A 57,671-nucleotide genomic window follows, 5' to 3' on the forward strand; every position below is an offset into this window, starting at 1 on the left:
CGTAGGAATACATGAACTACCTCCTTGGTGGTCCAAGTTTTCGTCCGCACCCCCACCGGCTCAGTTCCGCGTGGAAACCAACAATTGATGTTCATTGCCATCGCTCAGACCCTTTCCAGCGACATCGTGCCGAATGTGTATCTTCCGTGACCATTGAAGTATTCGCCGCTGCCCGTGTTGAGCTCGGGATCGAAGAGAATTTCCGAGAAGCCCTTATGGGCACTGAGCTCAGGCTGGTCGATGTTCGGCTCGTTGCGGTAGCTATAGAACAGCCGCCAACCGTCGGCCTCGTCCTTGATCAACGCAGCGCTCCTGCTATTCGACGCTGAGGTGGCAGTCTTGAGCCGAACGCGGATCCTGTCCCAGGTTTGAACTATGGTGATTTCGCCGCTCCAGTCGAACCGCGGGCTTGAGCCCGTCGCCATGGTCGTTCCGGTGCAGCTCCACTTGCCTGCAAGATCTGGGATCTGCAGAAGGCTGTTAATGATCTTCCAGCGCCAGGCGTAGCGATTGAGGATCCAACTTAGCGCCGTGAAGACTGTGCCAGCTCCGACGAAAGAGAGGACACTGGGTGGAATGCTCGCGGCTACGCCTAACCGCTGCGCAAGGTCCACCGAGGACAATAGAACGAACACAATGAGCCCCGACACAGTGGCTGAAATCACGGCAAGGTAGCGGCCGATCTTTAGACGGCTGACCCCTCCTAAAAGCGTGTACTCGTGTTCGAGCATGTAGTCTGTCCGTCGTATTGGGCCGGTGACGAATTGGCGCGAGACCCAACCGTGCTGTTTATTCCTGATTTGTTCCTGCTGGCGTTTCCCGGGCACTGGAAAGTGCCCGGGACCGTGATTATATGCTTTGGCCAGTTTCTTGGCCGGAAATGGCCAGTTTTAGGGGTGTTTGGCCAGAATTAGCTTCGATTTCTCAACAAGCCGCTCCATTAAAGCGACCCCTACTTACGAGCAACCGCTCGTCGCGCCGCAAGTATCGCACTTCTCGCAAGTGCCGTTCCGCACCATCGTGAAGTTCTGGCATTCCGAGCACATGTTGCCCGTGTAGCCCTGTGCAATCGAGCGCATGCGGCGTTCGTTTTCGACCTTCTTGGCTTCCGTCTTGGCCGAGGCAGCGTCTGCGGCGGCCTTGTCGGAGAAGAGGGCGGTGGCGGTCTGCTGGGCTTCCTGGACGACCTCGTCGATCACCTCTTCGGCGATTTCTTCGGCCAGTTCCTTGGCGCGCTCTTCATAGTCCCGCTTGAAGGAGACGATTTCGGAGGTTGCGATGGAGACCGTCGGTTCCAGCTTGCGGGCGGCAGAGCCGGCAAAGGAGGTGACGTTGGCCGAGGCGCGGGCAGGGGTTGCCGTTGCGGAGCCCTTGGGTTCGGAAGCGGCGCGTTCGCCCTCGTTGCTGGAAACCAGCGTCGGCTTGTAACCGCGTGTCCAGCCGGTGGAGAGCAGGTTGGTCTTGCCTTCCTGGATACCCTTGCCGAGTGCGGTATTGGAGAAGTCCGACGTATCGACATGAGCGAGGTCGTGACGGCCGAGATAGGAGACGGCGAGTTCGCGGAACACGTAGTCGAGGATCGAGGTGGCGTTCTTGATCGCGTCGTTGCCCTGCACCATGCCGGCCGGTTCGAACTTGGTGAAGGTGAATGCCTCCACATATTCTTCCAGCGGCACGCCATATTGCAGGCCGAGCGAAATGGCGATGGCGAAGTTGTTCATCATCGCACGGAAGGCCGCGCCTTCCTTGTGCATGTCGATGAAGATTTCGCCGATGCGGCCGTCACCGAATTCGCCGGTGCGCAGATAGACCTTGTGACCGCCGACAGTTGCCTTCTGGGTGTAACCCTGACGGCGGTTCGGCAGCTTTTCACGCTCGCGCGAGACACGCTCGATGACCCGTTCGACGATCTTTTCGGTGATCGTCACGGCCTGCTGTGCGGCGGGCTGCTGGATCAGCTCTTCGATCAGGTCTTCTTCGTCCTCGTCTTCCACCAGCGAAGCATTGAGCGGCTGGGAAAGCTTGGAGCCATCGCGGTAAAGGGCGTTGGCCTTCAGCGCCAGCTTCCAGGACAGCATGTAGGCTGCGCCGCAATCTTCCACCGTCGCATCGTTCGGCATGTTGATCGTCTTGGAGATCGCGCCGGAGATGAAGGGCTGAGCCGCCGCCATCATGCGGATATGCGATTCGACCGAGAGGTAACGTTTGCCGATCTTGCCGCAGGGGTTGGCGCAATCGAAGACGGGCAGGTGCTCGTTCTTGAGGAACGGTGCGCCTTCCAGCGTCATCGCGCCGCAGACGTGCACGTTCGCTGCTTCGATGTCCTTTTTGCCGAAGCCGAGGTGCTCGAGCAGGTTGAAGCTCATGTCGGAGAGCTGCTCGTCGGAAACTTTCAGCGTTTCCTTGAGGAAGTCGGCGCCGAGTGTCCACTGGTTGAAGACGAACTTGATGTCGAAGGCGCTCTTCAGCGCGCCGTTGACGGCTTCGATCTTCTCATCGGTGAAGCCCTTGGCCTTCAGCGTCGAGGGGTTGATGGCCGGCGCCTGGTTGAGATTGCCATGGCCGACGGCATAGGCCTCGATCTCGGCGATCTGGCTTTCGGAATAACCGAGCGAACGCAGCGCCTCCGGAACAGCCCGGTTGATGATCTTGAAGTAACCGCCACCGGCGAGCTTCTTGAATTTCACCAGCGCGAAGTCCGGCTCGATACCGGTCGTGTCGCAATCCATGACGAGGCCGATCGTGCCTGTCGGTGCGATGACGGTCGTCTGGGCGTTGCGGTAACCGTGCTTTTCGCCAAGTTCCAGCGCCTTGTCCCAGGCGGCTGTCGCATGGGTGATCAGGTCCTGATCCGTGCAATCGGCATGGATGAGCGCGACCGGATTGACGGACAGGCCCTCATAACCATCCGACAGGCCATGGGCGGCGCGGCGGTGGTTGCGGATGACGCGCAGCATGTTGTCGCGGTTCGGCGCAAAGCTCGGGAACGGGCCAAGCTCGCCGGCCATTTCAGCCGAGGTTGCGTAGGAAACGCCGGTCATGATGGCGGTCAGTGCACCGGCGATGGCGCGGCCTTCGTCGCTGTCATAGGGAATGCCGGAGGACATCAAGAGACCGCCGATATTGGCGTAACCGAGGCCGAGCGTCCGGTATTCATAGGAGCGTTCGGCAATCTGGCGCGACGGGAACTGCGCCATCATGACCGAGACTTCGAGAACGACGGTCCACAGGCGGACGGCGTGTTCGTAATCGGCGATGTCGATGCGCTTCGTCTTGGCATCCTTGAACTGCAGCAGGTTCAGCGAGGCAAGATTGCAGGCCGTGTCGTCGAGGAACATATATTCCGAGCACGGGTTGGAAGCGCGGATCGGGCCTTCGGCCGGCGAGGTGTGCCAGTCGTTCATGGTGGTGTTGAAGTGCAGGCCCGGATCGGCGGATGCCCAGGCGGCGTGGGAAATCTTTTCCCAGAGGTCGCGGGCTTTCAGAGTCTTCATGACCTTGCCGTCCTTGCGGGCGGTGAGGTTCCAGTCGCCGTCGTTTTCGACAGCGCGCAGGAAGTCGTCCTTCAGCGAGACGGAGTTGTTGGAGTTCTGGCCTGATACCGTGAGGTAGGCTTCCGAATCCCAGTCCGTGTCATAGGTCTTGAACTGGATGTCCTTGTAACCCTGCTCGGCGAACTGAATGACGCGCTTGACGTAGTTTTCCGGCACCATGTCCTTCTTGGCAGCGCGGATTTCGCGCTTCAGGGCAGGGTTTTTGGCCGGGTCGAAGCAATCGCCATTGTCGGCCTCGCAGTTGACGCAGGCCTTCATGATCGCCTTCAGGTGCTTGGCGACGATCTTGGAACCGGTGACGAGAGCGGCAACCTTCTGCTCCTCGTTCACCTTCCAGTCGATATAGGCTTCGATATCGGGATGGTCGGCATCAACGACCACCATCTTGGCCGCACGGCGGGTCGTGCCGCCGGACTTGATGGCGCCGGCTGCGCGGTCGCCGATCTTGAGAAAGCTCATCAGGCCGGAGGATTTGCCGCCGCCGGAAAGCTTTTCGCCTTCGCCGCGCAGATAGGAGAAGTTGGAGCCGGTGCCGGAGCCGTATTTGAACAGGCGCGCTTCACGCACCCAAAGGTCCATGATGCCGCCTTCATTAACGAGGTCGTCCTCAACGGACTGGATGAAGCAGGCATGCGGCTGCGGATGTTCGTAAGCGGACTTGGACTTGGTCAGCTTGCCCGTGAAGGGGTCGACATAGAAGTGGCCCTGGCCGGGGCCATCGATACCATAGGCCCAGTGCAGGCCGGTGTTGAACCATTGTGGGGAGTTCGGGGCAACACGCTGGGTTGCGAGCATATAGGCAAGCTCGTCGCGGAAGGCCAGCGCATCTTCTTCGGACGAGAAATATTTGCCCTTCCAGCCCCAATAGGCCCAGGTGCCGGCCAGACGGTCGAAAACCTGGCGCGCATCGGTCTCGGAGCCGAAACGTTCGGCTTCCGGCACGTCCTTCAGCGCCTTTTCATCGGCAACGGAGCGCCACAGGAAGGAAGGAACGTCGTTTTCCTCGACCTTCTTGAGAAACTTCGGAACGCCGGCCTTGCGGAAATATTTCTGCGCCAGAACGTCGGTCGCAACCTGGCTGAACTGCGCGGGAACGTCGATGTCCGCCAGACGGAACACGATGGATCCATCCGGGTTCTTGATTTCACTGACGGCCTTGCGGAAGTCGATCTCCGCATAAGGCGATTGGCCGGGCTTCGTGAAGCGGCGTTCAATGCGCATGGGTTTGTGTCCTCGTCCATTGGGCGCCCGGTGAAGGGCGCAAAAATCCGTTCCAGCCGTGCGATGCCTTCGCGCAGCCGGGTTTTGCCGATCTAATAGGGATGCTCATCCTTGGATGTCATCCCTGTATCTCGTGTTTAAGATGGCCGCAAGCCTACTATATATAGTATTAACACATTCTTGCTGCCAGTCCCCGCCTCATGTTTTTGGCGGTTCCACAAGGCGCAGAAAAACCACCGGCGAGCCGCCCCCTCATGGCCGGGACGCCGTTTGGACATGCGCGCTGAAGATGGAGAAGAACCGGCCTCGTTACTTTCCGGTCCGTTGCCGCCGCAACATAAGTGTCACTTTCCTCTCGCGGCACAGATTCGTCAAGCCATAGATTGAAACCCATTTTTAACCACAAGATATTGTGTGGAGTGCCTGTGGAAAACGGGGATAGGAAAAGCTAGTAGAAAAATCAGTGACTTGGCGGGAAGGTTTGAAGCTTGCGCGAGGCTGGTTTCCGCAACGGAAAGGCAAAAACCCTGCATTTCCGGGGTGAGGCATAATGGCGACACTGCGGTTTTTCCGTGTTTTCCGCAGCTTTCAAAAAAGACATTTCTCCACAAAAAACCGCCCACGAAGGGGCGGCTTTTCATGTGCGATTTTGAATGAGGGCAGCAATCAGCCGCGCGATCCCTTGGCGATCGGCTCCTGATAGGTGAAGCCCATGTCCCAGGGAAAATAAATCCAGGTGTCCTGGCTCACTTCAGTGACGAAAGTGTCAATGGTCGGCACGCCCTTCGGCTTGGCGTAAACGCAGGCAAAATGCGCCTTCGGCAACATTTCGCGCACTTCTAGCGCCGTCTTGCCGGTGTCGGTCAGATCGTCGACAACAAGCACGCCTTCACCGGCGTCGCTCGTCAGCTCGGGGGCCACGCCCTTCAAGAGAACCGTGTCGCCCTGGTTGACATAGTCATGACGGGTGGCGATGCAGACCGTGTCGATCATGCGGATGTTGAGCTCGCGCGAAATGATCGCCGCCGGAACGAGGCCGCCGCGGGTGATGCAGACGATTGCCCGGAACTCTTTGTCGAGACCGGCAAGACGCCAGGCAAGCGCACGGGCGTCGCGGTGGAACTGGTCCCAGGAAACGGGAAAGGCTTTATCGGGAAGGGACATGTCGTCTACCATCTGGTCAAAATTGTCGATGGCTTTGGCTAATAGCCGCAAGACCGGCAAAAAGGCAAGAGTTCCGCAAAAAGGTGAGTGCGGGAGATTGCGGCTTGGTTCTTCTCCCCACGGGGGAGAAGGTGGCCCGAAGGGCCGGATGAGGGGCAACGGTAGAGATATGCGGAGGGCTTGCCCCCTCATCCCGCTGCCGCGGACTTCTCCCCGGCGGGGAGAAGAAACAAGCGGCAATCGCCCGCTTCATGTCGGATGTTGAGGGGGTATCCGCGCCCCATCCATTTTCAACGCGACAGCAGCGTCATCGCCGTCATGGAATCGAGCAGTGTACGGGTGACGCCGCCAAACAGCAGTTCCCACCAGCGGGAATGGCCGTAGGCACCCATGACCAGAAGGTCGATGCTGTTATCCGATAGACGGTTTTCGATAGCCGCCTGTGCTGAGATGCCGGCGATCTTTTCCTGCGAGGTGACCGTGACGTTGACACCGTGGCGGGCAAGCGTGGCGGCGAGTTCCGCACCGGCAAGGCCTGATGACTGCGTTTCGCTTTCCGCCTGATCAACGGAGAAAATTTCGACGCTGTCGGCCGCTTTGAGGAAGGGCAGGGCGTCGAAGGTGGCGCGGGTCGCCTCGCGCGAGCCGTTCCAGGCAATCAGGACGCGCTTGATCGGTTTGGCAACGGTCAGCACATGCGGCACGAGGAGAACGGGGCGGCCGCTTTCATAAAGGAAACCGTCAATATCCGAGCGGCTGTCCGATAGCGCCGAGGAACTGCTCTGGCGCGCGATAATGAGGTCGGCGCAGCGTGCGCTGTCGATGGCGGAGGCGGAAGCGTAACCGACCGAGGTGACGAAGCTGCGCCATTCATGCGAGATGCCGTTGGCCGACAGCGTGCGCTCGAAAAGCGCGCCGACATCGGTGGTTTCCTTGTGCGCCACGTCCTGCAGCGCCTGCACGGTGGCGGGGTCGGGAATTTCCATCGGCGCGACCAGCGGAACGGCCGCCAGCGTTTCCATGTGAAGGCCGATCACATGCGAGGAAAACTGGTCGGCAAGGCTCACCACGAATTCGCCGAGCTTCTGTGTGTTCGAAACATTGTCGACCACTGCCAATATCGTCTTGTAACCCATTTTCTCTCTCCTCGGTGACATCTGGTTGCTGTGCGCAGAATGGCCGTCTTTGCCGATGGCCACCTTGATTTTGGTCAACTCGACGCCTTTGAAATTTCTCCCTCAGGCGGTTGCATCGCCCTTGCTTGCGGCCAGCTGTTTTTCCTGGCCGATCGCTTCGATCATGGCGGCAACCGCGTCTGCTGCTGCCTTCAATACGCCAGCGTCGCGGGCGCGCACGACGATTTCGGTTGAGAAGCGCTGCCCGTCATATTTCGGATAGGAGCCGATGCTGGTTTCGGGATGGGCCTTCTGGATGGCCGTCAGCGGCGTGCCGATATCGCCTTCGCCATAGGGCGAGCGCACCGCCTGTGACATGACTTTGGCGCCGGTGCGCAGCGTCGGCATGACATTGTCCAGCATGGCCTGAAACACCTGCGGCACGCCGGCCATGACATAGACATTGCCGATGACAAAGCCGGGAGCGACGGAAACGGGATTGGCGATATGGGCCGCACCTCTCGGCATGCGCGCCATGCGCTTCCTCGCCTCGGTGAACTCCATCTCGCGGGCGCGATACATATCACCCAGCATGCGCAGCGCCTCGGAATCGTGTTCGCAGGGCAGGCCGAACGCCGCAGAGACCGCATCTGCCGTGATGTCGTCATGGGTCGGGCCGATGCCGCCCGAGGTGAAAACATAATCATAGCGGCTGCGCAGTGCGTTCAGTGCTTCCACGATCGCTTCCTCCTCGTCGGAGACGATGCGTACTTCCTTCAGGTCGATGCCGGACATGGTGAGGACATCCGCGAGGTGGCCGATATTCTTGTCTTTGGTGCGGCCCGAAAGCAGTTCGTCGCCAATGGCGAGCATGGCGGCGGTCACGACGGATTGAGCGGAGGAGGGATTGGACATGGTTGCACTCGTCATCTGTTTCACCCGACGTTAACGCCGCGCCAGCGCGAATGCAAAGCGGTTTTGAAGAAACGCAGAAGGGGGATTGGTTGACGATGACTCGGAGCGTTCACTCATCGTGAACAGTGCGTATGCCAATCCCCGGCTGGCGGCAGACCGATCCGTCCGCTACCTTTTTGTCATACGCTTTTTACAGGTCAAAGCCGATGATCATCGAGTTTTTAAAGAAGCTTGTCGCCGGTACGCCGGAAACAGTTCCAGCAAAGGAAACGAAGAGAATGACGAAGGTTCTGGTACTTTATTACTCCTCTTACGGCCATATCGAGAAAATGGCTTATGCGGTTGCCGAGGGCGTGAAGTCCACCGGCGCGGAAGCCGTGGTGAAGCGCGTTCCCGAACTCGTTCCGGAAGAAGTTGCAAAGTCCTCCCATTTCAAGCTGGATCAGCCGGCCCCGGTGGCGACGGTGGACGAACTGGCGGATTACGACGCCATCATCGTCGGCGCCGGCACACGTTTTGGCACGGTCGCCTCGCAGATGCGCAATTTCTGGGACCAGACAGGCGGCCTGTGGTTCAGTGGCAAGCTGGTCGGCAAGGTCGGCTCGGCCTTCACGTCGTCCGCCACCCAGCATGGTGGCCAGGAATCCACCATTCTCGGCTTTATCCCCACCTTCCTGCATCACGGCATGGCCGTTGTCGGCCTGCCCTATGCTTTCCAGGGCCAGATGGGCGTCGATGAAATCAAGGGCGGTTCGCCCTATGGCGCCTCCACCATCACCGATGGCGACGGTTCGCGCCAGCCTTCCGCAATCGAGCTGGAAGCCGCTCGTTATCAGGGTGCCCATGTCGCCAAGCTGGCGGCCAAGCTTTCTGCCTGATGGGATGATGTGTTGAAACAGAAATGCGGCCCAAAAGGCCGCATTTTTTATGCCGGAACGTCAAGTCGCCGGTTCTGTCGGAGACAGATTTTTGAGGTCGCTCAAATCGGTGGGTTGACCATGAAAAGGCAGCTTGCGACCACGAAGCCGATCATCGAGATTTCCAGAAAACCGTTCAATCCGTCACGCATTCCAACCCTCCTCCTGTCGAGTGAAAAGAGAACGGGCAAAGTTTATCGCGGTTCCATAACGAAAGAATGAAATTCAGCAAATTCTCAAATCCAGCCTCTCCGCCGTCCGACGGAGGGCGTTTTCACGCTTCAGCCAGTGACGACGAAAGCGACCACGAGGTGGCCGAGAAGGCCGATCGCCAGGCAGGAGAGGAGAAAAATGAACAGGGCTTTTTTCATGTTTCCGGAAGCTTCCATCTGTTGCGATCCATCGAACCTGTCTTTTTGAAAACGCAGCGCTGCTGGCGGCATTTATAGTCTGCGGCCCCAGTTATTTCGACGTCAGGCCTTGATATCGAGGCCCGCTTCGATTGCGGCTGCGATGAAGGCCTTGCGCGCATCCTCGGGCTTTTTCCGGCCTGCATCGACGGCGGCGCAGACCAGCAGCGCCTTGTCCAGCGCATCGCCGTCTTCTATCGGCCAGTCCTCGATCAGCGCCCAGGAGGCGGCCTGCGTGGTGTCGATGCTCGTGTAATCGCCCGGCGTTTCGAACGCGATCAGGACGGGTTTCTGCCAGCGCGTATTCATCGCCTATCCATCGTGGTTGTTGCGCCCGGCTCTAAACCAAGCGGTCAGGATGCGCAATCCCGTTGCGGATGCGTTTCTGCCGGTTACGGTGCGGTCAGTCGTCGCGCCCGAACAGCCATTCGCGGATGATGCGGCGGTCGATGAGTTCCAGCGAGCGGTCCGGCGCGATGCGGTAGGTTTCCACCGCTCTCGTGCTGCCGTCGATGCGGAACTCATGGGTGAAAGTGCTGCCGATTGGCGATTTCGTCAGTTTGGTTCGCGGCTGGCCCCTGTAGATGATGCTGCCGGGGATCGGTTCGACATAGGGCGCGGGGCCGAGATAGGCGGCCGGCCCGGCCGTGGTGCATCCGGCAAGCGCCAGTGCAAGCGCGATAGCGGCCGACGATACGAGCGTTTTCATCCTGTCCTCCCAAGTGCGTCTGTGAAAACGATGTCGAGGCGCGACGGTTCCCGGCGGCAGAGGGGCGGAGACGATTTTCCCGACTATTTGCTCTTCGGTTTCTGAATGTCGCGCGCGACCCAGCGAAAGAAAAAATAGACGAGGAGGCCGAAGATGAAAAGCGGGATGAGGTTCGCAAAACCGGACATGTGATGCTCGTTTCTCCCTCCCGGTCCGGGGTCTAGCCGGAGTGAAACCGGCAATGCAAGCGAAAGGCAGGAGATAGCCGGTAAAATATCCGTGTGCCTGCGAAGGGGAAGGGGATATGAGGGGCTGTTGGGAGGGGCGGGAGAGATCCGGCGCACTGCCAGTGATGCCGGATCTCTCCGTCTCCCGCCAGTTTCAGGGGACGGGTGACTGGCATTAATATGACGGACAACCGCCAATAGACATAGGCCGAGAAATCACCTCGGATAAATCGCTGCTTTGGTCATCCCGGTTAAGGCCGGCCCGCCACAGCTCCACGGGGCTTTTGTGGCGACCTAACTTGGCGGAGAATTATTTCCCGAGACGGAGCGGCAAGGCCGCATTTCCGAATTTCCGGTGTAACCCGTTGAAACTGATGAGGATGCGTTTCCACCCTTATGCTGCCGGCTATAGAGAGAAGGGAACTTTTTGCGCGTTTCATCATTCAAACACGCAGGACATATGCCAATAGTGGAGGGTTACACATGCTCGGCACCATCCTCGTCATCCTTCTCATTCTTTTTCTCATCGGCGCACTGCCAAGCTGGGGTTACCATAATTATGGCTACGGCCCGTCAGGCGGTCTCGGACTGGTTCTGGTCATCGTCCTGATCCTGGTTCTGCTTGGGCGAATCTGACCTCCCGGCACAGCAAATGCAGCATCGCCCGCAACGGCGCAAACGCGCCGGGTGCGGGCTTTGTTTGTTCCGAAATATGCAGCGGATACGAAAAGCTTCATAATCTTAAGCGCTTAGGAGTTCGGCTGCTGTGGTGTGCCGGTCCGGCCCGAAAAAACACCACATTCGGAACGAACCCTCTTGCGCCCATAATGGATTCGTTCTAAATGCCCGCCATCGCTTGATTGATGAGCGTGTGAGGCCTCGTGGCGGAGTGGTGACGCAGAGGACTGCAAATCCTTGTACCCCGGTTCAATTCCGGGCGAGGCCTCCAAAATTCTTCGCCAAAAATTTTGTGGTTATTCCAGTCATGGGCGTTTTTTTGCCCAGTTGACATAAGCCCGTAATTTGCTTTGCTTTTCCCCAGGAAACCGAAATCGCTTCGGGGCAAGGGCGGGTGCAATGGCTCACAGCTATTTGGCTTTCATTGATGAATCAGGTGATGATGGTCTCGGCAACTATAGGGAACCCAGCCGTAGAGGCGGTTCGACCAAATGGCTGGTTATTTCAGCTTGTCTCTTTCGGCAGTCATACAACTTAGAGGCTGTAAGCTGGAGAGATTCAATATCCGAAAAGTTTGTGAACAAGAAAAATAGACACCTCCACTTTATGGATTTGAATCATCAGCAACGGATTGTTGCAGCGCAGACAATTGGCGGATTACCCTTGCGCGCTTTGAGCGTAATCGCTGCAAAGCCTCCAATTCCAGAGGGTATATATACCTCCAAAAACCAACTTTATTTTTATATGACCAGGTATCTGATTGAACGTATTTCTTGGCTTTGCCGTGATTACAGGCCAAACGTTCCGGAGGGTGATGGTCGTGTGAAGATAACGTTCTCCCGAAGAGGCGGGATGTCTTATGAAAGTTTCAGGGCGTATTTACAGCACATGAAGGACAATCCCTCACCGGAAATGAAAATCCATTGGCCCGTCATCGATATTGACGCGGTTGATGCTCAAGACCACAAGAAGAGCGCAAGCCTGCAGCTTGTCGATGCGATTGCATCGTCATTTGCGGCGGCGGTAGAACCAGATTTTTACGGGAATTGTGAACTTAGGTATGCCGAATACTTGAAGCCTGTGACCTACCACAGGAAAGGAAATTACCTGAGTTATGGCGTGAAAATCGTTCCAAAACACGAGGAGTGTGACTTGAACGAACAGCAGAGCAAATTTATCGATCTTTTCAAATAAAAGCGGCAGCCCCCCGGCCCATAATTGCGATCTCTCGCCTGCAATCTTTCGAGTGCTCTGGGTTGTTCCGGCGCATGGCTGCCTATCTCGAATATAACATTTGTTCTTATTGATTCCCATAGATTGCCAAGGAAATTTCTTTTGAAAAGTCGCGAGTGTGTTGCAGGTCCAGCCCGTAGCGGTCTTGTCGTTTTAAAAATCCCCGTGATTCCGCTTTTTCCCGCACATCCTGCTCAGCGCGCTTGAAAGCGTGCGCTTGGGCAATTATGAGATTATCCAAAGGCGAGGGTGAGCCCCTGCCATTTTGAGCTTTTGGAGCCGAGGCTTCCCGACCGGCATCCTTGAAATTGAGGCGAGACGATATGATGGATTTCGAAACCGCACGCGCCAATATGGTCGACAGCCAGTTGCGTACGACCGACGTGACCTCGCATTCCGTGCTGAAGGCGTTTTTGAGTGTGCCGCGCGAGGCATTCGTGCCGGCGGGTGTGCGGCAGATTGCCTATGTGGACGAGGACCTGCAGATCTGTCCCGCCCGCGATGGCCGTCCGGCCCGTTATGTCATGAAGACCTCGCCGCTGGCAAAGCTGCTGCAGCTTTCGGCCGTGTCGAAGGAGGACGTGGTGCTGGAAGTCGGCGGCGGCGCAGGTTATGCGGCTGCCATCCTTTCGCAGCTTGCCGGTTCGGTGGTTTCGCTTGAAAGCGATGAGGCGCTGGCCGCACAGGCGACCGAGACGCTCGCCTCGCTCGGATATGACAATGTCGCCGTCGTGACAGGCGATCTCGAAAAGGGCTATGCGGGCGAAGCGCCCTATGACCTCATTTTCATCAACGGCTCGGTGGAAGAAGTGCCGGCGGCACTGATCGACCAGTTGCGCGACGGCGGACGTCTGGTCGTGGTCGTCGGATATGGTGGCGCCGCAAAGGCCACCGTCTATCGCCGCGATGGCAACAGCACATCGGCAGCCGCTTTCTTCAATGCTTCGATCAAGCCGCTGCCGGGTTTTGCCAAGGCGGCCGAATTCGTTTTCTGATCGGCAAAGGATCATCTTCTCTTTTGACGCCGGGGTGACGTTTCCGCCCCGGCGTTTTTATGTTCGGTTTGCCGGCGGGCGCTTCCTTCCGGGCCGCTCTCACAAAGCTGTGCATCATCACGAAACTTGTCGAATCAGTGATTTAGTTCCTCGCTATGCTGACCTAAACTAAGGGTGATTCGGGGTGTGCGTTTTTCTGCCCCGCATGATCCTGCGACAGGGACGGCGAAATGCTCAAGCGCTTGGCCGGCCATGTTTCAGAGCATCGGTGTGACGATCGATTTCGGTTGTCGAAAACGCGATGTGCAAATTGAACAGGTCAAGGAGCGCTCATCCGGTGTCCGAGGGATGCGGCAAGGGCGCTCGAAGAGTGGAAACCGGGGATTGATATGGCTCAGCCAAGCGTAGCGCGTGAACCGTCCATGGAAGAGATTTTGGCGTCTATCCGCCGGATCATCGAAAGCAACGAGACCGGACCTGCCGGTGCGTTTTCCGGGCAGTTGCCGCCGGTCTATGACGATGAAGACGAGGCTGCGAGCGAAGCGGCCTTCGTGGCGGAGCCCATCAGCCCGCCGGCGCGCGTTCCCCCCGCTGCAAACCAGGCTTTCGGCTCACGGCCTGCGCAGGAGTTTTCGCCGGTTTCCGAAAAGCCAATGGCTGAAGGGCAGGAAAGCGCCGCCGAAAAGACCATGTCCCTTGCCGATGTTGCCGCCCGTGTGCGTGCCGCCGCAGACCGTAACGCGGCCATGGGGCCGCAGGCTTTCGCCGCGCAGGCCCGCAGTGGAGCGTCCGAGACCGCGCCGCCGGCTGCTGCGCCGGCTCTATCGCAGCCTTTCTCCGCGACGTCTTCGGAACGCGCCGCACCGCAGCGCCCGACGGATGTGCGGCCGCTGATGGCTGCGGCCGCCGCGAGCGTGAGCGAGCAGCCGGCATCCAGCGTGAGCGAGCAGCCGGTATCTTTTGCCGCCGAGGATCGCGCCGCCGCTGCCGCCATCGAGAGCGCGCCTTCGGCCGAAAACCGCTTCGATCAGCTGTCGCTGCGCGGTGCCATCGAAACGCCGCTGACAGCGGATCGTTTCGATATGGCGGTGCTGGAACCTGCTGTTGAAAAACATGCATTCGATCTGGCCAAGCCACAGGCAGAAGACGTAGCGGATGGTGAGGGCGGCTTGTCGCTCAATCTCCTTTCCGCCGCTGCCGGCGCGCAGATCGCCCGTTCCTTCAGCGAGCTTGCGCAGGTTTTCGACGGCGTCGAGCGGCGCTCGATCGAGGACATGGCCGCTGAAATGCTGCGCCCGATGCTGCAGGACTGGCTGGAAGACAATCTTCCGACGCTCGTGGAGCGTCTGGTGCGTGAGGAAATCGAGCGCGTGGCGCGCGGTTCGCGTCGCTAAGTTCTCCTCCGGCCGCACGAGCGATTGCGGCGGATGCGACGAAACAGGGGCCGCTCCGGCATAGGGGCGGCTTTTTTTGTTGAAGATGAAGGTGTTATGGGGGCATAGTCACCCGTGGGTCCGCTCAATGGTTGGCTCGCGGGCGGGTTTCTGTTGACTCTCTCCCGTCCATCCTTATTTAAAAAATCCACACAAGAACTCTAAAATTCAGGTCAGGAAATGCTCGAAAAGACCTACGATTCCGCTTCCGTCGAACCGAAAATCGCCAAAGCCTGGGACGAGGCTAACGCTTTTCGTGCCGGCGCCAACGCCAAACCGGGTGCGGAAACCTTCACCATCGTCATTCCGCCGCCGAATGTGACCGGCTCCCTGCATATGGGCCACGCGCTCAACAACACGCTGCAGGATATATTGGTCCGCTTCGAGCGCATGCGCGGCAAGGACGTGCTGTGGCAGCCGGGCATGGACCATGCCGGCATCGCCACGCAGATGGTCGTCGAGCGCAAGCTGATGGAAAACCAGCTTCCCGGCCGCCGCGATATGGGCCGTGAGGCTTTCGTCGAAAAGGTGTGGGAATGGAAGGCCGAGTCCGGTGGCCTCATCTTCAACCAGCTGAAACGTCTCGGCGCCTCCTGCGACTGGTCGCGGGAACGCTTTACCATGGATGAAGGCCTCTCCGAAGCGGTTCTCGAAGTTTTCGTCACTCTCTACAAGCAGGGCCTGATCTACAAGGACAAGCGCCTCGTCAACTGGGATCCGAAGCTGCTGACGGCGATTTCCGACATGGAAGTCGAGCAGATCGAGATGAAGGGCAATCTCTGGCACCTGCGTTACCCGCTGGAAAAGGGCGTTACCTATCAGTATCCGGTTGCCTTCGACGAAGAGGGCAAGCCCACCGAGTTCGAAACCCGCGATTACATCGTCGTCGCAACGACGCGTCCGGAAACGATGCTCGGCGATACCGGCATTGCGGTGAACCCGGAAGACGAGCGTTACAGGGGCATCGTCGGCAAGCATGTCATCCTGCCGATCGTCGGACGCAAGATCCCGATCGTCGCCGATGATTATGCCGATCCGACGGCCGGCACGGGCGCGGTCAAGATCACGCCTGCGCATGATTTCAACGATTTCGAAGTCGGCAAGCGTTGCGGCCTGCGCGCCATCAACGTCATGAATATCGACGGCACGATCACCATCAAGGAGAATGAGGATTTCCTCGAAGGCCTCAGCCATCCGGCTGCGCTGCATGGCGCATGGGACCGTCTGGAAGGGCAGGACCGCTTTACCGCGCGCAGGATCATCGTCGAAATCTTCGAGGAAGCCGGTCTGCTCGACAAGATCGAGCCGCACAAGCACGTCGTGCCGCATGGCGATCGTGGCGGTGTGCCGATCGAGCCGCGCCTGACCGACCAATGGTGGGTGGACAACAAGACGCTTGCCCAGCCGGCGATTGCCTCGGTTCGCGAAGGCCGCACCAATTTCGTGCCGAAGAACTGGGAAAACACCTACTTCCAGTGGATGGAGAACATCCAGCCCTGGTGCATCTCGCGGCAATTGTGGTGGGGACACCAGATTCCGGCATGGTATGGCCCGGACGGGCAGGTCTTCGTTGAGAAAACCGAGGAAGAGGCGCTTCAGGCGGCCATCCAGCATTATATTGCCCATGAAGGTCCGTGGAAGGCCTGGGTGGAAGAGAAGCTCGAAAACTTCAAGCCGGGCGAAATCCTAACGCGCGACGAAGACGTGCTCGACACCTGGTTCTCGTCGGCGCTCTGGCCGTTCTCGACCCTTGGCTGGCCCGAGCAGACGCCGGAACTGGCGCGTTATTATCCGACCAATGTGCTGGTCACCGGTTTCGACATCATTCCGTTCTGGGTTGTCCGCATGATGCAGATGGGTCTCCATTTCATGAAGGACGATGCCGGCAATCCGGTCGAACCCTTCAGCACGGTCTATATCCATGCGCTGGTTCGCGACAAGAACGGCCAGAAGATGTCGAAGTCGAAGGGCAACGTCATCGATCCGCTGGAACTGATCGACGAATATGGTGCGGATGCGCTGCGTTTCACGCTGGCCATCATGGCGGCGCAGGGCCGCGACGTGAAGCTCGATCCGGCGCGTATCGCCGGTTATCGCAACTTCGGCACCAAGCTCTGGAATGCCACGCGTTTTGCCGAGATGAACGGCGTGAAGCGCGATCCGCATTTCCTCGCCGAGACCGCCTCGCTGACCATCAACCGCTGGATCTTGACCGAGCTTGCCAATACGGCGCGCGACGTGACGGCGGCGCTTGAGAACTTCCGTTTCAACGACGCCTCCGGAATTCTTTACCGTTTCGTCTGGAACCAGTTCTGCGACTGGTATCTGGAACTGCTGAAGCCTGTCTTCAGCGGCGAAGACGAAGAAGCGAAGAGGGAATCGCAGGCCTGCGCGGCCTATGTTCTGGACGAGATCTACAAGCTGCTGCATCCCTTCATGCCCTTCATGACCGAAGAACTGTGGGCACATACGGCCGGCGAGGGCGAGGAGCGCGACGATCTGCTCTGCCTGACCGATTGGCCGGAGCCGGAATTCCGTGATGATGCGGCAGCCGCCGAAATCAACTGGCTGATCGATCTCGTCTCCGGCATTCGCTCCGCGCGCGCGGAGATGAACGTGCCGCCGGGCGCTACCGCCTCGCTGGTGGTCGTCGGTGCCAATACCTCCACGGAAGCGCGACTGGACCGCCATGCCGCGGCCATCCGGCGCCTGGCGCGGGCGGATGAAATCCGCGCTGCCGATGTCGCGCCGAAGGGTTCGGCCCAGATCATCGTCGGTGAGGCCACGGTCTGCCTGCCGCTCGGCAACCTCGTCGATCTCGCGGCTGAACAGGCCCGGCTCGAAAAGGCGATCGGCAAGGTGGATGCGGAAATGGAACGCATCGACAAGAAGCTGTCGAACGAGAAGTTCGTGGCCAATGCCGATCCGGAAGTCGTGGCCGCCGAGCGCGAGCGCAAGGCGGAGCTGGAAGTGCAGCTTGCAAGCTTGAGAACAGCGCTTACACGGGTCAGCGAAGCCGGATAATAGCTGCCTCCGTCATTTACGAATACAAAACGCCTCCTCGAAAAGGGGGCGTTTTTTGTTTTGGCGGAACAATTCGCCCCGGTTGATTGCTGCGCCGCAACGACGAATCACGCGGGTTCGAAAGAGCGATTATTTCAGGCCATGCCCGCCCGAAAACCTTTGGAACAGCCAAAAAATCCAACAAAAACGGCCTGATAAGTGCGTTTCTTCGGGAAACTCGCAAGTGTGGTTATTTGGCGACAATTCCTGTCTCAAGTGGGAATTTGTTTCATTTTATGTCTGATTGCTTCAATTGGATTAGAAAAATAACCTAAAATGACTATTTAAGGGCATACGCATAAAATTCTTACGTAAAAAATGGAGAAGTGTCGCGGAACTGTGCCAGTGTGCGGCAGATTGTCATTTGCCGCGAAGCGCTTCACTCTTTTGACGATCACATTGCCTTGATTGGGGAGAGAGATGGCAAAAACTGCAATTTTTCGCGGCGCGGTATGTTTCGCAGTCAGCATCGCGGCGGTAACGCCTTCACTGGCCGGCGGCCTTGAGCGTGGCGGTTACAATATCGACCTGCTGTTCGATCCGTCCGATTATGTTCTCGACAGTTCCGCAACCTTCGTCGCGCCGCAGCGCAAGGTGGAGAATGCGCGCGACAACCCGGCAAAGAGCGGTCCCTTACCTGCTTCTTGGTCAAGCACCGCAGACGACTCTGAAAACTTCTGGTCGACCCGCGTCGGTGCCAAGGCGGCAATCGGCGATTTCGGCGACTGCATGTTCGATTATTCGCAGCCCTGGGGCGCACATCTCAATCCCGGCATCTGGCAGGGATCGAGCTACAATATCGAGACCAAGGTCAAGTCGCACAATTACGCTACCACCTGCCGGGTGAAGTTCGATCTTGGCAAAGGCGACTTCTCGATCATCGGCGGCGGTTTCTACCAGGAGATCAGCGGTTATAAATACCGTCAGGTTCTCGGGCCGGCCGTTCTGGGCCTCAATCCGGCCTGGTCCAGCTTCAGCGGCGTTGGCAAACTTGAGATGGAAGGTGATGGCTGGGGCTGGCGCGCCGGCATGGCCTATGAGATTCCAGAGATCGCCTTCCGTGCGAGCCTTGTTTATAACAGCGCCGTCGATCACGACTTGACCGGCTTCGCCGATGTCAGGGCGATTCCGCAGACGCCGCCGTCCATTTCTCCGACGCTTGCGAAATACGGCGGCAAGCTCGTGCCGATCTATGGCTCTGTTTCCATGCCAGACAGTATCGAACTCAAGGTGCAATCCGGCATTGCGCCGGACTGGCTTGCTTTCGGTTCGGTGAAATGGACCGACTGGAGCCAGATTCAGGTCATTCCTTTCTGCGCTGTCGGCACGTCACCTTGCGTTCCCGCTGGACAAGACACGTTGAACACGCTCGACCTGTTTTACCGCGATGGCTGGACGATTTCCGGTGGCGTTGGCCACAAGTTCAATGAGCAGTGGAGCGGCGCTGTGAGCCTGACCTGGGATCGCGGTACATCGACTGTCATCGGTACCCAGACCGACACCTGGACGCTGGGCACGCAGATTGTCTACTCCCCGAACAAGAATATCGAGTTCAAGATTGCCGGTGCTCTCGGCCTCCTGACCTCCGGCAGCTCTTCCATTAATGGCGGACCGTGCGGTGCCGGGTTCACTTGCGGCAACGAGGTGGGCTACGACTTCGGCAACGACCTCGTGGCAGCAATCTCCACGGGCGTGAAGGTCAAATTCTGACAGCATCCTTCCGCAGATGCTAAAATAAAGGCCCGGTTTACCAGCCGGGCCTTTTTCGTGCGCGACTATGATTCCTGCTAGATAAAATTTTCTAGGCCGAAAGTTTTGTGACGATTTGGCAACACTTTTCTGCAAGCGTGTGGTCGCGTTGGAATGTGAGCATATCTGTCCATTTCCCGCCACAAACAGGGTGCTTGGCTTATGTTTAGGGACGCGGGAATGGAAGAACATGCAGGCGTTTGATGTGGTGATGCGCAAGGCCGGAAAGTGAAAACGGGTTTGGATTCAGGGTTTAAGCAAGTAATACGGGAATTACATCCGGCATTCTTGTTCAGGTCTGACCGGTGGACGGCGAAATGCCGTTATATTGCCGGAAATTATGCCTATATCTGTCTCACTGGAAAATTAGGGCAGTTGCTGCAAAAGACCACCGGTGGTGCGCTGGAAAGTGCTGCCGGAAAGACGCAGTGTGTTCGAAAAATCGCGACCCGGTGGAGTTCGGCTTTGCAGTATTCCGCAAGTATTGGCTATATGCCGGGAAGAGTGAGAGAAGTTCGCTGAAATGCTGAAATGTGAAGCCAACGTTTTAAAGCCGCTCCTCATGGGCATGTTGCTTGCGTCGCTCGCAATGCCTGCTGCGGCTTTTGACATCAATGCGGGCGTGACCAAGGAATCCGGCCCCTTCGACCTGTTCAAGTTCGGCTTCAAGGCCTACAAGAACGGCAACAAGGGCGAAGCCGTCGAGGCCTATCGCTATGCGGCTGAAAAAGGCCATACCGGCTCTCGCTGGGCGCTTGCCAATATGTATGCCTATGGCGACGGCGTTGCCAAGAACGACTTCGAAGCTTTCAAGATCTACAGCGAAATCGCCAGCCAGGGCGTTGAGCCCGGTTCGGAAGATACCGGCTTTTTTGTCAATGCGCTGCTTTCCCTTGCCGATTATTACCGTCACGGCATTCCCGGCAGCCCGGTGAAGATGGACCTGTCGCAGGCCCGCCAGCTTTATTTCCAGGTTGCCTCCACCTTTGGCGTCGCGGAGGCGCAGTTCCGTCTGGCGGAGATGATTCTTGCCGGCGAGGGCGGTCGCGCCGACGTGCAGCAGGCCAAGAAGTGGCTCAATCAGGCCCGCAAACACGGCCATGCCGGCGCGATGTCGATCTTCGGCAACCTGATCTTCCAGGAAGGTCAGACGACGCGGGGGCTGGCCTTCATGACCGCTGCGCTCGACAAATGCGCGGCGGCGGACTGTACCTGGATACAGAACCTGCAGGAGCAGGCTTTTTCGCTCGCCGGTGAGAAGGATCGCCGCGCGGCAATCGCACTCGCACAGAACATGCAGTTTAGCGATCCGGATTGAGAGTTGGCCGGATTGAGAATGGCGATCAGGGTGATTTCTTCCGCCTGAAGGGGCCGGTCAGCCGACCGGATTGAAAGCGAAATAACCGCAGACCGGCACATGGTCGGACGGTTTTTCCCAGGCCCGCACATGTTTTTCGATGCTGACGGATTCCAGCCTGTCCGCGGCTTCGGCTGACAGCATCAGATGATCGATGCGGATGCCGTTGTTTTTTGGCCATGCGCCAGCCTGATAATCCCAGAAGGAATAAAGTCCTGCTTCATCCGTCGTCGCCCGCGCGGCATCGGTGAAACCGAGATTCTCCAGCTTGCGGAAGGCTGCGCGTGTTTTCGGCAGGAACAGGGCGTCGCCTTCCCACACGCGTGGGTCGTGACAATCGAAGGGCTCAGGAATGACGTTGTAGTCACCGGCCAGGATCAGCGGCTCTTCCATTGCAAGGCGATCTTCCGCAAAGCGCCGCAGGCGCTCCATCCAGGCAAGCTTGTAGGGATATTTCACCGGATCGTCCGGCGGATTGCCGTTCGGCAGGTAAAGCGAGCAGACGCGGATCGCGCCGCCTTCCACGGAAAACACGCCTTCGATGAAGCGGGCCTGCTCATCGGTATCGTCACCCGGCAAGCCGCGATTGACCTCGTCCGGCTTGACCTTCGAGAGCAGGGCGACACCGTTAAAACCCTTCTGGCCGTGCGTTTCGATGTGATAACCGAGCGCCTCGATCTCAAGGCGGGGAAAACCCTCGTCAACCGACTTGATTTCCTGAAGGCAGACGATGTCAGGCGATGAATCCTTCAGCCACTGGCAGAGGTTTTCGATACGCGCCTTGACGCCATTGATGTTCCAGGTGGCAATCTTCATCGGAGTTTCCCTTTTGTGGGGGTACTTTTACCCGATGCAAAACCGATTGCCACCGTTTTTGGAAGGTGGTGGCGAGGATGTGGTGGATAGAATCGTCAGATTGAGAAGCTGGTGCCGCAGCCGCAGCTTGCCACGGCATTGGGGTTCTTGATCTGGAAGGACTGGCCGAGCAGATTATCGACGAAGTCGATTTCGGAGCCGGCCATATAGATGACCGACATGCTGTCGATCAGCACCTTGGCGTCGCCGCGGGCAATCACGATGTCGTCATCGGTTTTGTCTTCGGCCAGATCGAATTTGTAGGAGAAGCCCGAGCAGCCGCCGCCTTCCACCGAGACGCGCAGCGCCTGTTTGCCGGCGTCGGCGGCGACGATCTGGGCGATTCGCTTTGCCGCGGCTTCCGAAAGGGTAATGTCGCTGTTTTCCATGTCGTTCCTCCTGCCGGGGTCAAGAACCGGAGAGCAATAATCTCGTTGTCACCATTATAAACCGGTCAAATTAACGGTCTATAGCCTGTGTGAAGGCGGTCAGCGCGGCGATGATGCTTTGCGCCGACCTCTGCGATAGGTATGAAGGGTAAATGAAAAGGTCAATGGCCGAGGTGAAAAGGAAGTCACAGTCTAGGTCATGGCGGCGAAGACAACAGGTGGATGCATGATCATAGACCAGCGCGCATTGGGTTTCGGAAGCGGTGAGAGGGCGGTTTTCGCCTCGGATCCATGGACCACGCGCGGGCGTCTTTTTCCCGAAGAGGGAAGCCTGACGCGTTCCGAATTCCAGCGCGACCGCGACCGCATCGTTCACACGACGGCCTTTCGCCGCCTGAAGCACAAAACCCAGGTCTTCATCAGCCCTGACGGAGACCACTATCGCACGCGGCTTACCCACACCGTCGAGGTGGCGCAGATCGCCCGCGCTCTCGCCCGTGCGCTGAAGCTGGATGAGGATCTGGCCGAGGGCGTGGCGCTGGTGCATGATTTCGGCCACACGCCCTTCGGCCATACCGGCGAAGACGCGCTGGATGCGGTGTTGCTGCCCTATGGCGGCTTCGATCATAACGCCCAGTCGCTGCGCATCGTCACCAAGCTGGAGCGCCGTTATGCCGAATATGACGGTATCAACCTCACCTGGGAGACGCTGGAAGGTCTCGTCAAACACAACGGTCCGCTGGTGAATGCGAGGGGCGAGGGGATCAAGGGGCCGGTTCCGCTGCCCATCCTCGAATATTGCGAGCAGCAGGATCTGGAAATCGGCAGCTATGCGAGCCTCGAGGCGCAGGTGGCGGCGATTGCCGATGACATCGCTTATAATACCCACGATATCGATGACGGATTGCGTGCCGGCTATCTCACTTTCGAGATGCTGGAGGAGGTGCCATTCCTCAGCGGACTGATGGCGCAGGTGCGGGCGAAATATCCCGTGCTCGACAAGGAGCGTTTTGCCAATGAGATCATGCGCCGCCAGATCACCCATATGGTCGAGGATGTGATCGGCGTTGCCCAGCAGAATCTTGCCCGCCTGAAACCACGAAGCGCGGCCGATATCCGCGCCGCCGATTTCACCGTCGCGACCTTCTCGCCGGAAATGGCCGAGACCGACCGGCAGATCAAGAAGCTGCTGTTCGGCCATATCTACCGCCATCCGGAAATCATGCGCATCCGCGCCGGTGCCACGCAGATCGTTACCGATCTTTTCCACCGTTATATGGAAGTGCCGGCGGAAATGCAGAGCCATTACTGGGTGGACAGCATTTCCGGCATGAGCGTGGCCGCAAAAGCCCGGCATGTGGGCGACTATCTGGCCGGCATGACCGATAGTTATGCACTGCGCGCCCACCAGCGGCTGTTTGACCACACCCCCGATTTGCGATAGGGCAGCGGGCAATCGCGGAGCCGACCCGGTTATGATGGCCGGACATAAACAGAAGCCCTTCGCGCAGGTTGGAACGATGAACATTTTTGCTGATTTCGATACCAGGATCAAAAACGCGCTCGAGACCCTCGATCTCGTGAAAGAGAACCGCGAAAAGGTCGATTTCAGTCGAATTACCGTCGAATCCCCGCGCGATCTCAGCCACGGCGATGTTGCAACCAATGCCGCCATGGTGCTGGCCAAGCCGCTCGGCACCAATCCGCGCGCGCTCGCCGAACTCATCGTGCCCGCGCTTCAGGCGGATAGCGATGTCGACAGCGTCAATGTCGCGGGTCCTGGTTTCATCAATCTCAAGGTCTCGGTCGGTTACTGGCAGCGTCTTTTGGCAGACATGATCGGGCAGGGCATCGATTTCGGCCGCTCCACCATCGGTTCCGGCCAGAAGATCAACGTCGAATATGTTTCCGCCAATCCGACAGGCCCGATGCATGTCGGCCATTGCCGTGGCGCCGTTGTGGGCGACACGCTGGCGAACCTGCTGGCATTCGCAGGCTACGGCGTTACCAAGGAATATTACATCAACGATGCCGGCTCGCAGATCGATGTACTGGCCCGTTCCGTCTTCCTGCGCTACCGCGAGGCGCTCGGCGAAGATATCGGCACCATTCCGTCCGGTCTTTACCCCGGCGACTACCTCGTTCCCGTCGGCCAGGCGCTGGCGGATGAATATGGCATCAAGCTGCGCGCCATGCCCGAGGAAAAGTGGATGCCTATCGTTAAGGACAAGGCGATCGACGCGATGATGGCGATGATCCGCGAGGATCTGGCGCTGCTCAACGTCCGGCACGACGTGTTCTTCTCGGAGCGCACGCTGCATGAGGGCAATGGCGGTCCGATCCTCTCTGCTATCAATGACCTTACGTTCAAGGGCCATGTCTACAAGGGCACCCTGCCGCCACCGAAGGGCGAATTGCCTTACGACTGGGAAGACCGCGAACAGACGCTGTTCCGCTCCACCGAGGTGGGCGACGACATGGACCGCGCGCTGATGAAATCGGACGGTTCCTACACCTATTTCGCCGCGGACGTCGCTTATTTCAAGAACAAGTTCGACCGCGGTTTTTCCGAGATGATCTATGTGCTCGGCGCCGACCACGGCGGCTACGTGAAGCGGCTGGAGGCGGTCGCGCGCGCCGTCTCCGAAGGCAAGTCGAAACTGACGGTGCTGCTGTGCCAGCTCGTCAAGCTGTTCCGCGATGGTGAGCCGGTGAAGATGTCGAAGCGCTCCGGCGACTTCGTCACGCTGCGCGATGTTGTCGACGAAGTGGGTCGCGATCCGGTGCGATTCATGATGCTTTATCGGAAGAATTCCGAGCCGCTAGACTTCGATTTCGCGAAAGTGACCGAACAATCGAAGGATAATCCGGTCTTTTACGTGCAATATGCGCACGCCCGCTCACAGTCGATCTTCCGGCAGGCGCAGGAAGCGTTTCCGGGGCTTTCTCCTTCGGCTGAGGAGATGGCGGCCTCCGTCGCTTTGATTAGCGATATCAACGAGTTGCAGCTGGTTGCGAAGCTCGCCGAATATCCGCGCCTGATCGAATCGGCGGCTCTTTCGCACGAGCCGCACCGGCTTGCTTTTTATCTCTATGACCTCGCCAGTTCCTTCCATGGACACTGGAACAAGGGCAAAGACCAGCCGGAATTACGTTTTATTAACGATAAAAACCGAGAATTGAGCATTGCCAGACTTGGGCTGGTGAATGCTGTCGCAAATGTTTTGAGGTCCGGCCTCACGCTTTTAGGAGCGGACGCACCTGCCGAAATGCGATAACATATCACCATTATTTGCTCACAATACGCTGGCAAGAGCTGCAATGCGTAGATGGTGGAACACGTAATGGTCGAAAAAAAAGTCGCGTATAACCGGGACGCCCGGTCCGAAGGGTTCGCTGACAACGATCCTCTGGCAGAACTGGCGCGTATCGTCGGCTTCGAAGATCGTCCTTCGCATGCGGGTTCCGAGGCTGCGCCGCGCGCCGCTTCGCCGGCGACCCGCCGCGAACCGGAATTTAATCTCGAGGACGAGCTTCTGCGGGAGTTCGAAGTCTACGATGCGCCGCATGCCGATCCGGTCGTTCTTGATCCGGCAAACGATGTTCGCACAGGCATCCATCCCAACGATTTCATGCAGCGTGTCGAGCAGGTTTTCGCCCGCCGCGAGCCCGAGCTTGCGCCGGCGGATGAACCCGCGCCTGTTGCCGCATCCGCACCGGAGGTGATGGAAGAGCCGCTTCCGGAAGTCGATCAGGCCTATATTCACAACTACGTCGAAACGACCGCGCAGGATATTCGCGCGGATTTCCGCGACGACGCCTCCGCGGTGGCGGAAGTTTTCGATGTGCATTCGCGCCAGTCGCGTCCCGCCGAGCCGACGGTTTACCAGCCCGTCGCCGAGCAGGCTGGGTGGGAAGAGCCGCAGGCAGCGGAACCCGCCGCGACCGAATGGCATGCGATGCCGGAGCTTCCCGCCGATGTTTCGAGCAACATTCACGCCGATGGTCATTCCTATGCGCCGGAGCCGCAGGCTTTCGATCTCGCCGACGAGGTGGAAATAGCTGTCGCCGAGGAGGCGCCCGCACCGGTTTCCGTGCGTCCGCCGTCGCATGGCGGCCGGTCCTCGCTGGAATTTTCCAGTCTGCGGCTGCCGCTCGCCAATTTCGGCGCGCGCCGGGATGTTTCGGCTGTCGATCCGAGGCGGGTTGAGCCACGCTCCGAGCAGCAGCCTGCCGCAGCCCGCATCGAGCCGCAGGTCGAAGTCGCTCCCGCGCCTGCCGTCGTTCAGGCGGTGGAAGCCGCTCCGTCCTTTGCGCCTTCGGTCGCCGAGACCTTCACGCCTGCCGCAGAGCCTATGGCGTTTGAGGTTGCCGAGAAGCCGGAAGCGAAACATCTGTCGCCGATGGACGAGCTGATTTACGACGTCGCGAAATATTCCATTCCCGGTCGCGGCGAAACACCGCTCGTGCAAGATGTTCCCGCTGCGCAGGCTGCGAAGGTGGAGCCGCCCGTGGTTGCCGCCGCGCCGGTCAAGGCCGCGCCGATTGCCGCTGCTGCGCCTGCGGCACCCGCAGAAGAGCTGGATTTCACGGATTTCGCCGGCTTCAACGATGATGATTTCGAGCTTGCGCTCGACGATCTCGATCTGGATCTTGATTTGTCTGAAATCGCCGAGGCGGAAGTTGCACCTACGCCCGCGCCGCAACCCGTTCGCCAGCAGCCAGCCGCTCCGGTTGCCGTTGCGGCCGCCGCGCCGCAGCCGGTGAGGGAACAGCCCGCGCCGCAGCCGCGCCCGGCTTCCGTGGCCGCATCGGTGACCGCCGTTCCGGTTCAGCCGCGCCCCGCTGTTGCAGCAGCACCGCAGCCAGTCGCACCGCAGACGCTGGAAAGCCTGCCTTTCGATCCTTCGCAGATCGGCGAGACGGAAGAACATCCGGAAACCATCGTCGAAATGGATGTGCCGGAGCTGCCGGTCGGTGTTTTCGAACCCAAGCCGGCCGCGCGCCGTCACGAGGAAGATCTCGATATCGATACCGAGCTTGCGACGCTGTTTGCGCCTGCTGTCGCCGGTGGTCTCGACCGTCACAAACATGGCGACAGTCGCGGCGCCGCCCAGGCGCGTCCTGCGCCGGCTCCGGAAGAGGCCGATGAATTCGAACGGGCGCTGGAAGAGGATTTCCGTCGTTCCATGCAGGAGGCTGCGGCTTCCCGTGGCAACGCATCCCGCGACGCCGAGAATACCTATGTGGAGCATCCGGCGGATTATCGTGGTGAGGATGAACGCGGCGGTCGCCGCTGGATCATGCCGGTTGCCGCGGCAATCGGTCTGGTGCTGGTCGGCGGCGGCGTTTACGCGCTGGTTTCCGGCGGTTCGTCCAGCATGGGTTCGAATGGCGCGCCGGTCATCATCTCCGCCGATAGCGATCCGATGAAGGTCGTTCCGGAAAATCCGGGCGGTCGCGTTGTGCCGAACCAGGACAAGGCGGTTTACGACCGCGTGGCCGGCGGCGGCGCTGCCGATCCGAAACAGCCATCGTTGATTTCCAGCAACGAGCAGCCGGTGGATGTGGTGCAGCGTACGCTGATCCCCGAACAATTGCCGCTGGAAGGCGAAAACGATGCGGATATGGAACCCGCCGGCACGCCGGTTGGCGAAACAGAAGATCCGCGCCTGCTTTCGCCGGAAGAAAAGGCTGCGCAGAATGAAGGTTCGGCTGCAACCGGCGTTTCGCCGCGTAAGGTCCGCACCATGATCGTCAAGCCTGACGGCACGCTGGTTGCCCAGGAAGTCGAAGCGCCGGCCGCCCAGCCGCCGAAGGTCGACAAGGTTGAGGAGCTTGCAGCACCGCAGACCGCAAAGCCGGGTGAGGGCGCGCCCGCCGTCATAGCCGCATCGCGGGTCCCGGTCACACCGGAGCAGGCTCAGCCGCAGGCGAACACGCCTGCCGCCACGACACCGGCAGCACAGTCGGCGGCGCCAGTTCCCTCGGCGCGTCCGTCCTCGCAGCCAGCCAATGTGGTGGCGACTGTGACCAACCAAGGCAATGTCCGCCCCACGAACGCTCCGGCACAGCAGCAGACGGCGGCCGCGACGCCGGCGGCGACCAGCACGCCTTCCGCCGGCGGCTACTACATCCAGATCGCCTCGTTGCCGAGCCAGGCGGAAGCCCAGAAGTCCTACCAGAACATGTCGGCCAAGTTCGGCTCGGTCATCGGTGGACGCGGCGTCGACATCAAGGCCGCCGAAATCGCTGGCAAGGGCACGTTCTACCGCGTCCGTATCCCGGCGGGTGACAAGAGCGAAGCCGTGGCGCTGTGCGAAAGGTTCCGCTCGGCCGGCGGCAGCTGCCTGGTGGCGCGGTGATAGTGGCCGGATTGGCTTAGACAGATCGGGGCTGCCGCGTGAGGCAGACCTTTTGGATGGCACTCGGCCTTTCCTCACGCTCCGCCGTCATCCTCGGGCTTGACCCGAGGATCCACACCCGGAGCGATGGGTCCTCGGGACAAGCCCGAGGATGACGGCGGAGAGGTTATGCGAGGATGGCGGCCGCAGGTCCACCTGACTGTTTTCGCACTCCGAGAGCACATCCCCTTTTACCCACCCTCCATCTCTTTTCCCTTTGAGCGTGACACCCATGACCGATTGCAAAGCTATGATCCTCGGATGCAGCGGGCTTTCGCTGACGGCCGACGAGATTGCCCTTTACCGCGATGAACAGCCCTGGGGCTTCATCCTGTTCGGGCGCAATATCGGCGAGCCGCAGCAGATCACCGATCTCGTCGCCGCCATGCGCGCCGCCGTCGGGAGGTCAGATGCGCCGGTTCTCATCGATCAGGAGGGTGGGCGCGTGCAGCGTATCAAGCCACCGATCCTGCAGGCCTATCCGAACGCCCGCATTCTCGGTGAAATCTATGAGCGCGACCGGGGGGCGGGTCTGCGCGCCGCCTGGCTGATGTCGCGCCTGCATGCCTTCGACCTCATGAAATTCGGCATCAATGTCGATTGCCTGCCGGTGCTCGATGTGCCGGTGGAAGGCGCCAGCAATGTCATCGGTAACCGCGCCTATGGCTACACGCCGACCATGGTGGCCGAGATGGGGCAAGCAGCGGCCGACGGCCTGAAGGCGGGAGGCATGCTGCCTGTCATGAAACATATGCCGGGCCATGGCCGCGGCATGGTGGATTCGCACCATGAACTGCCGGTCGTCGATGTGCCGCTCGATGAGCTGGACGCCCATGATTTCGTGCCGTTCCGGGCGCTGAACCGCGAATTGATGGCGATGAGCGCGCATCTGGTGTTCAACGCCGTCGACCGTGAACGCCCGGCGACGACCTCGCCGAAGGTGATCGAGGAGATCATTCGCGGGCGGATCGGCTTCGACGGTCTGCTGATGTCCGACGACAGCTCCATGAATGCGCTGAAGGGCACGCTTGGTGAAAGAGCTGCGAATATTGTTGCGGGCGGCTGCGATATAGTCTTGCATTGCAACGGCGTGATGGGTGAAATGCTGCAGGTCGTGAAGGAGGTTCCCGTTCTTTCCGGCCGTTCGCTGGAGCGGGTGCGGGCCGTGGAAGCGGGTTTCCCTGTTGCGGACCCTTCCGACGAAGCGGAGCTGAGAGCCGAATTCAACGCCATGTGGGCCGTTTCCTGACAGTCGGGCGGCGGCCCGGTACTCGGGACGACAGGCCGGACGCCCGGCGGATGGAACAATGGCCGCAGACAAGTCTCGCAATTCGACACCGATGGACAAGCTCTGGCAGGATGTGACGCCGGAGCGGCTGACGGGCGAGGCCGGGCTGGTCATCGATGTCGCGGGTTTCGAAGGCCCGCTCGATCTGCTGTTGCATCTTGCCCGGACGCAGAAGGTCGATCTGTCGCGCATTTCGGTGCTGGCCCTTGCCGAACAATATCTGCAATTCGTGGAAAGCGCGCGCCGCGTCCGCATCGAGCTTGCGGCTGACTATCTCGTCATGGCGGCGTGGCTCGCCTTCCTGAAATCCAAGCTCCTCATTCCGCAGCAATCCAAGGATGACGGTCCCTCGGGCGAAGAAATGGCCGCCACGCTGGCCTTCCGGCTGAAGCGTCTGGAGGCGATGCGCGAGGCGGCCGAACGTCTCGTCAACCGCGCTCAGCTCGGCCGCGATGTGTTCGCCCGCGGCGCGCCCGAGCATATTCCGCACATCAACCGCTCCGCCTATGAGGCGAGCCTTTATGACCTGCTCAGCGCCTATGCCAATCTGCGGCAGCGGCAGGCGATTACTCAGGTCACGATTGAAAAACGGCAGGTCTGGTCGCTTGTCGAGGCGCGTGAGCTTTTGACCAACCTCCTCGGCGATGTCGGGGAATGGACCGTGCTCGACCAATATCTGCTGCAATATGTACCCGATCCCGCCATGCGGGTGACGGCGATCGCCAGCGCCTTTGCCGCTTCGCTGGAACTGGTGCGCGAGGGATCGCTGCAAATCCGGCAGGAGGGCGCTTTCCAGCCCATCTATATGCGCCGCGGCACGAGGGATGAGCCCGCGGCCAGTGCCGGGAGGAGCGACAATGACTGATGATGAAGAGACCGGCGAGGCGATGATCGTAACAGATGGGGTGGGATTCGAACCCACGGTATTTTCCGAACGGCAACTGAAGGAGGCCGAGCGGATCACCGAGGCTTTGGTCTTCGCCTCGTCCGAGCCGGTCTCCGTGGCTTTCATCGCCGAGCGCCTGCCGCGCGGCATGGATGTCGTTGCCATTCTGCAGCGTCTCAAGGTGCTTTATGCGGAGCGGGGCGTCAATCTCGTGCAGGTGGGCGGGCAATGGGCCTTCCGCACCGCCGGCGATCTTTCCTTCGTCATCCGCGCTGAGGAAAAGGAGCCGAAGAAGCTGTCGCGCGCGGCGCTGGAAGTTCTGGCGATTATCGCATATCATCAGCCGGTGACACGCGCCGAAATCGAGGAGATTCGCGGCGTGCAGACATCGCGCGGCACGCTCGATGTGTTGATGGAGGCGGGCTGGGTCAGGTTCCGTGGCCGCAGGCGCACCCCCGGCCGGCCGGTGACGATCGGCACCACGGTGGAGTTTCTCGATCATTTCGGTCTTGAGGAGTTGCGCGATCTGCCGGGGCTCGAGGAGCTGAAGGGGGCAGGGCTGCTTTCGGGCCGCATTCCCTCCAATTTCGGCGTACCTTTGCCGATGATGAGTGACGAGCTGCGCGAGGATGAAGATCCGATCACGCAGCTGGATCTCGAGGAACTGGGCCTGCTGGCCCCCGGCGGCGGCGATGGCGACGACTGATATCGACATCCTGCCGGCGCGGCCACGAAAACTTTATGCGCACTCGCTGTCGAAGGGGTGATTTGTCGTTTGAAAAAGCCTTTCAAACGTCTTACATCGTCTGAAAGCGAAATTCAGGAGTTTCAGTTATGGGTTCTTTTAGTGTGTGGCATTGGCTCATCGTGCTGGTGATTGTTCTCGTCCTCTTCGGACGCGGCAAGATTCCGGAATTGATGGGCGATGTCGCAAAGGGCATCAAGAGCTTCAAGAAGGGCATGGCTGACGAAGACCAGACGCCGCCGCCGGCCGATGCCAACACGAAGACCGTCGACCACAAGGCTGACGAGATCAAGTAAGCGGCCTTTCGCCGCTTGGTGTGAGACTGGCGCTAGAGTGCCTTGCGTCCTTTTTTGACGCACCAAGGACGCTCTGCCACTTGTATGTTGCGCTTCATTCCCGACGAAAATCGATTCCGATTGTCGGGCCGGAGCGCTAGGGTCTCGGGAGCATATTGATGTTAGATATCGGCTGGAGCGAGCTTCTGGTGATTGCGGTCGTGTTGATCGTGATCGTCGGGCCTAAAGACTTGCCGCCCATGATCCGCGCTTTCGGCAAAACGATGGCTAGCCTTCGCAAGATGGCGGGGGATTTCCGCAGCCAGTTCGATGAGGCCCTCAAAGAAGCCGACATGGACGATGTGCGCCAAACCATCTCCGATGTCCGCAATCTAAACCCGACCAATTCGTTGCGCGATGCGATGAACCCACTTCGCCAGCTGGGCAACGAGATCAAATCCGATCTCCAGAAGGCGACGGCTGCGCCGGATGGCCTTTCGTCCACGCCGGCGCCGGCGACAGGGGAGCCGGTCGCGCCGCTGGTCAGCGTGCCTGAGCCTGAAATGAAGCTGCCGGATGCGCCGCCTCCCGTTGCCGCACCCGCTGCGCCGGTTGCCGCAGCTGTCGCCGCGGAGGAAAAGCCCAAGCGCGCGCGGGCGAAGTCCATTGCGACTGTTGAGGCCGAAGCGGTTGCCGCCAAGCCGAAACGTGCAGCGCGGAGCAAGGTTGCCTCAGCGCCAGAAACCGCCGCCACCGTGAAAACCAGTGAGCCCGCCGCCTTGAAGCCCGCCGTGAAGACGGTCACCAAAAAGGCGGCTGCCAGCAAGTCCTCCGCAGACAAGGCGGCCGTGGCCGAGGCCAAGCCGGCTAAAACGGCAAAAACCAAGGCTGCAAAGCCCAAAAAGGATGAAGCATGAGCGGGGATATCGAGGATAAGCCGCAGCCGCTGATCGAGCACCTCATGGAACTGCGCACGCGGCTGATCTGGTCGCTCGGCGCGTTCTTCGTCGCCTTCATCGCCTGTTTCGCCGTTGCCAAACATCTGTTCAACCTGCTGGTCGTTCCCTATAAATGGGCGGTGATCTGGGCCGGGCTCGATGTTGCGAAGTCGTCGCTGATCTATACCGCGCCGCAGGAATTCTTCTTCACGCAGATCAAGGTCGCCATGTTTGGCGCCATTGTGATTTCCTTCCCGGTGATCGCCTCGCAGCTTTATAAATTCGTGGCGCCCGGCCTTTACAAGAACGAGCGGGCGGCCTTCCTGCCGTTCCTCATCGCTTCGCCGATCCTTTTCCTCATCGGTGCGGCGCTTGTCTATTTCTTCTTCACGCCCATGGTCATGTGGTTCTTCCTCGCCATGCAGCAATTGCCCGAAGACGGCGAGGTGGCGATTTCGCTGATGCCGAAGGTGTCGGAGTATCTCAGCCTCATAATGACGCTGGTTCTCTCCTTCGGTCTGGTGTTCCAGCTGCCCGTCGTCACCACACTTCTGGCCCGCGTCGGGCTTTTGACCAGCGACTGGCTGCGGCAAAAGCGCAAGTTCGCGATTGTCCTCGCCTTTGTAGTCGCAGCCGTCCTGACGCCGCCGGACCCCATGTCCCAGATCGGTCTTGCGCTGCCTGCAATCATTCTCTACGAGATTTCCATCTACATGGCTCGACTCGTGGAGAGGAAACGTGCGGCAGAATCCGCAAGCACGGAGCTGGAGGAGACCTGATATTCTCGAAGGTCTCGCCGCTCACGACATTTCCTCGCGCCGGGCTCATGCCCGGCGTTTTGCTGTAAAACACCGATGATGCAACAACGGTCTGGAACGACGATGCACGACATTAAATGGATACGCGAAAACCCCGAAGCTTTCGATGCGGCGCTTGCACGCCGTGGCGCAGAGCCCGCCGCCAGCGGCCTGATCGCGCTTGATGAAAAGCGTCGTTCCGTCATCCAGTCCCTGCAGGACATGCAGTCGCGCCGCAACGCCGCCTCCAAGGAAATCGGCGCTGCGATGGCGCAGAAGAACATGGAGCTGGCGGAAAAGCTGAAAGCCGAAGTCGCCGATCTCAAGGACAACATGCCGCGCGCCGAGGAGGAGGACCGTCTGGTCACCGCCGAGTTGAACGATGCGCTTTCGCGTCTGCCCAACATGCCCTTCGACGATGTGCCCGATGGCAAGGATGAGCATGACAATGTGGTGACCCGCGTCGTCGGTCAGAAGCCCGGCTGGAACCATGAGGCCAAGGAGCATTTCGAGATTGGCGAAGCGCTCGGCTATATGGATTTCGAGCGTGCCGCCAAGCTTTCGGGCGCACGTTTTACCGTGCTGACCAGCCAGCTGGCGCGTCTGGAAAGGGCGCTCGGCCAGTTCATGATCGACCTGCACACCTCGGAACATGGCTATACCGAAGTTTCCTCGCCGCTAATGGTGCGCGACGAGGCGATGTTCGGCACCGGTCAATTGCCGAAATTCTCCGAGGACCTGTTCAAGACCACGGATGGCCGCTGGCTGATCCCGACGGCCGAGGTGACGCTGACCAACCTCGTGTCCGGCGAAATTCTCGATCAGGAGAAGCTGCCGCTACGTTTTACCGCGCTGACGCCATCCTTTCGTTCGGAAGCGGGTTCGGCCGGCCGCGACACGCGCGGCATGCTGCGCCAGCACCAGTTCTGGAAATGCGAACTCGTCTCCATCACCGATGCGGAAAGTGCGGTCGCCGAACATGAGCGCATGACGGCCTGCGCCGAAGAGGTGTTGAAGCGCCTCGGCCTGCATTTCCGTACCATGACGCTCTGCACCGGCGACATGGGCTTCAGCGCCCGCAAGACATACGATCTGGAAGTGTGGCTGCCGGGCCAGAACACCTATCGCGAAATTTCGTCCTGCTCGGTCTGCGGCGATTTCCAGGCGCGGCGCATGAATGCGCGTTATCGCGGCAAGGACGACAAGGCGACGAAATTCGTGCATACGCTGAACGGTTCCGGAACGGCTGTCGGTCGCTGCCTGATCGCGGTTCTCGAAAATTACCTGAACGAGGACGGTTCCGTCACAATTCCGGATGTGCTGCTTCCCTATATGGGTGGTCTGACTCGGATCGAGAAAGCGGCCTGAGGGAGCGCAGCGTCGTGCTCTTGGAAGGAGAGTCTTCCAATTAGGCCGACGTCGTCCTCGGGACAGGCCTGAGGATCTGCAACCTATCGATTGATTTCGGCGTGATTAGATTCTCTGGACAGGCCTGAGGATGTCCATGGGAGAGCTGCACACCTCACTGCCGGTGGGGAGGATGCTCCGTCCTTGAAGATATGAAAAGCGGAGAGAGAAACATGCGGATTTTGCTGACCAATGACGACGGTATCCACGCCGAAGGTCTGGCGGTGCTGGAGCGTATCGCCCGCACGCTGTCCGACGATGTCTGGATCGTTGCGCCGGAGACAGACCAGAGCGGTCTCGCGCACTCGCTGACCTTGTCCGAACCGCTGCGGTTGCGAAAAGTTTCCGACAAGCATTTCGCGCTGCGCGGCACGCCGACCGATTGCGTCATCATGGGCATTCGCGAGGTTCTGCCCGAAAAGCCGGATCTGGTTCTTTCCGGCGTCAATGCTGGCGCCAACATGGCCGATGACGTGACATATTCCGGCACCATTGCCGGCGCCATCGAAGGTACGTTGCAGGGCGTGCGCTCCTTTGCGCTCAGCCAGGCCTTCAGCCATGCCGAAGGCCGTGTCGTGCCGTGGGAAGTGGCGGAGACCTATGCGCCCGATCTTATCCGCAAGCTCATCGATGTCGATCTGCCTGACGGCACCTTCCTCAACCTCAACTTTCCCAATTGTGCGCCCAAGGATGTGCAGGGCGTGTCTGTCACCGGGCAGGGCAAGCTCGATTTTGGCCTGACGGTGGAGGAACGGCAGGACGGTCGCGGTCTTCCCTACTACTGGCTGCGCTTCGGCGAGCGTCTCGGTACCTTCCGCGAAGGCACCGATATCCACGCTTTGAAACATGGCAAGATTTCCGTCACACCGCTCAAGCTTGACCTGACGGACTACACGGTGAAGGATCGGGTTGCGCAAGCACTTGGATTCGGAGCAGCCGATTGAAATCCGCAATGGTCGAAAAGGAAGGTTTTGCCGCTCTCGTTCTCCGCTTAAGGGGTGAGGGGATTTCCGATCTCGACCTTCTGACGGCGGTCGAGCAGACGCCGCGCTCGAAATTCGTGCCGCCGCAATTCGCGGCCGATGCCTATTCCAGCCGCACGATCCCGATCGACTGCGGCGCCTTCATGGAAGGCGCCGACATGGCGGTGAAAATCCTTGCCCGACTGCAGCTGAAACCCGGCCAGCGTGTGCTGGAAATCGGCACGGGCAGCGGTTTCATGACGGCGATCATCGCTCGCCGGGTCGAACGCGTCTTTTCTCTGGAGCGTTACAGGACGCTGGTGCAGCGGGCGCAGAACTGTCTCGACGATCTCTCCATCCGTAATGTCGTCATCCGTCAGGCGGATGGCAGCAACGGCTTGGTGGGCGAGGGTACCTTCGACCGAATCGTCTCCACGGCGGCCTTCACCACCATGCCCCGCTTCTTTGCCGAACAGATCGTTTCAGGCGGCATGATGATCGCCCCGATCATTCTCGAAGACGAGCGTTGCGTGATGACGCGGTTCTCCAAGACCGGCAGCCGCTTCGAGAAGGAAGAACTGTTCGAGGCGCCTTACCTGCCGCTTAGCACGCATATTGCGCGTCATTTGTGACGAAATGAAAATTTTGGAGACATTCCATCTTTGTCTCCTAATGTTCTGAATTTCTGTAACTAACTGATTTTTAATATCATTATTGTTCCAACGTGACGCATTCTGTTTTCGTCATGGTTATCGAAGTGTCAAAAAAGCGCCAAGCGGCTTAACGTTTTAACGGCGTGGTAACACTAACGCGCTTTAATCATAAACATCGACGCATGGTTTTCCCACTTCGGGAAATGGGCCTTGCAAGAAGTGAAATTTGTGCCGGATCGGTCTCGATGCGGCGGGTTGGCGTCAGTGTAGATCGAGTCATGCGTATGAGACATTCGTCTAAAATCGGAAAATCAGTCGCAAAAATGTTCGCAGCGGCATTGCTGGCAAGCGTCGCAACGGGCTGTAGCTCGGATGCAACGCGGTTCAGCGGCCTCTTTTCCAGTGGACCGGATCAGATGACCACGGCGTCAATTCCTGCCCGTCAGGGCGGCGGTGCTTACGGGCAGGCCCCGGTGCCGCAGGGCGACATGAATGGCGGTTACGCCTCCGCCGCGCCGCAGGGCGGTTATGCCAACCAGAACATGGCGGGCAATTCCTATCCGCAATCGGGCGGTTATGGCGGCGTTCAGCCTTCCATGGCCCGCTCGGCTTCGGCCTCTCCCGTGCAGCGATCCGAGTTGGCTGCGCCGACAGCTGTGGCAAGCCGCGATCCTTCGACCCGCAGCGAAGCCATGGCCCAGCCTTTCCCATCCGCCCAGCCCAAGGCCGCGCCGTCTCTTGCAGCGCCCGCCCGGCAGGCTGCCGCTCCCGCGGCCGACAATCTGACCACCGCAACGGTCCGCTCCGACAAGAACGGCTGGCACACGGATGGCGCCGCCTCCGTGACCCTGCGTCCCGGCGAAAACATCGCGACGCTCTCCAACCGTTACGGCGTTCCGGAAAAGGAACTGCTGCGCGTCAACGGCCTGAAGACCGCATCCTCGGCACAGGCCGGCCAGTCGATCATCATTCCGAAGTTCGGTCAGGTCCGCAATGCCGCCAAGGATGCCGCCGGCAATATTGCGCTCAACCGCAATGGCGACCAGCCGACGCCGCTGCGTAGTCCCGAGGGGAACGTGGCTGTGCTGCCGTCGCAGGCCGCCGCCCGTGACAAGGTTTCCTCCGAAACCGGCAAGCTGACGCCGCCCGGCGGCAAGCCGCTGCCGCCCACCGGCGGCTACAAGGTGCAGCCGGGCGACAGCCTGTCCAAGATCGCCCGCGCAAACGGCGTGTCTGTCGCCGCCCTCAAGGCGGCAAACGGTCTCAGCAACGAAAGCATCCGCGTCGGCCAGACGCTCAACATGCCCGGCGCTTCGACGGATGCCATCAAGACGGCTTCCGTTCCCGCCAAGGAAGCGGCCAAGCCGGTCGAAACAGCGTCCGCCAAGCCTGAGCCCTACAAGGCCCCGGCTGCTGCCGCGGCTCCGACTGCGCCTGCCGCACCGGCCACCGCCAGTGTCAGCGACATCGAGAAAAAGGCCGACATGGCTTCCGTCGCACCGGAATCCACCGGCATCGGTAAATATCGCTGGCCGGTTCGCGGCGCGGTCATCAACAATTTCGGCGATAATGTCGAAGGCAGCCGCAACGATGGCATCAATATCTCCGTTCCGGAAGGCACGCCGATCAAGGCCGCCGAAAACGGTGTGGTCATCTATGCGGGCAACGGCCTGAAGCAGCTCGGCAACACGGTTCTCGTGCGCCATGACGACGGCAAGGTCACCGTTTACGGCAACGCCGCCAATCTTGACGTGCAGCGCGGCCAGAAGGTCCAGCGCGGCCAGACCATCGCCACATCGGGCATGACCGGCAGCGCCAAGCGTCCGCAGGTTCACTTCGAAGTTCGCAAGGATGCGACGCCGGTGAACCCTTCCACTTTCCTTGAATAGGTATTGCGTCTCAAGGAATGATGAAGCCGGGTGATGAGCCCGGCTTTTTCATTTTTTGGCTTGATGACGGAGGAGAGGAGGTGGCGGAAACGTCGCTACTGCCTCACCAGTCCCACCGTCTTCTCGATGAAATCGGCAATGGCGCCGGTATCGTCGAGATCGAAAACGGGCAACGTCGTGTCCGCCACGTCATGATCGGCAGCAATGGCGATTATATGCGGATCGAGCGGCGCGAGCGGTTCGGTCTTGGCCGCGTCCAGTCGGCGCGCCTCGATCTTCGGCACCGGCTCGTATTTATAACCCTCGATCAGCACGAGATCGCAGGGGGCGAGGCGGGAGAGGATGTCCTCGAAGGAGGGTTCCTGTTCGCCGCGCAATTCATGCATGATGGCGAAGCGGGTGCCGGAGACGATGGTGACTTCGTGCGCGCCGGCCTGCCGGTGACGCCAGCTATCCGCCCCGACCTTGTCGATATCGAAATCATGATGGGCGTGCTTGATGGTGGAGACGCGGTAGCCGCGCGCCGCCAGCTCGGCGACGATACGGACCGCAAGGCCGGTCTTGCCCGAGTTTTTCCAGCCGGCGATGCCGAAGACCTTTTGTGCCGTCATTGCTCCAGCTTCTCCAGATAGCTGCGCGCCAGCGCCAGTTCATCCGGCGTGTTGATGTTGAAGAACGGATCGAGGCTGCCCTTTGCCGTTTCCAGCGGCGGGAAGGCCACGCCGATGGTGACGTTTCGGGCGAGATAGGCGCGGATGCGCCGGTTTTCATCGTTCTTCAGCCAGTCCTCGAGATCATCGGCAAGCGCTACCGGCCACAGCGCAAAAACCGGGTGAAGCTGGCCGCTGGAGGCGGCGATGACGATTGCATCGTCTGACAGGGGTTCGCAAAGCCGCGCCACGAGATCGTTCGGGAAAAACGGGCTGTCGGCGGGCGCGGTCAGGAAGTGACTGACCGCGCCCTCACGATGCTGGAAATGGCGCATGCCGGCCAGAATGCCGGCAAGCGGTCCGGCATGGCCGCTCAGCGTATCTCGAAGCAGCGGCAGGCCGAAACTCTCCGCCCAGCCATTGGCGGCATTGATGGTGACGTCTGACACCTGCCGTGCGATGCGGTTGATGACATGGGAGATGAGAGGCGTATCGCCCAATTGCACCATCGCCTTGTTGCTGCCCATGCGCCGCGAAAGCCCGCCGGCGAGCACAAGACCTGGTATTTCGAAAGGGGCCGTCATTCCCGCTGTTCCTGCAGCCTTACGACATGGGTGGTGAGGAGGGCGACAAGGCCGGTCGCCAGCATCACCAGAAGAAGCGGCCAGGTTCCGTCCTCCCTGGACAGGACCGAGGAGGCGAGCACCGAGAGCGCTGCGCCGCCGCCGATGGTCATCGCGCCGCCGAGGCCGGAGGCGGAGCCGGCCAGATGCGGCTGGACGCTGACCATGCCGGCATTGGCGCTCGGCAGTGTCACGCCGTTACCGACGCCGATCAAGGCAAGCGGCACGAAAAACGCATAGGCGCTTTCCGCCCCGGCGGAGATCAGCAGCATGGTCGTTACGATGCCGGCAATGGCGATGACATTGCCCGACAGCATCATGCGGGTAATGCCGATTTCGCTGGCATAACGGCCGGAGATGAAGTTGCCGAGCATGTAACCGCTGGCCATGAAGAAGAATTGCAGGCCGAGCATGGCCGGGGCGAGCCCGTAAAGCACGCTGCCGACAAAGGGCGCGCCGCCGAGGAAGGAGAAGAACATGCCGGACGAGAAGGTCGAGGTCAGCGCATAACCCCAGAAGAGCGGAGAGCGCAGAAGTTCCGGCCAGGCGTGAAACTGCTGCGAAAAGCTCGCCGATTTATTATGGTTGGTTTCACCGAGATCGAACCAGGCGAGCACCAGAATGCCGACGCCGAGCAGGGAGAGGAGGGCGAAGCTCGACTGCCAGCCGGAAATGTCGTTGAGCAACCCGCCAACCGTCGGCCCCACCATCGGCACCACGGACATGCCCATGGTCACGTAGCCGATCATCGAGGCTGCCTGTTCCATCGGCACCATGTCGCGCACGATGGCGCGCGCCAGCACGAAGCCGGAAACGACGGCCGCCTGCGCAACGCGCCCGATCATGAAGACGGTGATGTTGGGCGCGAGCATGCAGACGAGCGTTGCGACGATCATGATGGCGATGCTGGCCAGCATGACCGGGCGGCGCCCGAAAAGATCGGAAAGCGGGCCGATGATGAGCTGCAGGCAGGCGGTGGCGGCAAGATAACCCGAAACGGCAAATTGCATCACCGCGTAGTCGGTCTCGAAATAAACCGCCATGGCCGCAAGCGAGGGCAGGAACACATTCATGCACAGAGCCGCAACGCCGGCGATGACGACCAGCGTGATGATGTGCGGCGGTGTGGTCCTGTCCAGAAAACGGCCGCTGTTCATATCATTCTCCAGCCTCGCCCGTTACGGCAGCTTTCGTGACGGAAGCCGGCCGTACCGTGGTCGCGGCGGTGGGGGTGGCGGCCGCGCGCTTGGCCATCTGCGAGCGCTTGCGCAGGCTTTCGCGGTAGAAGGTGTAGAGGCCCGAACCGATGACGATCAGGGCGCCGACGATGGTATAATTGTCGATCTTTTCATTGAAGAAGAATACGCCGATCATGAAACCCCAGAGCAGGCTGGTGTAACGGAACGGCGCGACGAAGGAGATTTCGCCCGATCTCATGGCGAGAATGATCGCCTGATAGCCCACCAGCACCAGGATGGCGGAACCGGCGAGATGTGAGAGGATCATGAAATTCATCGGCTGCCAGCCGCCGAAGGGCACGATCAGCAGGCCGCCCACCGCCATATTGACGAAAGCGGTGATGACGGTGATGGCGAGCGAGGGCACATCGGCATACATTTTCCGCGTCAGCAGATCGCGCGCGGCGGTGACGGCGAGCGATGCGACGACCAGAAGCGCCCCCGGCGTGAAGCCTTCCGGGCCGGGCCTGATGATGACGAGCACGCCGATAAAGCCGACGATGATCGCCATCCAGCGTCGCCAGCCCACCGGCTCGCGCAGAAACAGCGCCGCCCCCAGCGTCACCACCAGGGGCAGGGACTGCAATATGGCCGAGGCATTGGAAAATTCGATGAGGCCGAGCGCCGTCAGATAGAGCACGGCCGCAGTCACCTCGCAGAGACAGCGCAGGATGATGATGGGGCGCATGAGGGTTTTCAACGGCCGGAGCGCACCGAAATGGCGGGCGGCGATGTAGATCAGCACCACCGTTATGATGCCGCGGACGAACATGATCTGGCCGGTGTTGATATAGGGGGTGACGGATTTCGTCAGGGCGTCATTGGCCGTGAAGCTTGCCATGGCGAGCGCCATGAAAAGGGCGCCGCGCGTATTGTCCGTCAATGCCATTCCAAAATATCCCAGACCATGCGCGGTTTTCCGGCCGCCCTTTCGGGGCGATTTGGGCCGCCTTTCGGGCGTGACCACGCATTCCTCCATGCAAAGAGACGTGGCACGCCACAGCCGGCATTTCAACCGTTTATATGGGTGGGTGGACGAGAAACAGTTTCAGCCTTCGCTCAGCCGCCGGTCACGCTCATATGGCGGGAGACGGCAGGCCGGTTGTGGGTGCGGTCGATGATGAAATCATGCCCTTTCGGCTTGCGCAGAAGGGCTTCATCGATGGCGCTGGAAAGATAGGCGTCACTGTCGGAGGCGCGCAGCGCGGTGCGCAGGTCGGCGGCGTCATCCTGGCCCAGGCACATATAAAGCGTGCCGGTGCATGTGAGGCGGACGCGATTGCAGCTTTCGCAGAAATTATGCGTCATCGGCGTGATGAAGCCGAGCCGGCCTCCGGTTTCCTTCACCGTCACGTAACGGGCGGGACCGCCGGTTTGGTAATCGCTGTCGATCAATGTGAAGCTCTTTTCCAGATCGGCACGCAACTGCGAAAGCGGCAGGTAGCGGTCTGTCCGGTCTTCCTCGATCTCCCCCATCGGCATGGTTTCGATGACCGTCAGGTCCATGCCGCGACCATGGGCAAAACGCATGAGATCGGGAATCTCGGCGTCGTTGAAGTCCTTCAGCGCCACCGCGTTCAGCTTGACCTTGATGCCCGCGGTCTGGGCGGCGTCGAGCCCCTCCATGACGCGGTCGAGATCGCCCCAGCGGGTGATATGGCGGAACTTATCGCGGTCGAGCGTATCGAGCGACACGTTGATGCGACGCACCCCGCAATCGGCAAGCTCGTCGGCAAATTTGGCGAGCTGTGAGCCGTTTGTCGTCAGCGTCAGCTCTTCCAGCATACCGGTTTCAATGTGGCGGCCAAGGTTTCTCACCAGCGACATGATGTTCTTGCGCACCAGCGGTTCGCCGCCGGTCAGCCTCAGCTTGCGCACGCCGCGCGTTATGAAGACGGAACAGAGCCGGTCCAGTTCTTCAAGCGTCAGAAGATCCTTCTTGGGCAGGAAGGTCATGTGCTCGGACATGCAATAGGTACAGCGGAAATCGCAGCGGTCGGTGACCGAGACACGCAGATAGGTGATGGAGCGGCCGAAAGGGTCCACCATCGGTGTGCTGTTTTCCGTCAGGGTTTTCGCTTTTTCAAGCGAACCGGAGAAACCGTTCACGTCTCCATCCTCACTGCGCCTCGCGCCTGGCACACACGCCGAATGTGTGCTCTATCAGGTGATGTAGTGGCTTGCCTATCGTGAGGCAAGTTCGTAATTCTGACGCATATGACGAGCTTGCGGAAGTGAAAAATGAGTGATGCCTGGCCGACCGAGCTGCTTGTGTCAAAAGACCGGCGCGAACTGACTGTCTCTTTTGATGACGGCAGCGTTTACCGTCTCCGAGCCGAGATGCTGCGCGTCCTTTCTCCCTCGGCCGAAGTGCAGGGCCACGGGCCGGGGCAAAAGGTCACGGTGCCCGGAAAACGCGATGTCGCCATCCGCTCCATGGTCGCGACCGGCAATTATGCGGTGCGCATCATCTTTGACGATGGCCACGATAGCGGCATCTACACCTGGAAATATCTGAAGGAACTGGGCGAGACCGGCGATGGGCTGTTTGCGGATTATGAGCGGGAGCTCGCCGAAAAGGGCTTGAGCAGAGAGCCGCGATACCGGTAGACGGACGCAAGGCCTGCGGACCCACCCTCATTCCTGTGACAAGCACACCAATGAGGGGAGGAGGACAGCGGCATCCGAGGATCGCATGCCCTGAGCGACAAATAACCCGTTGAATCTGTGCATCGTCCTTCAGTAAAATCGTTTTCGCTTTTCACGCCGATGCGCTAGGAAGTGAGGGAGGGAACACCCTCGTCTTATCGATTTTCAGCGGGGTGGCGTGTGGCTGTAGAAGCGAACGGAAATGATCTGGCCCAGGTGGTCGTGCTTCTGGCGGCCGGCGTTGTCGCCGCGCCGATCTTCAAGCGCATCGGCCTCGGTTCGGTGCTCGGTTATCTGGCCGCCGGTCTGGTGATCGGGCCTTACGGTCTCGGTTTTTTCTCCGATTCGCAGGCCATTCTGCATATAGCGGAACTCGGCGTGGTGATGTTCCTGTTCATCATCGGCCTTGAGATGCAACCGTCGCGGCTGTGGTCGATGCGGCAGGATATTTTCGGGCTGGGTGCGCTTCAGGTGCTGGTCTGCATGGCCGGCCTGACATTGATCGGGGTCGGTCTCGGTTTTCCCGTCATCATGTCGTTCGTTGCCGGCACCGGTTTCGTGCTGACCTCGACGGCCATCGTCATGCAGATGCTGCAGGAGCGCAACAGCATGTCGAGCCTGAAAGGGCAGCGCATCATCGCCATTCTGCTGTTTGAGGATCTGGCCATCGTGCCGCTGCTGGCGCTTGTCGCTTTCCTCGGTTCGGGCGGCGAACACGTCACGGCATCGGAGCGCTGGGCTTCCGTCGGCATCGCGCTTGCCGCCGTCGGTGCGCTCATCCTTGCCGGGCGTTATCTGCTCAACCCGTTCTTCCGCCTGCTGGCGGCCTCCGGCGCGCGCGAGGTGATGACGGCCGCCGCGCTGCTGGTGGTGCTGGGTTCAGCGCTTCTGATGCAGGTCAGCGGCCTTTCCATGGCCATGGGGGCCTTTCTCGCCGGCGTGCTGCTGTCGGAATCCTCCTTCCGCCATCAGCTGGAAGCGGATATCGAGCCGTTTCGCGGCATTCTGCTCGGCCTGTTTTTCCTCGGTGTCGGCATGGCGATCGATCTTGCCGTCATTGCCTCCAGCTGGCAGCTCGTGGTCATCAGCGTTGTGGGCTATATGCTGCTCAAGGCCTTCCTGATCTATGGCGTGGCGCGGGCGCTCGGCACCACCCGGCGCGAAAGCCTGGAACGGGCGGTGCTGATGGCGCAGGGCGGCGAATTCGCCTTCGTGCTCTATTCGGCTGCCGTCAGCGCCGGCATTCTCGACCGGGAGGCGAACGCCATCCTGACGGCGACCATCATCATCTCCATGGTGCTGACGCCGCTGATGGTCATACTGCATGACCGGCTGGTGCCGGCGGCGGTTCCCAATACCGACGATCTCGATGTGCCTGAGAATGTCGAGGGCAGCATTCTGCTGATCGGCTTCGGCCGTTTCGGCCAGATCGTCAGCCAGCCGCTTCTGGCGCGCGGTTATACGCTGTCGCTGATCGACAAGGACGCCGACTTCGTGCGCGATGCGGCGGAATTCGGCTTCAAGGTCTATTATGGCGACGGTTCGCGGGCGGAAATCCTGCATGCCGCCGGTGCCAGCACGGCGCGCGCGGTACTTATTTGCGTCGATGACAAGGAAGCTGCTGTGCGGATCGCGGAGATCGTCAAACACGAATTTCCGCTGGTTCCGGTTCTCGCCCGTGCTTACGACCGCGGCCATGCCATCGATCTGCTGAAAGCCGGCGTCGACTACCAGATCCGCGAGACGCTGGAATCGGCGCTGAATTTCAGCGAGGAAGTGCTGGGCGCCATGGGCGAGGAGCGGGAAGACGCCGCACGTCTGGTGGAGGAATTCCGCGACCGCGACGAGGAGCGTTTCGCCATGGAAGTCGTCGGCGGCATCTATGCCGGCCGTTCGCTGATCCGCGGCAACGCCCAGCCGGCCGATCTCGTGGCCGCCCGCACCGCGCGCGAGCGGGCGGAACGGGAAAAGGCGGAAGCCGCAGAGGAATAGGACGCCCCGGTCTTTCGGCGGCGACAGAGGCAATTGGCAGGGATAGGAACGGACATGACGATCATTCGCACGGTTGAGGAATTGAAGGCCATCTATGACGGCACGAGCGAGGCGTCGATCGCCAAGGTGACAGCCGCGCTGACAGCCGAATACCGGCTGATGATCGAGGCATCGCCCTTCCTCGCGCTGGCGACGGTGGGGCCTGAAGGCATGGACTGTTCACCGCGCGGCGACAAGGGCGGCGTGGTGCGGGTGGCCGATGACAGGACCGTGCTGTTGCCGGACTGGCGTGGCAACAACCGCATCGATTCGCTTCTGAACATTGTGCGCGACCCACGGGTGGCGCTGATGTTCCTGATCCCCGGTTCCAACACGACCATGCGCATCAATGGCCACGCGGTGGTTTCCGTCGATACGGGGTTGTTGCAGAGCTTCGAGATGGATGGCAAACATCCGCGCACCGTCATCGTGGTGACGATAAACGAGGTCTATTTCCAGTGTGCACGGGCGCTGATGCGCTCCGAACTGTGGAACCCCGCCAATTTCGTCGATGTGGCATCGCTGCCGACGCCCGGCACCATGCTCAAGGCGGCGAAGGCGGAGTTCGATCAGGAGACTTATGATCGGGAATGGGCGGCGCGGGCGGCAAAGACCATGTGGTGAGGCATCAATTGCCGCAGCAACAGGTTGGCATTTAAAGGGCATGCACTTGCGTCACCCCGCCCTCATTCCTGTGACGAGCACAGGAATGAGGGCGTCAACGGAACGGCTGCTGCCCTCTAATTTTCACGTCCGATAAATCAGCCAGTTCTTGCCCGCATAGTTCTTCTGCATGCCGTCCTCGTAATAGATGGAACGGTTCCGGCCGGTTTCCTTGGCATGATAGAGCGCGGTGTCTGCGTGGCCGTAGAGTTCGCTCGGGTTGCTGGCCTGTGCGGCGGAAGCGAAGCCGAGGGAGATTGTGACCGTGCCGTAGTCGGCGCCTGATCTGGAATTGCGGAAGGGCGTGCTTTCCAGCGACAGGCGGATGCGCTCGCACATCACCATCACCTCTTCCGGCGTATTGCCATCCAGAATGATGGCGAATTCCTCGCCGCCGCTTCTGGCGACGAAACCATCCTTGCGGACATTGGCGCGGATGACGGAGGCTACGGTGGCGAGGATCTTGTCGCCGACCGGGTGGCCGAAAGTGTCGTTGATCCGCTTGAAGTGATCGATATCGAGCAGGACGAGCGTGGTATATTGCAGGCCGATGGAGCTGTCATAGATGGACGCCAGCCGGTCATCGAAGGCGCGTCGGTTGGACAGGCGCGTCAGCGAATCCGTATTGGCGATGCGCTTGTACTCATCCAACTCCAGGCGCACCTGGTGCATTTCCTCGGCATGGCGGTTGACATCGTTGAAGGTCTTTTCGCCGTCGATGATTTTCGAGCCAGTGGCCTCGGCCAGCAGCGAAATCGCATTCCTTAGAATATTGCTGCTGGCTGCATTCTTGTCATCGATGCGCTGGCGCGTTTCACCGAGTATCCGGTTGTAGTTTTCGATGGAGGATTGTTCGCGCCTCAGCGTGCCCAGAAGGCCCTCCAGTTCGCGCCTGAGCTTCTCATGCGCGTCGTCGATCGACCGGGCGGGATTTCCTTCTCCGTAACGGGAGGACAGCTCGTCCAGATCCTCCTGCGTCACCCGGTGTCCAAGCGCGGCCAGCTCCTTCGTCAGGGCAGGGTTCGAGCCGATATAGGCTTCGTAAAAGAGACTATAGTTACGCGGGATCGGCGAAACACCCATGCTCCGCATGGCATAGGCAATCTGCCCGGCAATGTCGGGCCCCGTGGTTTTGGGCGTGGATGCCGTGTTCATCAAGAAACTCCAGTGAGTCTGCTTATCGACTATGATTATTATTATGAAGTTCGTTTTGGAAAGCTTAATTTATGGGAAACTAATTTTTGTGCCATGAAACTTCATTTTTGCCACTTTGTATTTTATTTAATTGATAAATATAAGTAATTTTCATTTTCCCGAATTCCGGAACTTTTTCCTCTATTGTTTGCCTTGGTGACAGAACCGCATTTATTCTGTCAATCCCAATAACGGAATTCGTGTGGTTTATTTTGGTACAACAAGATGGAGAAATAATCCCGGCGTGAAAAGGTATGGTGGCTTTTTAATTCGGCGCGACCCCGCCTATAGGCGGTTCTTTTTTTGTCATTCGTGTCGGGATACAGGAATGTTACAGTCTTATCTTGGGGTCCTGCGCCTGCGGGACGCGGCAGCGCCGTTTTGGGACGGCGCGGCAATCATTCGGCAAGGTTCAGGAAAAGTCCAGTTATGCGGCCGGCCGTAATCCGCCCGTATAGACCGCGCGTCAGGATTTCAACCGGATGACCGGGCATTCTGTCCCAGCCGCCGCCGCTGGCGCATTTGGCGGGCGCACGAGCAGCCCGTCGGAATGGGCCAATATCTTCATCATCGATGAGTCCTGCTTCGTATGGGCTTCCGCCACCAGCAGGCCGTTTTCGTCGGTGCTGAAACGGGCGCGCAGATAATCCTGCCGATGATCATTCGCTTTCAGCGGTGTGGCGGTGCGGGCGGTCGCCGCTCGTTGCCGGGGCGCGCGGCGGGCGATGCTGCGGATCAGCGGTTCCAGGAACAGCAGGCCGCAGACAAGGCTGGCAACCGGGTTTCCAGGCAGGCCCAGAACCTGTATGGAGCCGATGGCGCCGACCATTAGCGGTTTTCCCGGACGCATGGCGATGCGCCAGAAATCGAGCTGCATGCCTTCCGCCTTCAAGGCTGCCTGCACGAGGTCATGGTCGCCGACGGAAGCGCCGCCGAGCGTCACCAGCACATCGACATTCGCTGCGACGGCCTTGCCGATGGCGGCGCGGATCAGCCTGTCATTATCGGCGACGATGCCGAGATCGATAACCTCGGCCCCGGCCTGCCGGGCAAGGGCTGCGACGCCGAAGGTGTTGGAGGCGATGATCTGCGCGGGCTGCGGCGCGCTTCCCGGCGGCAGCAACTCATCGCCGGTGGCGAGGATGGCGATGCGGGGCCTGCGATAGACGGTGAGCGCGGCATGGTTCATCGCGGCCGCCAGCGTCAGGTCGGTGAAGCCGAGTTCCCGACCGGTCTTCAGGGCCGCTTCGCCTTCGGTAAAATCCTGTCCGCGCGGGCGGATATGTCGCCCGGCGGTGACGTCGAAGGCGGTGCGGATTTTTCCGCCCTCCAGCACTTCGGCATCTTCCTGAATGAGAATGGTATCCGCACCCTGCGGCACGGGCGCGCCGGTGAAGATGCGAACGGCCTGGCCTTCACCTACCGTGCCGGTAAAGGCATGGCCGGCGGCGGCCTGACCGATGACGGTCAGCACCGAGCCGATATCGGCCGCATCGGCGCTGCGCAGCGCGTAGCCGTCCATGGCAGAGGCGTCGAAGGGCGGCTGGGTGAGGCGCGCCGCCAGATCGGTCGAAAGAACCCGGCCATCACATTCGGCAAGCGGTAGGGTCTCGCTTTCCGCTACAGGAACCGCCGCTTCCAGAAGGCGCCTTATGGCTTCATCCACGGGCAGCAGCGGTTTCATTCAATTCTCCTGTCGCCGGAAATCGCCTGATTTACCGCCGCTCTTTTCGAGCAGGCGGATATTGACGATCTCCATCGCCTTGTCGGCGGCTTTCGCCATGTCATAGATTGTCAGGCAGGCGATGGAGACGGCGGTCAGCGCTTCCATCTCCACGCCGGTCTTGCCGGACAGTTTCACCAGCGCTTCGACCCGCAGGCCGGGCAGGGCGGCGTCTTCGGCAATGTCCACCGCCACCTTGGTCAGCATCAGCGGATGGCAGAGCGGGATGAGGTTTGCCGTCTGCTTGGCGGCCATGATGCCGGCGAGGCGCGCGGTGCCGATTACATCGCCCTTCTTGGCGTTGCCTTCGCGGATGAGCGCCAGCGTTTCCGGCTTCATCTTCACGAAACCTTCGGCCACTGCGACACGGACGGTTTCGGCCTTGTCTCCGACATCGACCATATGCGCTTCGCCGCTCGCATCGATATGGGTGAGCTTCTGGCCATCGCTCATTGGCGTCTTATTCCGCTGCCAGAATGCCGGATTGGCCGGTCAGAAGCGCTTTGGTGGCCGCTGTCACATCGTCCTTGCGCATCAGGCTTTCGCCGACGAGGAAGGTGCTGATGCCGCTTTTTTCGAGACGCTTACAATCCTCGAAGGTGAAGATGCCGCTTTCGCCCACCAGCAGCTTGTCAGCCGGTACGAGGCCCGCTAGTTTTTCGCTGGTTTCGAGGCCGACTTCGAAGGTGCGCAGGTTGCGGTTGTTGATGCCAAGAAGCGGGGAGGCGAGCTTCAGCGCGCGTTCCGTTTCTTCCTCATCATGCACTTCGATCAGCACATCCATGCCGAGCGCGAAAGCCTCGTCTTCAAGGCGCTTCGCATCGTCGTCCGACAGCGATGCCATGATCAGGAGAATGCAGTCCGCACCCCAGGCGCGCGCTTCGTGCACCTGATAGGTGTCGAACATGAAATCCTTGCGCAGCGCCGGCAGGGCGCAGGCATTGCGGGCGGCGGTCAGGAATTCCGGCGCGCCCTGAAAGCTTGGCCTATCCGTCAGCACCGAAAGACAGGCAGCGCCACCGGCTTCATAGGCTGCGGCCAGCGCCGGCGGGTCGAAATCCGGTCGGATGAGGCCTTTCGAGGGGCTGGCCTTCTTGATTTCGGCGATAAGCCCGAACTTGCCTTCGGTCTGTTTCGCCCGCAGCGCCTTATAGAAACCGCGCGGTGCGCTCTGGTCCGCAGCCATGGCCTTCAGATCGGCCAGCGAAACCTTGGCCTTGGCGGCGGCGATTTCCTCGAGCTTGTAAGCCTCGATCTTTTTCAGGATGTCGCTCATGATCTCGCTCTCATTCCTGCCCTGAATTGGCTTCATTGGATACGGCGACCAATCGGTCGAGCGCGGCAGCGGCCTTGCCGCTATCGAGCGCATCGCTTGCAATCGTCATCGCGTCGGTAAGCGTTTCCGCCTTGCCGGCAATGACCAGCGCTGCGGCCGCGTTGCACAGCGACACGTCACGATAGGCGTTGCGCTTGCCGGACAGAACCTCGCGCAGCGCTGCCGCATTGGCAATGCCATCGCCGCCCTTCAGGTCTTCCATGGAAGCGGGCTCGACACCGAAATCCCTCGGCGTCAGATCGAAAGTGCGGATCTTGCCGTCTTCCAGCGCCGCGACGTGGGTAACGCCGGTCGTCGTCACCTCGTCCATGCCGTCGCCATGCACGACCCAGATGCTCTCCGACCCCAGATCGCGCAGCACTTCGGCGAGCGGCACCAGCCAGCGCGGCGAGAAGACGCCAAGCAGCTGACGTTTTGCACCGGCGGGGTTGGAGAGGGGGCCGAGCAGGTTGAAAATGGTGCGGGTGCCGAGTTCGACGCGGCTCGGGCCGACATGGCGCATGGCCGAGTGGTGAAGCTGCGCGAACATGAAACCGAGGCCAGCCTCCGCGATGCAGCGGGCGATGAGATCGGGACCGATATCGAGCTTCACGCCGAGTGCCGAGAGGGCATCTGCCGTGCCTGACTTGGAGCTCAGCGCCCGGTTGCCGTGTTTGGCGACCGGCAGACCCGTGCCGGCTGTGATGATCGAGGCCAGCGTCGAGATGTTGTAGGTGCCGATGCCATCACCGCCGGTTCCGACGATATCGATGGCATTGGCGGGGGCCGAAACCGGCAGCATGCGGGCACGCATGGAAGAAACGGCGCCGACGATTTCGTCTACCGTTTCGCCACGCACGCGCAGCGCCATCAGGAAACCGCCGATCTGCGACGGGGTGGCTTCGCCCGACATCAGAATGTCGAAAGCAGTGCGCGCATCCTCGCGGTTCAAGCTCTCTCCGTTCGCGACCTTGGCGATCAGCGGCTTCAGTTCGGCCATCTTGTCGCCCCCCGGTTAGAAACCGACCATCGCCTGATCGGCGAGGGCCTGATTGATCGTCACACCATAGTCATTCTGCAGGCGGTTGACCATCTGGTCCAGCATGTCGTCGCCGGCGGCGCGGGCAATGGCGGCGAACTGCTGGTCGTCATTGGCGAGCGCATCGGCAGGCGCATTGGTGTCGACCGAGGTGACCTTGAAAAGGATACGGCTGGAACCGTCGGCATCAGCCGCCTCGCCCACCTTGCCCTCTGCGCCGGAGAAGACCGCCGCGATCGTCTGCTGGCCGAAAATAGCGTCTTCGCTGTTGCGGCGCAGGCCGGACTTCTGTTCGACCGCGAGGCTCAACTCACCCGCTACTGCTTCCAGCGTTTCGCCCTTTTCGACGCGCGTTTTCAGTTCTTCGGCTTTGGCGGCAAGCGCGTTGCGCTGCTGCTCCGCCGTCCAGTCGGCCACGACATCGTCGCGAACTTCGGCAAGCGTGCGGTCGCGGGCGGGGATGATCTGGTCGACATCGAACCAGATGTAGCCTTCACGGCCGAGGTTGATCGGCAGCGCTTCCGTCCCGGGTTCGGTCTTGAAGACCTCCTGCGCCAGCTGCGGGGAGGGCAGGCCCTCAACCTTATCACCCTTTTCATCGAGGCCGGACGCGTCGATGGCGGCGACGGTGACGGGTTTCAGGTTCAGCTGCTGGGCAGCGTCGGCGAGCGAAGAACCGCCGGCGCGCAGGTCTTCATACCGGTCGTGAACATTGGTGATTTCTTCGGCGGCGGCGGCCGTGGCGAGATCCTTGCGGATATCTTCCTTCGCCTCTTCCAGTGTGCGGGTCGTTTCCGGCTTGATGCCGGTGACGCGCAGGATGACCGGGCCAAAAGAGCCGTCGACCACCGGAGATACGCCGCCATCCTTCTGGATGGCGAAAGCGGCGTCGGCAATCGACTGGTCGGGAATGGTGTCCTTGGTGAATTCGCCGAGCGTGACGTCGGACGCGGTCTTGCCCTGATCCTTCACCACCTGATCATAGGTGGTATTGCCAAGCCTGATCTGTTCGGCGGCGGCGGCGGCCATTTCCTTGTCCGTAAAGGTCAGTTGCTCGACGGTGCGACGGCCGGCGGTGCGGAAGCTGTCCTTGTGGCTGTTATAATAGTCGGCGATCTGCGCGTCCGTTACCGAGGCCGGCTCGGCGATGTCGGACGGTTCCAGCTTCACATAGGTGAACTTGCGGAATTCCGGTGCGCGATATTTCGCCTTGTTGGTTTCGAACCAGGGGGCAAGCACGTCGTCGCCCGGTGCCTTGACCGGCGGAATGACGGCGTTCGAAAGAATGACGTAATCGACGGCGCGCTGCTCGTTGCGATATTGTTTCAACGCATCCACCAGCACCTGCGGTGCGGTAAAACCGTCCGACACGGCTTCGACGATCTGGCTTCGGACGGCGACCTTGCTGCGTTCCTTGATATAGTCATCCTCGCGGAACCCCGAATTGCGCAGGCGTTCGCTGAAGAGATTGCGATCGAACTGGCCGTTGACCGACTTGAAGGCCGGGTCTTCGGCGATCAGGTTGGCGAGGCGGTCTTCCGAGAGGCCGAGATTCATTTTTGATGCCAGTTCGTCAAGTGCTGCGCCCGCCGCAAGCTGGCTAAAGACCTGACGATCAATGCCGAAGGCCTTGGCCTGCTCGGTCGTCAGCCTTGTTCCGAATTGACGGCTGAGATCGGAAATCTGGCGCTGATAGGCAAGGCGGAATTCCTGCGGGCTCACCGTCTGGTCACCCACCGTCATGACGGCATGGGAATTGGAGGTGACAAGCGATGCGGAAACGCCCCAGACGCCGAACGAAACAACAAGCAGGAGAAGCAGCAGCTTGGCTGCCATGGTTCGAGAAGCATTTCTCAGGGAATCGAGCATCGTTATGCAAACCTCACAGGAACGTCATTGCGGTCGCCAGCCTTCCGGCCCGCAACGTATCGGCGTTCCTTAAATCAATCCAAAGGGAAATTGAAGGGAATTTGCCTTGGAAAAACGGGGTTTTGAAAACGCTTATGTGATTGGAGGCCGGTTTTTCCGCCGTCATCTTCTCCGTATCGCCCCGTGAGGCGGCAAAATAAAACCGCCCGGAGGGCCCAGGCGGTTACGAAGAATCATTATAAAAAGCGCTGAGGCCGGTCTGCCGCGCTCAGAAGGCGCGGTTTCGGCGGATCGTCGCCTTGAATTCCTCATCCTCGCGTCGCATCTCGGCGACCACGGAGATCATCGACGTCACGAACATTACGCTGATCAGGGCCAGAAGCATCGTCAGAAATGTAAACATGATATCGTCTCCGGGAGATTTGAGAAAATTCTCTCCGTTACTCAGTAATAATTCATATACTGATAACGGGCGGTCAGCTGCGGGTAGTCCGGTCCCTGGGCTTCAGGCTTCTGCTCATAAAGGCTAAACGTCGTTGCTACCATTGCGATAACCAGTACTGTCCAGGCGGTGCTGATGACGCTGATTTTCGCCGAAGTAGACTGTTTTTCTCTTACAAACATCTGTCCGTTCCTTTGGTTCTGTCTTAACGCACCATGTTTCAACATGTTCCGCGTTAACCGTAAAAATCGATTAGCATCGCCCCGGTGAAACTTCCTTGAATGGCTCGTTCATCTGGCGTTCAGGAATCTGGCGAAGGGCGTCATTCGAAAAAAACATACTCGGCTGCGAATGATGCGATGACCGAAAGGACGATCATGAAGGCCAGCATTTTCAATTCTCCGGGTGATTAACGGGTGAGGGGCGTTTCGGTTTCCCGATGCTGTGCATTTAAACAAAATAGCTGTGAAACAGCACTGAACGGCCCATTCATCCGGGGTTCACGCCACAGCCGTGCGTATGAGGGATGGTGATAAAGTCTTGCGCGGCGTGCCTCTCCATGACAAAAGGCGGCACATATGTCGAAGCGTCGAGACGCGCCCACCACCTGAGAGCGATATGACGATTGCCTTTTATCCAGGATCCTTCGATCCGATGACCAACGGACATCTGGATGTGCTTCTCCAGGCGCTGAACGTGGCGTCGAAAGTCATCGTGGCCGTCGGCATTCATCCCGGAAAGGCGCCGCTGTTCAGCTTCGAGGAACGGGCAGGGCTGATAAAGCAGGCGCTTGCCGAACATCTGCCGGGTGAAGCGGCGCGCATGGAAGTCGTCTCCTTCGATAATCTGGTCGTCGATGCCGCCCGAAAGCACGGCGCACGCCTTCTGCTGCGCGGCCTGCGCGACGGCACCGATCTCGATTATGAAATGCAGATGGCCGGCATGAACCGCCAGATGGCGCCGGATATCCAGACCGTATTCCTGCCCGCCGGCACATCGTCGCGACCCATTACAGCCACATTGGTCCGGCAAATCGCCGCCATGGGCGGCAATGTCGAGGCTTTCGTGCCGAAAGCCGTGCTTGAAGCCCTCAACGCCAAGCTGAAGCGCTGACTTCAGCCTTACATTCTGGAGCCAATCCGATGAAACTCGTTCGATTTGCCTTTGCCGGCGCCATGTTTGCAGGCGCACTTGCCGCCAGCACCCTTGCTTCTGCAGCCGAACTCTTGACCGTGCAGCTGAAGGACGGTCCTGTCGTTATCGAGCTGATGCCGGAAGTTGCGCCCAAGCACGTTGCGCAGATCGAGGCGCTGGCCAAGAAGGGCGCTTATGACAATGTCGCCTTCCACCGCGTCATCGACGGCTTCATGGCGCAGACCGGCGACGTGCAATACGGCAACATGGAAAAGGGCTTCAGCGCCCAGCGCGCGGGTACGGGCGGTTCCGACCTGCCGGATATTCCGGCCGAATTCTCCAAGGTTCCGTTCACGCGCGGCGTGGTCGGCATGGCCCGCTCGCAGGATCCGAACTCCGCCAATTCGCAGTTCTTCATCATGTTTGCCGACGGCCCGTTCCTGAACGGTCAATATACCGTGGTCGGCAAGGTCGTGTCCGGCATGGAAGCCGTGGACAAGATCAAGCGCGGGCAGGGCGGCAACGGCGAAGTTTCCAACCCCGACCGGATGATCAAGGTCACCGTCGGCAAGAAGTAAGGTAGGGCAATAGAGCCCGAATAGAGGAGAATAACATGGCCGAGATCAAGGATCCGGAAAACACCATCATCATGGAAACCACGACCGGCAAGGTCGTGATCCAGCTGCTGCCTGAAGTTGCGCCGGGCCACGTCGCCCGCATCAAGGAACTGGTATCGGAAGGCGCCTATGACGGCGTCGTTTTCCACCGCGTCATCGAAGACTTCATGGCCCAGACGGGTGACGTGAAGTTCGGCAAGAAGGGTTCCGAAAGCTTCAACCCGGCCCGCGCCGGCATGGGCGGTTCCGACAAGGAAGACCTGAAGGCAGAATTCTCCGCCATTCCGCATGTGCGCGGCACCTGCTCCATGGCCCGTTCGCAGAGCCCGAACTCCGCCAACTCGCAGTTCTTCATCTGCTTTACCGATTCCCCGTGGCTCAACAAGCAGTACACCGTCTGGGGCCAGGTCATCGAAGGCATGGAAGCCATCGACAAGGTCAAGCGCGGCGAGCCGGTGAAGGATCCCGATTCGATCGTTTCGATGAAGCTCGCTTCTGCGGCTTGAGTGTAACGTATAAAGCGTTTACCCGCTCCGCAGGAAACTGCGGGGCGTTTCACATTGATGACAAGGGTGCCAACCATTCAGACGTCATCCTCGGGCTTGTCCCGAGGATCTAACGATCTACAACGTCAACGTGGTTAGATCCTCGGGACAAGCCCGAGGATGACGTCGAGTGTAGAGGCACGCTTGTCATCACCTTCCACCCGCCCCACGCAATGCAGGGCGGGTTTTGATATTTTCGAGAGCCCTTGCAATGCGCGTAGACCTGTTCGATTTCGATCTGCCCGAGGAGAATATCGCCCTTCGCCCGGCAAACCCGCGCGACAGCGCGCGCCTGCTGGTGGTCGATCCGAATGAAAATCGCATGGAAGACCATCGCGTCTTCGACCTTCCGTCCTTCCTGCGACCCGGCGATGCGCTTGTCTTCAACGACACCCGCGTCATTCCTGCCCAGCTGGAAGGCGTGCGCCTGCGCGAAGGTGCGCCGGAGACGGCGGTTTCGGCCACGCTGCACATGCGCGCCGATCAATCGCGCTGGAAGGCCTTCGCGCGTCCCGGCAAGCGCATCAAGGAAGGCGACCGCATCCGGTTTGGTTACGAGCGCGACAATGCCTGCGGCCTTGCCCATCTCGAAGCCACCGTCGAGGAAAAGGGCGAGGACGGCGAAATCACGCTGCTGTTCGACGTCTCCGGCCCGGTGCTGGACGAGGCGATAGCCTCCGTCGGCCATATTCCGCTGCCGCCTTACATCGCCGCCAAGCGACCGGAAGATGCGCAGGACCAGACGGACTACCAAACCATCTACGCCCGCGAGAAGGGCGCCGTTGCCGCCCCCACCGCCGGCCTGCATTTCACGCCCGAGCTGTTTGCGGCGCTCGACAAGGCCGGTATCGAGCGGCATTTCGTGACGCTTCACGTAGGGGCAGGCACCTTCCTGCCGGTCAAGGCCGACGATACCGATGACCACAAGATGCATTTCGAGATCGGCCACGTCTCGCAGGAAACCGCTGACCGGCTGAATGCGGTGAAGGCGCGCGGCGGGCGTATCGTCTGCGTCGGCACCACCTCGCTGAGGCTGATCGAAAGTGCGGCGACGGAAGATGGCGCCATCCACCCATGGTCCAATGCTACCGGCATCTTCATCACGCCGGGATACCGCTTCCGCGCGGTCGATATGCTCATGACCAATTTCCACCTGCCGAAATCGACGCTGTTCATGCTCGTTTCGGCTTTCTGCGGTCTCGAAACGATGCGTGACGCATATAAGCACGCCATCGAAACCGGATACCGCTTCTATTCCTATGGCGATTCCAGCCTGTTGTTCCGGAAAAACTGATGCAGGACAAATTCACTTTCACCCTGAAAGCCACGAGCGGCGGCGCGCGCCTCGGCGAAGTCGCCATGCCGCGCGGCGTCATCCGCACACCCGCCTTCATGCCGGTCGGCACGGTCGGCACCGTCAAGGCCATGTATCTCGATCAGGTGCGCGAGCTGGGGGCCGATATTATTCTCGGCAATACCTATCACCTGATGCTGCGGCCGGGCCCGGAGCGTGTGGCCCGCCTCGGCGGCCTGCATGAGCTGATCCGCTGGCCGCATCCGATCCTCACCGATAGCGGCGGTTTTCAGGTGATGTCGCTTTCCGGCTTGCGAAAGCTGGACGAGCAGGGCGTGACTTTCAAGAGCCATGTTGACGGTTCGCTGCACCACATGTCGCCGGAACGCTCCATCGAAATTCAGGGCATGCTCGATT

At 60.0% G+C, this 57,671-nt stretch carries 51 protein-coding genes and 1 tRNA gene (1 of these 52 running past the window's edge); 30 read left to right on the forward strand and 22 right to left on the reverse strand.

Annotated features, from left to right (window positions below):
- Nucleotides 1-104: 104 nt before the first annotated feature.
- From O9X91_RS12010 to O9X91_RS12030, 5 genes are all read right to left on the reverse strand, one after another.
- Nucleotides 105-731, reverse strand: coding sequence for a Cap15 family cyclic dinucleotide receptor domain-containing protein (locus tag O9X91_RS12010; protein ID WP_269834082.1), 627 nt, complete (start codon nt 729-731; stop codon nt 105-107).
- 225 nt (nt 732-956) lie between these two features.
- Entirely contained in the window at nt 957-4,775 is a 3,819-nt protein-coding gene (locus tag O9X91_RS12015) for a vitamin B12-dependent ribonucleotide reductase (RefSeq protein WP_077982112.1), read from the reverse strand.
- A gap of 666 nt (nt 4,776-5,441) precedes the next feature.
- The gene (gene gpt, locus O9X91_RS12020; RefSeq protein WP_060724333.1) at nt 5,442-5,939 is read right to left on the reverse strand and encodes a xanthine phosphoribosyltransferase; all 498 of its coding nucleotides are present in this window, start codon (nt 5,937-5,939) and stop codon (nt 5,442-5,444) included.
- Between the two features lie 290 nt (nt 5,940-6,229).
- Entirely contained in the window at nt 6,230-7,075 is an 846-nt protein-coding gene (locus tag O9X91_RS12025; RefSeq protein WP_269834081.1) for a universal stress protein, read from the reverse strand.
- Between the two features lie 102 nt (nt 7,076-7,177).
- Nucleotides 7,178-7,969 carry a competence/damage-inducible protein A gene (locus O9X91_RS12030; RefSeq protein ID WP_269834100.1) on the reverse strand — a complete coding sequence of 264 codons (792 nt, stop codon included), beginning with the start codon at nt 7,967-7,969 and terminating at the stop codon, nt 7,178-7,180.
- A 278-nt stretch (nt 7,970-8,247) separates the two neighbouring features.
- Between O9X91_RS12030 and wrbA the strand changes: the two genes are divergently transcribed.
- Nucleotides 8,248-8,847 carry an NAD(P)H:quinone oxidoreductase type IV gene (gene wrbA / locus O9X91_RS12035; protein WP_142912326.1) on the forward strand — a complete coding sequence of 200 codons (600 nt, stop codon included), beginning with the start codon at nt 8,248-8,250 and terminating at the stop codon, nt 8,845-8,847.
- A gap of 512 nt (nt 8,848-9,359) precedes the next feature.
- Here wrbA and O9X91_RS12040 read toward each other — a convergent pair.
- Together O9X91_RS12040 and O9X91_RS12045 are read right to left on the reverse strand one after the other, a co-directional pair.
- Nucleotides 9,360-9,605, reverse strand: coding sequence for a DUF982 domain-containing protein (locus tag O9X91_RS12040; protein ID WP_142912323.1), 246 nt, complete (start codon nt 9,603-9,605; stop codon nt 9,360-9,362).
- A 94-nt stretch (nt 9,606-9,699) separates the two neighbouring features.
- Nucleotides 9,700-10,005: a hypothetical protein gene (locus O9X91_RS12045; protein ID WP_077982113.1), complete on the reverse strand. Its 306-nt coding sequence runs from the start codon at nt 10,003-10,005 to the stop codon at nt 9,700-9,702.
- A 710-nt stretch (nt 10,006-10,715) separates the two neighbouring features.
- On the opposite strand from O9X91_RS12045, the gene O9X91_RS12050 reads away from it, so the two are divergent.
- The 8 genes from O9X91_RS12050 to exoR all read left to right on the forward strand — a co-directional run bounded on the left by O9X91_RS12050 (nt 10,716) and on the right by exoR (nt 20,701).
- Nucleotides 10,716-10,868, forward strand: a complete 153-nt coding sequence (locus O9X91_RS12050; protein ID WP_003495626.1) for a DUF3309 family protein — start codon at nt 10,716-10,718, stop codon at nt 10,866-10,868.
- 239 nt (nt 10,869-11,107) lie between these two features.
- Nucleotides 11,108-11,181 (forward strand) — tRNA-Cys (locus O9X91_RS12055).
- A gap of 128 nt (nt 11,182-11,309) precedes the next feature.
- On the forward strand, nt 11,310-12,104 hold the full coding sequence (locus O9X91_RS12060; RefSeq protein ID WP_142912322.1) for a DUF3800 domain-containing protein: 795 nt from the start codon (nt 11,310-11,312) through the stop codon (nt 12,102-12,104).
- A gap of 362 nt (nt 12,105-12,466) precedes the next feature.
- Nucleotides 12,467-13,138 (forward strand): protein-L-isoaspartate O-methyltransferase family protein, encoded by a 672-nt coding sequence (locus O9X91_RS12065; RefSeq protein ID WP_077982143.1) that lies wholly within the window; start codon nt 12,467-12,469, stop codon nt 13,136-13,138.
- 389 nt (nt 13,139-13,527) lie between these two features.
- Nucleotides 13,528-14,532: a cell division protein PopZ gene (gene popZ / locus O9X91_RS12070; protein WP_142912321.1), complete on the forward strand. Its 1,005-nt coding sequence runs from the start codon at nt 13,528-13,530 to the stop codon at nt 14,530-14,532.
- Between the two features lie 219 nt (nt 14,533-14,751).
- On the forward strand, nt 14,752-17,595 hold the full coding sequence (locus O9X91_RS12075; RefSeq protein WP_142912320.1) for a valine--tRNA ligase: 2,844 nt from the start codon (nt 14,752-14,754) through the stop codon (nt 17,593-17,595).
- A gap of 459 nt (nt 17,596-18,054) precedes the next feature.
- Nucleotides 18,055-19,344, forward strand: a complete 1,290-nt coding sequence (locus O9X91_RS12080; RefSeq protein ID WP_077982146.1) for an outer membrane protein transport protein — start codon at nt 18,055-18,057, stop codon at nt 19,342-19,344.
- Between the two features lie 562 nt (nt 19,345-19,906).
- Nucleotides 19,907-20,701, forward strand: a complete 795-nt coding sequence (gene exoR / locus O9X91_RS12085; protein ID WP_077982148.1) for an exopolysaccharide production regulator ExoR — start codon at nt 19,907-19,909, stop codon at nt 20,699-20,701.
- 57 nt (nt 20,702-20,758) lie between these two features.
- Here the strand turns inward: exoR and xth are convergent, their stop codons facing one another.
- Entirely contained in the window at nt 20,759-21,556 is a 798-nt protein-coding gene (gene xth, locus O9X91_RS12090) for an exodeoxyribonuclease III (protein WP_142912318.1), read from the reverse strand.
- Between the two features lie 95 nt (nt 21,557-21,651).
- A complete protein-coding gene (gene erpA / locus O9X91_RS12095) occupies nt 21,652-21,984 on the reverse strand; it encodes an iron-sulfur cluster insertion protein ErpA (RefSeq protein ID WP_077982150.1) in 333 nt (110 codons plus the stop codon).
- A 226-nt stretch (nt 21,985-22,210) separates the two neighbouring features.
- Between erpA and O9X91_RS12100 the strand changes: the two genes are divergently transcribed.
- The 13 genes from O9X91_RS12100 to O9X91_RS12160 all read left to right on the forward strand — a co-directional run bounded on the left by O9X91_RS12100 (nt 22,211) and on the right by O9X91_RS12160 (nt 38,228).
- Nucleotides 22,211-23,428, forward strand: coding sequence for a deoxyguanosinetriphosphate triphosphohydrolase (locus tag O9X91_RS12100; protein WP_142912317.1), 1,218 nt, complete (start codon nt 22,211-22,213; stop codon nt 23,426-23,428).
- Between the two features lie 76 nt (nt 23,429-23,504).
- Nucleotides 23,505-25,262: an arginine--tRNA ligase gene (gene argS, locus O9X91_RS12105; RefSeq protein ID WP_269833492.1), complete on the forward strand. Its 1,758-nt coding sequence runs from the start codon at nt 23,505-23,507 to the stop codon at nt 25,260-25,262.
- A 66-nt stretch (nt 25,263-25,328) separates the two neighbouring features.
- Nucleotides 25,329-28,349, forward strand: coding sequence for an SPOR domain-containing protein (locus O9X91_RS12110; RefSeq protein WP_142912315.1), 3,021 nt, complete (start codon nt 25,329-25,331; stop codon nt 28,347-28,349).
- Nucleotides 28,350-28,620: 271 nt separating this feature from the next.
- The gene (nagZ, locus tag O9X91_RS12115) at nt 28,621-29,637 is read left to right on the forward strand and encodes a beta-N-acetylhexosaminidase (protein WP_142912314.1); all 1,017 of its coding nucleotides are present in this window, start codon (nt 28,621-28,623) and stop codon (nt 29,635-29,637) included.
- A 58-nt stretch (nt 29,638-29,695) separates the two neighbouring features.
- Nucleotides 29,696-30,541: a segregation and condensation protein A gene (locus tag O9X91_RS12120; protein WP_077982155.1), complete on the forward strand. Its 846-nt coding sequence runs from the start codon at nt 29,696-29,698 to the stop codon at nt 30,539-30,541.
- Nucleotides 30,534-31,268: an SMC-Scp complex subunit ScpB gene (scpB, locus tag O9X91_RS12125; RefSeq protein ID WP_089153214.1), complete on the forward strand. Its 735-nt coding sequence runs from the start codon at nt 30,534-30,536 to the stop codon at nt 31,266-31,268. Before O9X91_RS12120 ends, scpB begins: the two co-directional genes overlap by 8 nt.
- Nucleotides 31,269-31,396: 128 nt before the next feature.
- A complete protein-coding gene (locus tag O9X91_RS12130) occupies nt 31,397-31,603 on the forward strand; it encodes a twin-arginine translocase TatA/TatE family subunit (protein WP_003509722.1) in 207 nt (68 codons plus the stop codon).
- 158 nt (nt 31,604-31,761) lie between these two features.
- The gene (gene tatB, locus O9X91_RS12135; RefSeq protein ID WP_269833491.1) at nt 31,762-32,499 is read left to right on the forward strand and encodes a Sec-independent protein translocase protein TatB; all 738 of its coding nucleotides are present in this window, start codon (nt 31,762-31,764) and stop codon (nt 32,497-32,499) included.
- Nucleotides 32,496-33,299: a twin-arginine translocase subunit TatC gene (gene tatC, locus O9X91_RS12140; RefSeq protein ID WP_077982157.1), complete on the forward strand. Its 804-nt coding sequence runs from the start codon at nt 32,496-32,498 to the stop codon at nt 33,297-33,299. The genes tatB and tatC overlap by 4 nt, the downstream gene beginning before the upstream one ends.
- A 102-nt stretch (nt 33,300-33,401) precedes the next feature.
- Nucleotides 33,402-34,685 carry a serine--tRNA ligase gene (serS, locus tag O9X91_RS12145; protein ID WP_269833490.1) on the forward strand — a complete coding sequence of 428 codons (1,284 nt, stop codon included), beginning with the start codon at nt 33,402-33,404 and terminating at the stop codon, nt 34,683-34,685.
- Nucleotides 34,686-34,897: 212 nt separating this feature from the next.
- On the forward strand, nt 34,898-35,668 hold the full coding sequence (gene surE / locus O9X91_RS12150; protein ID WP_217004806.1) for a 5'/3'-nucleotidase SurE: 771 nt from the start codon (nt 34,898-34,900) through the stop codon (nt 35,666-35,668).
- 8 nt (nt 35,669-35,676) lie between these two features.
- Nucleotides 35,677-36,318, forward strand: a complete 642-nt coding sequence (locus O9X91_RS12155; protein WP_077982158.1) for a protein-L-isoaspartate(D-aspartate) O-methyltransferase — start codon at nt 35,677-35,679, stop codon at nt 36,316-36,318.
- 344 nt (nt 36,319-36,662) lie between these two features.
- Nucleotides 36,663-38,228, forward strand: a complete 1,566-nt coding sequence (locus O9X91_RS12160; RefSeq protein WP_269833489.1) for a peptidoglycan DD-metalloendopeptidase family protein — start codon at nt 36,663-36,665, stop codon at nt 38,226-38,228.
- A gap of 95 nt (nt 38,229-38,323) precedes the next feature.
- Here the strand turns inward: O9X91_RS12160 and mobB are convergent, their stop codons facing one another.
- The 5 genes from mobB to moaA form a co-directional block, all read right to left on the reverse strand.
- Complete coding sequence (mobB, locus tag O9X91_RS12165; protein ID WP_269825607.1) at nt 38,324-38,839, reverse strand: molybdopterin-guanine dinucleotide biosynthesis protein B; 516 nt, start codon at nt 38,837-38,839, stop codon at nt 38,324-38,326.
- A complete protein-coding gene (gene mobA / locus O9X91_RS12170; protein ID WP_269833488.1) occupies nt 38,836-39,462 on the reverse strand; it encodes a molybdenum cofactor guanylyltransferase MobA in 627 nt (208 codons plus the stop codon). Before mobA ends, mobB begins: the two co-directional genes overlap by 4 nt.
- Nucleotides 39,459-40,658: a multidrug effflux MFS transporter gene (locus O9X91_RS12175; protein WP_137410475.1), complete on the reverse strand. Its 1,200-nt coding sequence runs from the start codon at nt 40,656-40,658 to the stop codon at nt 39,459-39,461. The genes mobA and O9X91_RS12175 overlap by 4 nt, the downstream gene beginning before the upstream one ends.
- A 1-nt stretch (nt 40,659) precedes the next feature.
- On the reverse strand, nt 40,660-41,628 hold the full coding sequence (locus O9X91_RS12180) for a DMT family transporter (protein ID WP_142912304.1): 969 nt from the start codon (nt 41,626-41,628) through the stop codon (nt 40,660-40,662).
- Nucleotides 41,629-41,798: 170 nt separating this feature from the next.
- Nucleotides 41,799-42,848 (reverse strand): GTP 3',8-cyclase MoaA, encoded by a 1,050-nt coding sequence (gene moaA / locus O9X91_RS12185; RefSeq protein WP_269833487.1) that lies wholly within the window; start codon nt 42,846-42,848, stop codon nt 41,799-41,801.
- Between the two features lie 132 nt (nt 42,849-42,980).
- On the opposite strand from moaA, the gene O9X91_RS12190 reads away from it, so the two are divergent.
- The 3 genes from O9X91_RS12190 to O9X91_RS12200 all read left to right on the forward strand — a co-directional run bounded on the left by O9X91_RS12190 (nt 42,981) and on the right by O9X91_RS12200 (nt 46,043).
- Nucleotides 42,981-43,349 carry a gamma-butyrobetaine hydroxylase family protein gene (locus O9X91_RS12190; protein WP_077982165.1) on the forward strand — a complete coding sequence of 123 codons (369 nt, stop codon included), beginning with the start codon at nt 42,981-42,983 and terminating at the stop codon, nt 43,347-43,349.
- A gap of 219 nt (nt 43,350-43,568) precedes the next feature.
- Entirely contained in the window at nt 43,569-45,380 is a 1,812-nt protein-coding gene (locus O9X91_RS12195) for a monovalent cation:proton antiporter-2 (CPA2) family protein (protein WP_142912301.1), read from the forward strand.
- A 54-nt stretch (nt 45,381-45,434) separates the two neighbouring features.
- Nucleotides 45,435-46,043, forward strand: a complete 609-nt coding sequence (locus tag O9X91_RS12200; protein ID WP_269833486.1) for a pyridoxamine 5'-phosphate oxidase family protein — start codon at nt 45,435-45,437, stop codon at nt 46,041-46,043.
- A 123-nt stretch (nt 46,044-46,166) separates the two neighbouring features.
- Here the strand turns inward: O9X91_RS12200 and O9X91_RS12205 are convergent, their stop codons facing one another.
- From O9X91_RS12205 to O9X91_RS12240, 8 genes are all read right to left on the reverse strand, one after another.
- The gene (locus O9X91_RS12205) at nt 46,167-47,237 is read right to left on the reverse strand and encodes a GGDEF domain-containing protein (RefSeq protein WP_269824685.1); all 1,071 of its coding nucleotides are present in this window, start codon (nt 47,235-47,237) and stop codon (nt 46,167-46,169) included.
- Nucleotides 47,238-47,742: 505 nt separating this feature from the next.
- On the reverse strand, nt 47,743-48,960 hold the full coding sequence (locus O9X91_RS12210) for a molybdopterin molybdotransferase MoeA (RefSeq protein ID WP_269825612.1): 1,218 nt from the start codon (nt 48,958-48,960) through the stop codon (nt 47,743-47,745).
- Nucleotides 48,961-49,452: a cyclic pyranopterin monophosphate synthase MoaC gene (gene moaC, locus O9X91_RS12215; RefSeq protein WP_269825613.1), complete on the reverse strand. Its 492-nt coding sequence runs from the start codon at nt 49,450-49,452 to the stop codon at nt 48,961-48,963.
- 7 nt (nt 49,453-49,459) lie between these two features.
- Complete coding sequence (gene trpC, locus O9X91_RS12220) at nt 49,460-50,275, reverse strand: indole-3-glycerol phosphate synthase TrpC (RefSeq protein WP_077982171.1); 816 nt, start codon at nt 50,273-50,275, stop codon at nt 49,460-49,462.
- A 10-nt stretch (nt 50,276-50,285) separates the two neighbouring features.
- Nucleotides 50,286-51,314, reverse strand: coding sequence for an anthranilate phosphoribosyltransferase (trpD, locus tag O9X91_RS12225; protein ID WP_142912296.1), 1,029 nt, complete (start codon nt 51,312-51,314; stop codon nt 50,286-50,288).
- A gap of 15 nt (nt 51,315-51,329) precedes the next feature.
- A complete protein-coding gene (locus tag O9X91_RS12230; protein WP_269833485.1) occupies nt 51,330-53,222 on the reverse strand; it encodes a peptidyl-prolyl cis-trans isomerase in 1,893 nt (630 codons plus the stop codon).
- A 268-nt stretch (nt 53,223-53,490) separates the two neighbouring features.
- The gene (locus tag O9X91_RS12235; RefSeq protein WP_006314429.1) at nt 53,491-53,625 is read right to left on the reverse strand and encodes a hypothetical protein; all 135 of its coding nucleotides are present in this window, start codon (nt 53,623-53,625) and stop codon (nt 53,491-53,493) included.
- A 41-nt stretch (nt 53,626-53,666) separates the two neighbouring features.
- Nucleotides 53,667-53,846, reverse strand: coding sequence for a hypothetical protein (locus O9X91_RS12240; protein ID WP_046798466.1), 180 nt, complete (start codon nt 53,844-53,846; stop codon nt 53,667-53,669).
- A gap of 436 nt (nt 53,847-54,282) precedes the next feature.
- Between O9X91_RS12240 and coaD the strand changes: the two genes are divergently transcribed.
- From coaD to tgt, 5 genes are all read left to right on the forward strand, one after another.
- Complete coding sequence (gene coaD, locus O9X91_RS12245) at nt 54,283-54,777, forward strand: pantetheine-phosphate adenylyltransferase (protein WP_077982176.1); 495 nt, start codon at nt 54,283-54,285, stop codon at nt 54,775-54,777.
- Nucleotides 54,778-54,806: 29 nt separating this feature from the next.
- Complete coding sequence (locus O9X91_RS12250) at nt 54,807-55,376, forward strand: peptidylprolyl isomerase (RefSeq protein ID WP_077982177.1); 570 nt, start codon at nt 54,807-54,809, stop codon at nt 55,374-55,376.
- Between the two features lie 35 nt (nt 55,377-55,411).
- A complete protein-coding gene (locus O9X91_RS12255) occupies nt 55,412-55,921 on the forward strand; it encodes a peptidylprolyl isomerase (RefSeq protein WP_077982178.1) in 510 nt (169 codons plus the stop codon).
- Nucleotides 55,922-56,171: 250 nt separating this feature from the next.
- On the forward strand, nt 56,172-57,254 hold the full coding sequence (queA, locus tag O9X91_RS12260; RefSeq protein WP_077982179.1) for a tRNA preQ1(34) S-adenosylmethionine ribosyltransferase-isomerase QueA: 1,083 nt from the start codon (nt 56,172-56,174) through the stop codon (nt 57,252-57,254).
- Nucleotides 57,254-57,671, forward strand: partial view of a tRNA guanosine(34) transglycosylase Tgt gene (tgt, locus tag O9X91_RS12265; protein WP_269825616.1) — the 5' end (the start) only. It continues 713 nt past the right edge of the window; 418 of the gene's 1,131 nt are visible here — the first part of the coding sequence; its start codon is at nt 57,254-57,256; the stop codon falls past the right edge of the window. Before queA ends, tgt begins: the two co-directional genes overlap by 1 nt.

Origin of the sequence: Agrobacterium salinitolerans, assembly GCF_027498475.1 — a bacterium.
Classification (GTDB): Bacteria; Pseudomonadota; Alphaproteobacteria; order Rhizobiales; family Rhizobiaceae; genus Agrobacterium; species Agrobacterium salinitolerans.

Coding starts and splice junctions, on each gene's coding strand:
- popZ (WP_142912321.1), top strand. CDS start 13,528: ATGGCTCAGCCAAGCGTAGCGCGTGAACCGTCCATGGAAGAGATTTTG.
- queA (WP_077982179.1), top strand. CDS start 56,172: ATGCGCGTAGACCTGTTCGATTTCGATCTGCCCGAGGAGAATATCGCC.
- O9X91_RS12015 (WP_077982112.1), bottom strand. CDS start 4,775: ATGCGCATTGAACGCCGCTTCACGAAGCCCGGCCAATCGCCTTATGCG.
- O9X91_RS12160 (WP_269833489.1), top strand. CDS start 36,663: ATGTTCGCAGCGGCATTGCTGGCAAGCGTCGCAACGGGCTGTAGCTCG.
- O9X91_RS12240 (WP_046798466.1), bottom strand. CDS start 53,846: ATGTTTGTAAGAGAAAAACAGTCTACTTCGGCGAAAATCAGCGTCATC.
- O9X91_RS12100 (WP_142912317.1), top strand. CDS start 22,211: ATGATCATAGACCAGCGCGCATTGGGTTTCGGAAGCGGTGAGAGGGCG.
- tatB (WP_269833491.1), top strand. CDS start 31,762: ATGTTAGATATCGGCTGGAGCGAGCTTCTGGTGATTGCGGTCGTGTTG.
- nagZ (WP_142912314.1), top strand. CDS start 28,621: ATGACCGATTGCAAAGCTATGATCCTCGGATGCAGCGGGCTTTCGCTG.
- erpA (WP_077982150.1), bottom strand. CDS start 21,984: ATGGAAAACAGCGACATTACCCTTTCGGAAGCCGCGGCAAAGCGAATC.
- moaC (WP_269825613.1), bottom strand. CDS start 49,452: ATGAGCGATGGCCAGAAGCTCACCCATATCGATGCGAGCGGCGAAGCG.
- O9X91_RS12025 (WP_269834081.1), bottom strand. CDS start 7,075: ATGGGTTACAAGACGATATTGGCAGTGGTCGACAATGTTTCGAACACA.
- gpt (WP_060724333.1), bottom strand. CDS start 5,939: ATGTCCCTTCCCGATAAAGCCTTTCCCGTTTCCTGGGACCAGTTCCAC.
- O9X91_RS12130 (WP_003509722.1), top strand. CDS start 31,397: ATGGGTTCTTTTAGTGTGTGGCATTGGCTCATCGTGCTGGTGATTGTT.
- O9X91_RS12010 (WP_269834082.1), bottom strand. CDS start 731: ATGCTCGAACACGAGTACACGCTTTTAGGAGGGGTCAGCCGTCTAAAG.
- mobA (WP_269833488.1), bottom strand. CDS start 39,462: ATGACGGCCCCTTTCGAAATACCAGGTCTTGTGCTCGCCGGCGGGCTT.
- O9X91_RS12235 (WP_006314429.1), bottom strand. CDS start 53,625: ATGTTTACATTTCTGACGATGCTTCTGGCCCTGATCAGCGTAATGTTC.
- O9X91_RS12200 (WP_269833486.1), top strand. CDS start 45,435: ATGACGATCATTCGCACGGTTGAGGAATTGAAGGCCATCTATGACGGC.
- scpB (WP_089153214.1), top strand. CDS start 30,534: ATGACTGATGATGAAGAGACCGGCGAGGCGATGATCGTAACAGATGGG.
- O9X91_RS12255 (WP_077982178.1), top strand. CDS start 55,412: ATGGCCGAGATCAAGGATCCGGAAAACACCATCATCATGGAAACCACG.
- coaD (WP_077982176.1), top strand. CDS start 54,283: ATGACGATTGCCTTTTATCCAGGATCCTTCGATCCGATGACCAACGGA.
- O9X91_RS12230 (WP_269833485.1), bottom strand. CDS start 53,222: ATGCTCGATTCCCTGAGAAATGCTTCTCGAACCATGGCAGCCAAGCTG.
- O9X91_RS12210 (WP_269825612.1), bottom strand. CDS start 48,960: ATGAAACCGCTGCTGCCCGTGGATGAAGCCATAAGGCGCCTTCTGGAA.
- exoR (WP_077982148.1), top strand. CDS start 19,907: ATGCTGAAATGTGAAGCCAACGTTTTAAAGCCGCTCCTCATGGGCATG.
- O9X91_RS12060 (WP_142912322.1), top strand. CDS start 11,310: ATGGCTCACAGCTATTTGGCTTTCATTGATGAATCAGGTGATGATGGT.
- O9X91_RS12190 (WP_077982165.1), top strand. CDS start 42,981: ATGAGTGATGCCTGGCCGACCGAGCTGCTTGTGTCAAAAGACCGGCGC.
- O9X91_RS12045 (WP_077982113.1), bottom strand. CDS start 10,005: ATGAAAACGCTCGTATCGTCGGCCGCTATCGCGCTTGCACTGGCGCTT.
- O9X91_RS12250 (WP_077982177.1), top strand. CDS start 54,807: ATGAAACTCGTTCGATTTGCCTTTGCCGGCGCCATGTTTGCAGGCGCA.
- surE (WP_217004806.1), top strand. CDS start 34,898: ATGCGGATTTTGCTGACCAATGACGACGGTATCCACGCCGAAGGTCTG.
- argS (WP_269833492.1), top strand. CDS start 23,505: ATGAACATTTTTGCTGATTTCGATACCAGGATCAAAAACGCGCTCGAG.
- trpD (WP_142912296.1), bottom strand. CDS start 51,314: ATGGCCGAACTGAAGCCGCTGATCGCCAAGGTCGCGAACGGAGAGAGC.
- O9X91_RS12120 (WP_077982155.1), top strand. CDS start 29,696: ATGGCCGCAGACAAGTCTCGCAATTCGACACCGATGGACAAGCTCTGG.
- mobB (WP_269825607.1), bottom strand. CDS start 38,839: ATGACGGCACAAAAGGTCTTCGGCATCGCCGGCTGGAAAAACTCGGGC.
- serS (WP_269833490.1), top strand. CDS start 33,402: ATGCACGACATTAAATGGATACGCGAAAACCCCGAAGCTTTCGATGCG.
- O9X91_RS12050 (WP_003495626.1), top strand. CDS start 10,716: ATGCTCGGCACCATCCTCGTCATCCTTCTCATTCTTTTTCTCATCGGC.
- xth (WP_142912318.1), bottom strand. CDS start 21,556: ATGAAGATTGCCACCTGGAACATCAATGGCGTCAAGGCGCGTATCGAA.
- O9X91_RS12080 (WP_077982146.1), top strand. CDS start 18,055: ATGGCAAAAACTGCAATTTTTCGCGGCGCGGTATGTTTCGCAGTCAGC.
- wrbA (WP_142912326.1), top strand. CDS start 8,248: ATGACGAAGGTTCTGGTACTTTATTACTCCTCTTACGGCCATATCGAG.
- O9X91_RS12175 (WP_137410475.1), bottom strand. CDS start 40,658: ATGAACAGCGGCCGTTTTCTGGACAGGACCACACCGCCGCACATCATC.
- O9X91_RS12155 (WP_077982158.1), top strand. CDS start 35,677: ATGGTCGAAAAGGAAGGTTTTGCCGCTCTCGTTCTCCGCTTAAGGGGT.
- trpC (WP_077982171.1), bottom strand. CDS start 50,275: ATGAGCGACATCCTGAAAAAGATCGAGGCTTACAAGCTCGAGGAAATC.
- O9X91_RS12065 (WP_077982143.1), top strand. CDS start 12,467: ATGATGGATTTCGAAACCGCACGCGCCAATATGGTCGACAGCCAGTTG.
- O9X91_RS12110 (WP_142912315.1), top strand. CDS start 25,329: ATGGTCGAAAAAAAAGTCGCGTATAACCGGGACGCCCGGTCCGAAGGG.
- O9X91_RS12075 (WP_142912320.1), top strand. CDS start 14,752: ATGCTCGAAAAGACCTACGATTCCGCTTCCGTCGAACCGAAAATCGCC.
- O9X91_RS12030 (WP_269834100.1), bottom strand. CDS start 7,969: ATGTCCAATCCCTCCTCCGCTCAATCCGTCGTGACCGCCGCCATGCTC.
- O9X91_RS12180 (WP_142912304.1), bottom strand. CDS start 41,628: ATGGCATTGACGGACAATACGCGCGGCGCCCTTTTCATGGCGCTCGCC.
- O9X91_RS12205 (WP_269824685.1), bottom strand. CDS start 47,237: ATGAACACGGCATCCACGCCCAAAACCACGGGGCCCGACATTGCCGGG.
- tatC (WP_077982157.1), top strand. CDS start 32,496: ATGAGCGGGGATATCGAGGATAAGCCGCAGCCGCTGATCGAGCACCTC.
- O9X91_RS12040 (WP_142912323.1), bottom strand. CDS start 9,605: ATGAATACGCGCTGGCAGAAACCCGTCCTGATCGCGTTCGAAACGCCG.